Here is a 57671-nt window from a genome sequence, read left to right as displayed (position 1 = left end):
TCAGAAAGAGCGTTTCGACAACGATGATCTAGTGAATCAGCTAGAAGCGAAAATCCGTGCGAAAGCGTCTGTATTAGACCAAGCTAACCGCATCGATATCAAACAAGAAGATTAATCTCATAGCTTGAGCACACTAAGTGTGCTCGGGTTACTAAGCGACGGTAATAATTGTGGCAAAGAAAATCCAAGCAATCCGAGGCATGAACGACTGCCTTCCAACTCAGTCTCCGCTGTGGCAGAAACTTGAAAACGCAGTAAAAAGTACCGTGAGCGCATACGGCTACAACGAAGTGCGCATGCCAATCGTTGAAGAAACAAACCTATTCAGCCGCGCGGTTGGCGAAGAGACAGACGTCGTTTCAAAAGAAATGTACACCTTTGATGATCGTAACGGAGACAGCCTAACACTTCGCCCTGAAGGTACAGCGGGCTGTGTACGTGCATGTATTCAAAATAGCCTGATCAACCGTGACGAACAACGTCTATGGTACATGGGGCCAATGTTCCGCCATGAGCGCCCGCAGAAAGGTCGTTACCGTCAATTCCACCAGTGTGGTGTTGAGGTGTTCGGTCTAAATGGTCCAGATGTTGATGCTGAGCTTATCATGATGACAGCACGTCTATGGCGTGAGCTGGGTATCCATGAACATGTTCGTCTTGAGCTTAACTCTATCGGTTCTCAAGAAGATCGCGCAGATTACCGCACGGCACTGGTTGCGTTCCTTGAGCAACATATCGATGTGCTAGACGAAGATTGTAAGCGTCGTATGCACACGAACCCACTGCGAGTTCTGGATACGAAGAACCCTGAAGTTCAGGCTATTTTAGGCGATGCACCTCGTCTTTCTGAGTACTTAGGTGAAGAATCTAAAGCACACTTCGCAGGTCTATGTGAACTTTTAGACGCTGCAGGTATCGAATACACAGTTAACGAGCGTCTAGTTCGTGGTCTGGATTACTACAATCGTACGGTGTTTGAGTGGATCACTGAAAGCTTAGGTGCTCAAGGCACAGTATGTGGCGGTGGTCGTTACGATGGTCTTGTAGAACAATTAGGTGGCAGTGCAACACCAGCAGTTGGTTTTGCAATGGGCCTAGAGCGTCTTGTTTTGATGCTAGAAACACTAGAGCTAACAGATGTTCGTCGAAGTGTTGATGTTTACGTAGTGACAGCTGGCGAAGGCACAATGATGGTAGGCATGAAGCTAGCAGAACAGCTTCGTGAAGCTGTTCCAGGTGTTCGTGTGATGAATCACTTCGGTGGTGGTAACTTCAAGAAACAGTTTAAACGCGCAGACAAAGTCGGTGCTGTTGTAGCATTAGTGCTGGGCGAAAACGAAGTTGCGGATAATACCGTAGTACTAAAAGATTTGGTTGGTGGTGAGCAAGAGACTTACAATCAAGCAGAAGTTGCTGAGAAGATCGCAGCACTTATCTAAGTCTTTTAATAAGCTAAAGATTATATCCTAATTTGTAATAACGAGGCTCCCAAGATAGGAGCCTTTCGACGAATAGGAGCAATGGTAGCCCTTGCTGCCATTTACATGTTTTAAGAGGACAGGAAGTGGAACTTTACGATACTGAAGAACAACAAGTTGAAGCCATTAAAGACTGGTGGAAGGAAAACGGCAAAGCCGTCATCATCGGTGCGGTTGTTGGTTTAGGTGGTCTATTTGGCTGGCGTTACTACCAGGATTCTGTCGTTCAGGCGAGTGAAGCAGCTTCTCAAAGCTACACAACAGCGATGAATGCTTTGCAAACGAAAGGCGCAGATGCTCAAACAGATATTCAAGCGTTCATTGATTCAAACAAAGTGAAAGAGTACTCAGTACTTGCTGCACTTCAATTAGCAAAAGTTCAGGTTGATGCAAAAGATCTTGCCGCTGCGCTTGAGCAATTGAAATGGGCTCAAAGCAACACGAAAGATGCCGCGCTAACTCCACTTATCAGCTACCGTATTGCGCGCATTGAAGCGGAAATGGGCAACTTTGACGCAGCAAATGCTGAGCTAAGCAAAGTAACAGATGCAGCATGGACGGGTCGTATTGCAGAACTTCGTGGTGATATCGCACTTCGTCAAGGTGACAAAGAAGCGGCATACGCAGCTTACACGGAAGTTCAGCAAGCAGCAGATGCTAGCCCGACGCTACAAATGAAATTGGACGATCTGGCGAAATAAGGACCGCATTGGATGAAAAGAGTCTTTAAGAAAGCCTTGTTAGGGGCATTAACAGTGGGAATTCTTGCCGGTTGTGCTAGCGAGGAAGACACCATTGTTATGGCTCCACTGCCTCAGGTAGATAGCCAGTTCACACCAAGCAGTGAATGGAGTACATCAATTGGAGATGGCGTAGGTCATTACTTCTCTAAGCTGTCTCCTGTCATGGCCAATGACACTCTGTTTGTTGCTAGTCGTGATGGTTTAGTTAAAGCATTGGACCCAGAAAACGGCAAGCAGAAGTGGCAAGTAAATCTAGAAGAAGATGTGATTGCTCGTCTTTCTGGCGGTATTACAGCGGCTTACGAAAATCTTTATATTGGTTCTGAAAACGGTGAAGTGATCGCGCTTGACCAAGACACTGGTGACGTGATTTGGCGTATTGAAGTTGGCGGTGAAGTATTGGCGAAGCCAATCGCAGACTCAGGTTTGATCATCGTTAATACTAGCCGTGGCACTCTCATTGCGCTTGACGAAAGCACTGGTGAGCAACGTTGGGCACTGAGCACTGAAGTTCCAAACCTAACCTTGCGTGGCGATAGCACACCAACTGCAATCGGTGGTGGTGTATTCTGGGGTACTGCGAATGGACGTCTTGCGGCGGCAATCGTTGAACGCGGTCAGTTGATTTGGCAACAGCCAGTTGGAACACCAAAAGGCGCAACTGAGATTGATCGTCTGGTTGACGTAGATTCTTCTCCTATCGTTCTTGGCGGTACTCTTTTCACTGTTGGTTACAACGGTCAGTTGATTGCTATCGACTTGCGCAGCGCAAACCCAATTTGGAAACGTAACTACTCATCAGCCACAGATATTGCGACAGATGGTAGTCGTATCTTTGTGATTACAGAGAAAGATCATGTGGTCGCTGTTGATGCACGTAGTGGTACTGAGCTTTGGGAAAACAGCAAGCTTGAGTACCGTCAGCTAACAGCTCCTGTCCTTGTTGATAACTATCTTGTTGTTGGTGATACATTGGGTTACTTGCACTGGATGGATCGTTCAACGGGTGAGTTCGTCGCACAACAGTTTGTCGATGACAGCGGTTTCGCTGTAGGGCCAACCTTGTTGTCAGATGGTTACGTGATTACCACTCGCAATGGCGATGTAAAGAAACTAACCATTAACGAATAATATCGTGATATAATTCACATTCGGCTCCTGGCTGGTAACAGTTAGGGGCCGTTTTGTTGTTTGAAATTATTATTTATTAACAGTTATTCCTGACGTGGTTATAGGTAAAAAGCTGGTTTGATTTGGCATTAGGCAAGTCGTTACCTATAACTACAGAAGAAAGATTATTGTAGAGGTTGTTATGGTACCTGTTGTTGCTCTTGTGGGGCGTCCAAACGTAGGTAAATCTACGCTATTTAACCGATTGACTCGTACTCGTGATGCGTTGGTTGCGGACTTCCCTGGCCTAACGCGTGACCGTAAATATGGCCAAGCTCGCCTTGGTGAGGAACACGAATTCATCGTTATTGATACCGGTGGTATTGATGGTACGGAAGAAGGCGTAGAAACAAAGATGGCAGAACAATCGTTAGCGGCTATTGATGAAGCTGACGTAGTGCTGTTCCTTGTTGACGGTCGCGCTGGACTAACGCCATCGGATGAAGCGATTGCTGCGCATCTGCGTAAAATCGAAAAGCCAGCGATGTTGGTAGTAAACAAAATCGATGGTATTGATGCTGACGCCGCATGTGCCGATTTCTGGCAGCTTGGTGTTGACGATATGTACCAAATCGCTGCGGCACACGGTCGTGGTGTAACGGCATTGCTAGAGCGTGCATTAGCGCCATTTTTCGATGATCTACTGGCAAGTGAATCTGAAGAAGGTGAGATTGAAGATCTGACTGAATTCGAAGATGAAGAGTTAGCGATCGAAGATTACACCGAAGAAGACGCAGAAGCTGAGTTCAAACGTTTGCAAGACCAGCCAATCAAACTGGCAATTATTGGTCGTCCAAACGTAGGTAAATCAACGCTGACTAACCGTATTCTTGGTGAAGAACGTGTAGTGGTATATGACATGCCAGGAACCACTCGTGACTCTATCTACATTCCAATGGAACGTGATGGTCGTGAGTATGTGCTGATCGATACTGCGGGCGTACGTCGTCGTGGTCGTATCAACGAAACAGTAGAAAAATTCTCTGTTGTTAAAACGCTGAAAGCCGTAGAAGATGCAAACGTGGTTCTATTGGTTATCGACGCGCGTGAAAACATTTCTGACCAAGATCTTAGCCTACTTGGCTTCGCACTGAATGCTGGTCGTTCAATCGTACTAGCGGTAAACAAGTGGGACGGTCTGGATAACGATGTAAAAGAGAATGTGAAGAAAGAACTCGACCGCCGTTTAGGCTTCGTTGATTTTGCACGTATTCACTTTATCTCTGCATTGCACGGTACTGGCGTTGGTCACTTGTTCGAGTCGATTCAAGAAGCGTACAAGTCGGCAACGACACGTGTAGGCACATCTGTTCTTACTCGTATCATGAAGATGGCAACAGACGATCACCAACCGCCTATGGTTCGTGGCCGTCGTATTAAGCTTAAATATGCACACGCGGGTGGTTACAACCCACCAATCGTGGTTGTTCACGGTAACATGGTTCGCGATCTACCTGATTCGTACAAACGTTACTTGATGAACTACTTCCGTAAGTCTCTGGAAATCATGGGTACACCAATCCGTATTAACTTCCAGAACAGCGATAACCCGTACGAAAACCGTGGTGGCAAGCTGACTCTTTCTCAAGAGCGTAAGCGCAAACGTATGATGTCTGCAGTGAAGAACCGCAACAAGTAATCGCCTAAGATTTTATGAATACCCAAGTTTCGACTTGGGTATTTTTTTATTCGAAGCTTTCATAAGAAGTAATTAACACATGACAATCACAGCAACCAAGACGTGTTTCTGTCATCAAACTTGGCAGTTAGAGGCGCACGTACAATTTGTTCAATCTACATCAGAAGCTACCCATGTTGTTACTGATGTCACGCCTTTTCATCCAGTCAGCCATATTTGGCCAGATCATCCAGCGGACAAAGGCACACTAACTATAAAAGGAATGAAGTTTGAAGTGGTTGACTGCCAAGTTGGTGCTGTAGAACTAGCAAGCGGCGAGTTATATATTGGCCAAGCTATTCCGGTAAAACGTGATACTGAAGGGTGGGCGTTTGTTGTAGTGCATGTCTTGCCATTCACCGATACGTTTGATGCTGGTGATATTGCGTTGCTGGAAGTAGACAAAGAATACCAACTGTCTCTAAGTCGCGGTCATAGCGCAGGACACATCGCATATCTTGCGCTCAATAAGGTGCTGGCGCAGAACTATTGGCGTAAAGATGCTGACCGTAAAGACCCGCATGGTAACTACGATTTCAATAGCTATGCGCAAGAAACCAGTTTTGTCACCCAAGACAAATGTCTGGATACGTATCGTTTAGGCAAAACACTCCGCAAAAGGGGTTTAAACAGTGCAGATATGCTGTCTGACCTGAAAAGTATCGAACAACAGGTGAATGTTCTGTTGGGGGATTGGTTAAAAAGAGACGCTGCGATCACTGTCGATTGCCATGGGGAACACCTCACGGACTCACGTTATTGGCAATGTGATTTAGGCGAAGGAGAAATCGCTGTCATCCCTTGTGGGGGAACGCATGCGAGTCATTTGAGTGACTTTGGTTCTATCCTAGTCACGCTAGTGGAAATAGACTCACAAACTATCGAAATGCACACCGATGTAATACGCTAAATTTGGATTCTGATCTTTTTATTAAATCCTGTTATCTTGGTTTTTGGTTCGAAAGTGTAGTTTTTAGTTCTGAATAAAATTGAGAGACAGAATATGTAACTTATGCTTTCGGTATGTGGTTATATAAATATTCTTTTAAGGGGTGATCGCTGATCAAAGGGGAAATATCCGAAGATCAGTATGTGATCTTTTATAGTGTCGCGTGCGCATAATGTGAGTTAGCTACCTGTGTAATATTAATAGATTTATTATATTCCTAGCTAACAAACATAATAACAATGTGAATACGCAGTACGATGGATAAAGATAGACTGTTAGATGCTCACCGAGCAGTCAATCGTCTTTTAGGTAAGCTTGCTCTTGGGATGAGTCGCGATAAACTTAATCATGAAGTGATTGAGTTAAGTGAACATTTGTTCGGAAAGAGGCAAGCTTCAATATTACGATTACAGCCAGATACAAACACACTTCATTTAGAATTTGCCCCGCATTTGCCTGATTTTTATAACCAAGCGATTGAAGGCGTTCCTATTGGACCTGATATTGGTTCTTGTGGGGCTGCCGCATTTTTAAAGCAAACCGTTGTAGTGAGTGATATTGATCATCATGTTAACTGGGCGGCTTTTCTTAAACTTACTCAGCGAGCGAATCTGCATTCTTGTTGGTCTGTCCCTATTATTGCTTCCGATGGTCATGTGCTTGGTACATTCGCGGTCTACAGTACTGAGCCGTCAACACCGCACCCTTATGAAATTAAAGTACTAGAAATGCTTGCGGCTTTGTATGCGATTGCATTGGAGAAGTTTCGCCTGGAAGAGCAGCTTCACTTTCATGCAAGTCGAGATTCATTAACTCACTGCTTCAATCGTCGAGCTTTGTTGGCCGAGGTTGACCACAAAGTGAATGGTGAATGTGGGCGGAATGCCGTTGTCGGTTGCTTTTTTGTCGATATCGATGAATTTAAGTACATCAACGATCGTTTTGGTCATGAAGCGGGTGACCAAGTGCTTATTTTAGTGGCTGAGCATTTAAAGCAGGTCTTTCGTTCATGTTCAGTGATAGGGAGATATGGAGGGGATGAGTTTGTTGGCTTTAGCTGCTTTGCTGATGATCGCGCTTATCAAGAGTTTGGTATCCGTTTAGAAGCGGAGCTCAACCAAATCTGTCATTTAGAAGAATATTCAGTTAGGGCAAGTATTGGTTGGGCTTGTAGTTTAGCGAGTGAACGTGCAGTGTTAGAGCAGCTTATCCAACAAGCTGATGTGGCAATGTATCAAAACAAGCGTGCCAAACGAGCGTGATTAAGATCAAAGCACAAGATTGCCTTATGCTTAAACTGTGAGTCAGTAAATAGAAGTTTTTAGGGGTAACCATGCAACCGAATATTTGCCCAACATGCGATATTGAGCTGGAGTGGACAGGTCAATACCACTGTAATCAATGTGAGTCGGATTATAAGAAAGTGGGATTTTGTCCAGATTGCGACGCTGAACTAGAAAAGCTACAAGCTTGTGGTGCGGCGAACTATTTCTGCAACAGTTGTAATGAACTCAAATCGAAATCACGTGTTCGATTTGAGTTTCAGAAAGTCAGTTAATTAACGGTTGAGCGAAGCTCACCATCAGATAAGCGGGTGACCAATACGTCGCCCGTTTTTACATCTTTCGCTTGAGTAACAACCTGACCTTGCTCAGTTTGAGTGATCGAGTAGCCACGTTTTAGCGTTGCCAGTGGGCTTACCGTATCTAGCTTCTCAGCCGCGATTGCCAGTTGATGGCGCATGGTCAGTAACTTACGGTCCATTGCATCCAGCAATTTTTGCTCAACTCGATCAAGCTTCGACTTCTGCTCAGCCAAGCGCTTTACTGGTGAGTTCAGTTGTAGGCGATGATGCTTACGCTCAACAGCTTGTTGGCGTGTAGTAATGAATCGTTGCATCGCGCGTTGTAGGCGCATCTCCAACTCATCAAGTTGTTGCGTCTGGCGTTGCAATTGATAGCTTGGGTGTTGGCGCTCTAAACGGTGTATAAGTTGAGCTGATTGCTGTTTTTGCTGCGCTAGGTAGTAACGCATTGCACTGGCTAGCTTATGTTGACGAGTCACCAAAGCTTGATCTTTGTGGCTGTTATCGCGGCTTACCAATTCAGCCGCCGCTGATGGAGTCGGCGCTCGCATGTCCGCTACAAAGTCGGCAATAGTTACGTCAACCTCATGACCAACTGCACTGATGATCGGAATTTGGCTTGCAGCAATCGTGCGAGCAAGAATTTCGTTGTTAAAGCACCAAAGGTCTTCTAACGAGCCGCCACCACGACCAACAATCAATACATCACATTCATCACGACTGTTTGCACGACCGATCGCTTGCGCAATTTGAATGGCCGCTTCTTCACCTTGCACCATGGTCGGGTAAACCACCACGGGTAGGGAAGGATCACGGCGTTTCAATACGTCTAAGATGTCGTACAGCGCTGCACCGGTTTTTGAGGTGATCACACCAACGCGTTTTGGGTGCTCAGGTAAAGGCTGCTTATTGGTTTGAGCAAACAAACCTTCTGCTGCCAATTTCATCTTAAGTGCTTCGAACTCTTGTTGCAGACGACCATCACCTTCAGGTTGCATGCTTTCAATGATCAATTGGTAGTCACCACGAGGCTCATACAGAGACAGACGTGCTTTAACTAATACTTGATTGCCGTTAGCAGGTTTGAAAGTGACGCGACGATTGTTACCACGGAACATGGCACATTTAACTTGAGCGCGAGAATCTTTAAGAGTGAGATACCAGTGACCAGAGACAGGAGCTGAGAAGTTGGATATCTCTCCGACAAGCCAGACGATCCCCATTTCGTTTTCAAGTAACAGGCGGACTTCCGCATTGAGTCGAGAAACAGTGAAGATGTTTTGATTGGTCTGGGAGAGCACAGCTAATTCCGTAGACGTGAGTATGGAAATTAGCGGCAATATAATACATATCAAGAGGGTGATTGCAAGAAAAAAATTAAAAAATTTGTGGTCAAGCGATTGCGTTAACCGTATAATCCCTCCGCAATATCTAATCCAAATGTAGCCAACAACCTAAAACTGGTTACCCTCATTATGCGAAACGATGAGATTGGATTGTTCTTTCTACTCCTCTAATTGTGAGATATTGCAAATGCTAAGAATTGCCAAAGAAGCGCTGACATTCGATGACGTACTACTCGTGCCAGCTCACTCCACTGTTCTCCCAAACACAGCTGATCTTCGCACTCAGCTGACTAAGAACATCACCCTAAACATCCCAATGATTTCAGCGTCTATGGACACTGTTACTGAAGCTCGTCTAGCTATCGCGCTAGCGCAAGAGGGTGGCATTGGCTTTATCCACAAAAACATGTCTATTGAGCAGCAAGCTGCTGAAGTTCGTAAAGTTAAGAAGTTCGAAGCTGGTGTCGTTTCTGACCCAGTAACGGTAAACCCTGAAGCGACAATCGCTGACGTGGTAGCTCTAACTGAAAAACACGGCTTCGCTGGTTTCCCTGTCATCACAGAGAACAACGAGCTTGTAGGCATTATCACTGGTCGTGATGTGCGCTTTGTTACTGACCTTTCTAAGAAAGTGTCGTCAGTAATGACAGCAAAAGAAAACCTTGCAGCAGTTAAAGAAGGTGCAACTCGTGAAGAAGTGCAAGAGAAGATGCACGAAGCACGCGTTGAAAAAGTACTGGTTGTGAATGATGATTTCCAACTAACCGGTATGATCACTGCGAAAGACTTCCACAAAGCAGAACGTAAACCAAACGCATGTAAAGATGAGCGCGGTCGCCTACGTGTTGGCGCAGCTGTTGGTGCTGGCGCTGGTAACGAAGAGCGTGTTGCTGCTTTGGTTGAAGCTGGTGTTGACGTTCTACTTATCGACTCTTCACACGGCCACTCTGAAGGTGTACTAAACCGTATCCGCGAAACTCGTGCTGCTTACCCAGATCTAGACATCATCGGTGGTAACGTTGCGACGGGTGCTGGTGCTAAGGCTCTTATCGAAGCGGGCGTTAGCGCAGTTAAAGTTGGTATCGGCCCTGGTTCAATCTGTACAACTCGTATCGTAACGGGTGTTGGTGTTCCTCAAGTAACAGCAATCGCAGACGCGGCAGAAGTGGCGGATTCATTCGGCATTCCAGTTATCGCTGACGGCGGTATCCGTTTCTCTGGTGACATCTGTAAAGCAATCGTGGCTGGCGCATCTTGTGTGATGGTTGGTTCAATGTTCGCAGGCACAGAAGAAGCCCCTGGTGAAGTGATTCTTTACAACGGTCGTTCTTACAAGTCTTACCGTGGCATGGGTTCTCTTGGTGCAATGTCTCAAGGTTCATCTGACCGTTACTTCCAGTCTGACAATGCAGCAGACAAGCTAGTACCAGAAGGTATCGAAGGTCGTATCGCATACAAAGGTCGTCTAAAAGAAATCGTACACCAACAAATGGGTGGTCTACGTTCAAGCATGGGTCTTACTGGCTCTGCAACGATTGAAGATATGCGTACTAAAGCTGAATTTGTTCGTATCTCAGGTGCGGGCATGGCTGAATCACACGTACACGACGTTCAAATCACTAAGGAAGCACCAAACTACCGTCGCGGTTAATTTTTACTGCTGTAAAAATAAAACCTATACACTCGACGTAAACGTTTGCTTTTTTCCTTGAAGCATTAATAAGAGGCGAGTACACTCGCCTCCGTTTTAATAACCTAGCTTATAAGACTGCTCAAAATGACTAAAAATATTCATGACCAACGTATTCTGATCTTGGACTTCGGTTCTCAGTACACTCAGCTAGTAGCGCGCCGTGTACGTGAAATCGGTGTTTACTGTGAACTGTGGAGCTGGGACGTTGAAGAAGCGGATATTCGTGAATTCAATCCAGACGGTATCATCCTATCTGGTGGTCCAGAAAGCGTAACGGAAGATAACTCTCCACGCGCTCCTCAATACGTATTTGACTCTGGTGTGCCAGTACTAGGTGTATGTTACGGCATGCAAACTATGGCTGAGCAGCTAGGTGGTAAAGTAGCGGGTTCTACTGAACGTGAATTCGGCTACGCACAAGTTAAAGTTTCTGGTGAATCTGCACTGTTTAAAGATCTTGAGTTAACTCAAGACGTGTGGATGAGCCACGGTGACAAAGTAGTAGAAATTCCTGCTGACTTCGTGAAAGTCGGTGAGACAGACACATGTCCGTACGCTGCGATGGCGAACGAAGAGAAGAAATACTACGGCGTTCAGTTCCACCCAGAAGTAACGCACACGAAAGGCGGCCTACAAATGCTAGAGAACTTCGTTCTTGGCGTATGTGGCTGTGAGCGTCTATGGACTTCTGAATCTATCATCGAAGACGCGGTTGCTCGTATTAAAGAGCAAGTGGGTGACGACGAAGTTATCCTAGGTCTATCTGGTGGTGTGGATTCATCGGTAGTAGCGATGCTGGTTCACCGTGCAATCGGTGACAAGCTAACGTGTGTATTTGTAGATAACGGTTTGCTTCGTCTAAACGAAGGTCAACAAGTTATGGATATGTTTGGCGACAAGTTCGGCCTGAACATCATCAAAGTTGACGCAGAAGAGCGTTTCCTAAATGCATTAGAAGGCAAAGCGGATCCTGAAGAGAAGCGTAAGACAATCGGTCACGTATTCGTAGACGTATTCGATGAAGAGTCTAAGAAGCTGAAAAACGCGAAATGGCTAGCTCAAGGTACGATTTACCCTGACGTTATCGAATCTGCTGCATCTAAGACTGGTAAAGCGCACGTGATCAAATCACACCACAATGTGGGTGGTCTTCCAGATGACATGGAAATGGGTCTTGTTGAGCCACTTCGTGAGCTGTTCAAAGATGAAGTTCGTAAGATCGGCCTAGAGCTTGGTCTTCCATACAATATGCTTTACCGCCACCCATTCCCAGGTCCTGGTCTAGGTGTTCGTGTTCTTGGTGAAATCAAGAAAGAGTACTGTGACTTGCTACGTCGTGCAGACGCTATCTTCATTGAAGAGTTACACGCTGCGGACCTATACAACAAAGTATCTCAAGCGTTCACGGTATTCCTACCAGTTCGTTCTGTAGGTGTAATGGGCGACGGTCGTAAGTACGATTGGGTTGTCTCTCTACGTGCGGTAGAAACTATCGACTTTATGACTGCGCATTGGGCGCACCTACCATACGACTTCCTAGGTAAGGTTTCTAACCGTATCATCAACGAAGTTGAAGGTATTTCTCGCGTGGTTTACGACATCTCTGGTAAGCCACCAGCGACAATCGAATGGGAATAATATTCCCTTCATATTTGAAGTAGCAACGTTGTTGACTTCTCCATTTCACCCTAATCACATAGTAAACCTATGCTCATAGGGCTGAAATGGCTTGTCGCCTAGTTGCAACTCCAACTATTTTGGGAATTAGCTTTCGTATTTGACGTAAAGATTAAAATAGTAAAGCCAGCCTTCGGGCTGGTTTTTTTATGCCTGAAAAGTGTGAACGCAGGTCTCAACTTTTTTATTAGAAAATATATACATGCGAGATTGTTGAATGTATATTCATTTTTGGTGTTTAAATATTAAAGTTGGTATTGCTATGGAACAGGCAGAAGTTACCTCCCTCATCCCCATCATTATTACGTTAGTCCTCGCGCTAACTACAAGAAACGTCGTTGTCGGCCTTTTTGCCGGCGTTGTTAGCGGTGTGGCTATGTTAGAAGGCACATTCGTCGATAAAGGTCCGCTCGATTCGTTTAGCGCACTGATGAAAAGTTACCTGTTGCCGCAACTGACTGACAGTTACAATGCGGGCGTCATTTTGCTCTTAGTCTTTATTGGTGGCTTTGTGGCCTTGATGGAAAAATCTGGCGGTGGCGTGGCGTTCGCTAAAAAGGTCACTCAATGGGTTGCCAATAAATGCCAAGCGCAGCTCTCTGCTTGGTTTGGTGGCGTTGTTATTTTCTTTTCAGACCTTGGTACACCGTTAATTGTTGGCCCTGTCTTTCGTCCTCTTTTTGATAAGCTGAAAGTCTCTCGCCAGAAACTTGCGTTTATTATTGATTCCACTTCATCCCCTGTGGCTATCCTGATCCCTTTCATCGGTTGGGGCGTTTACATTATGAGCCTGATTCAAAAAGAGTTTGCTGCACTGGATGTGGGTATCAGTGATTGGGATGCCTTTATTGGCGCGATTCCTTACCAGTTTTATGCCTTTTTAGCGATCGCGATTGTGCCGATTGTCTCTTTCTTCAAACTGGATTTTGGACCAATGGCGAAAGCGGAACAACTTGCGGAGCAGGGTTCTGATTTTGGAAAAGTGCAAGATTCATTAAATGTGTTTGAGCATAAAAATGCAAAAACAAGTTTTGTTTGGGCACCGCTGCTCGTCATGCTTGTGGTGCTTTGTTCAATCTTGGTACCTCACGGTTTTCCATTCCAGAAAGTAGCAGGTTCAACTTTCCGTGCTGCACTGTCGTCGGCGTATTTCTTTGCTGCAATTACCCTAATTAGTTTGATGGCGTTTTATGGTGTGAGAAAGCTCTCTGATGGCATTCAGGTTTACCTAAAAGGGATGTCGAACATGATGTCCGTTGCGGTGATTCTAGTTCTCGCTTGGTCACTGAGTTCTGTCGGTAAAGAGCTTGGCGCAGCGGCTTACATTGCAGAGCAAGCACAAGCTGGCTTCCCATACTGGTTATTGCCTGCCGTGGCTTTTCTATTGGCGGGTATTATCTCTTTTGCTACAGGGTCGTCATGGGGCACTTTTGCCATCATGATGCCATTGGTCATTCCAACCGCAGTCGCGATTGATGCGCCATTGCTGGTGTGTATCGGTGCGGTGCTATCTGGTGGCTTATTTGGTGATCACTGTTCGCCAATTTCGGAAACCACCATCTTGTCCTCTACGGGCGCAGGTTGTGAGCAGTATGAGCACTTTAGAACTCAATTGCCTTATGCGGTACTCAACGGTGCTATCGCTCTGACAAGCTTCCTTGTTGCGGGTGTGATGGCTTCTCCTGTAATTGTGCTGGTGGCAATAGTCGCGCAGTTTGCCATTTACTTGGTGCTCTCTAAACAGCAAGCTTCACCGACGCTAGAGCAAGCAACAGCAGATCAATAACAATAAATGAGAGCGGGGGATTATCCCCCGTTTTCTTTTGAGTCGAGGTAACAGTTTTTGTGATACCCACTGTGTAACAGTATTTATTTATGAAATTTGCGTCGCAGAATTAATTCACTTCACTCGGCGTTTTTTCTACATGATCCACTATGTGTCTAGTTATTCCTTGTATATTGTATTGTTAAATACGGAGATTAGACATGTTTGCACTCAAACATCTGCCTCTCGCATTGGGTTGTGTACTCGCTGCACAAGCTCATGCCAGCATGAATATCCAACCTGATCCACAAAACCCAAATGGTTACGTGATTGCTCGTGGCGACATCCAAGCTATGGAGCAAAGTAAAACCTCTGACCCTATGTATGCTATTTGGTCACAAGCGCTAGAGACTCGTCCAAATACGGTTGTTGAAGCGATTGTTCCAGGAGCAGCAAGCAATCCGGAAAACGTTAAGCGAGTTGAACGTGTCTTCCCTGAGAGCGAGTGGAATTTCCTTACTCAGATGGCGGCACCAGAGTATACGTACACACGTTTCTTGCGTGCGATCGGTAAGTTCCCTGCATTCTGTGGTGAGTACACTGACGGGCGTGATTCAGACGCGATTTGTAAGAAATCCATCGTGACAGCATTTGCACACTTTGCTCAGGAAACCGGTGGTCACATTGCGGTCGATAACGTATCTGACAACCCGCTTGCACTTGAAGAGTGGCAACAAGCATTGGTTCATGTGCGTGAAATGGGATGGTCAGAAGGTCAAGAGGGCTACACCACAGGTTGTGGTCAGAACGATTGGCAAAATAAGCGTTGGCCTTGTGAGCCTGGTCAAGGGTATTTCGGTCGTGGTGCAAAACAGCTTTCTTACCACTTTAACTACGGCGCTTTCTCTGAAGTGATGTTCGATGGCGATGCATCGGTATTGCTGAAGAATCCGGGCTTAGTCGCTGACTCATGGTTGAACTTAGCTTCTGCGATTTGGTTCTTCTTAACCCCTCAAGCGCCAAAACCAGCAATGCTGCACGTGATTGATCGTACTTGGGTACCATCGCAGCGTGAAATTGATGCGGGTATTGGTTATGGATTTGGTACCACGATCAACGTTATCAACGGCGGTATTGAGTGTGGTGAGCAAAACAAAGATAAAGGTCAGCCAGTTAACCGCATTCGTTACTGGGAAGGTCTAGCAGCGCACTATCAGATTCCTATCGAAGCCGATGAGACCAATACCTGTTGGCAACAAACGCCTTACGGTAGCTTAAACCTTAACGGTGCCACTGACGTGCTTTACACCAACTGGGATGGTAACTGGAAGTACTACTCAGATCGCCCGGGCGGTCACTCATTTGAATGTGAGTTGGTTGGTTTCCAAACCGCGTATTCGGCACTGGTTGCTGGTGATTACGAGAAATGTGTTACCAACTTCTACCAATCTCATGCAGGTTGGCCTGAAGTTCGCGTTGTCGATAAATTAGACCCAGTCGATCCGGTTGACCCACCTGTAGGCGGTGTTGCTGCATGGGATGCTGGCAAGGTTTATAACACGGGCGACCAAGTCTCTTACAAGGGAGCGGTATATGAAACGAAGTGGTGGTCACAAAGTAATGAGCCTACTAAAGGTGACCCATGGAAATTGGTCTCAGGTACGCCAACAGAGCCACCAGCGACTGAACCGCCAACGACTGAGCCTCCTGTAACAGAACCACCTGTCACCGAGCCGCCAGTGACAGAGCCTCCGGTTACTAAACCACCAGTATCGGGTGACTTTATTGCATGGGAACCAGGTGTGACTCAAGTGGCTAATGGCGACAAAGTGACTTATCAAGGCAAATGCTTTATCGCGAAAAATGGACCGGGTGTATGGGAATCACCGACACAGAGCAATTGGTTCTGGGATGAGATCTCTTGCCAGTAATTGAACAATAAATAGTCTAACTATCTATAAAGACTCTGCTTTTTAGCAGGGTCTTTTTTTATTCGCTTGGTTGCTTATTTGTGCAATCTAAGTTTTCAATAACGTCTTTTCTCTTTTGTTTTTGAGTCCATTAAAATTCGCGCGCAATTTTTATCAACATTTTTGAAAAGGTAATGTACATGTCTACAAAACTGGCTAACCCAGCGCCACTAGGTCTAATGGGTTTTGGTATGACTACCATCCTGCTAAACATCCACAACGCAGGTTTCTTCCCAATGGATTCTATGATTCTGGCTATGGGCATCTTTTACGGTGGTCTAAGCCAAGTACTTGTTGGCATGATGTGCTTCAAGCGTGGTGACACGTTCGGTACGACTGCATTTACTTCTTACGGTCTATTCTGGCTGACACTGGTTGGTCTAATCGTAATGCCTTACATGGGTCTTCCAGCAAGCCCTGCACACTTCATGGGTTGGTACCTACTACTATGGGGTATCTTCACTGGCTTCATGTTCATTGGCTCTCTATGCTACCCAGTAGCGAAGCAAGTAGTATTCGGTTCTCTTACTATTCTGTTCTTCCTACTAGCGGCACGTGACTTCACTGGTAGCGAGCTGATCGGTACTATCGCAGGCTTCGAAGGTATCTTCTGTGGCGCGAGCGCAATCTACTTTGCAATGGCTCAAGTACTAAACAACGAATACGGCCGTACCGTACTTCCTGTTGGTGAAAAGCAAAAGTCACAAGTTGCTACGCAAGAAATCGCTGCATAATTGCTTCGAATTGAATGCAAAAGAAAAGGGTTAGCCACTGGCTAACCCTTTTTTAATGTCCGTCGGACCACTGCTTTTTCTTATATACCTGCCAACCCATTGGGGGAGGATGTTAAGTGAAGCATTAGGTAGATGGTTGCTCTACCGTTTCTGTTGTATCGCTGTCTGCGGTTGGTGCTTTACCTGTTTTGCGCTTGTACTTCTCTTCCCAGTAAGTAGCACCTTTAATACCAAGTGCTACTGGGTTGAACGTAAACTCAGTCACACCGCGTTTCTGTTGTTCTTCGTAGTCAGCCAGCGCTTTTAGTGCAGGCTTCGACATGAAGAAAATGATCAGAATGCCGACAATGTTCAGCCATGCCATTAGACCTACGCCCACATCACCCATTGCCCACGCAAGGTTGGCAGTCTTCACGGTGCCGTAGAATACCGCAGAGATGAGTACCAGCTTCAGAATGAACATCAGACCGTTTACTTTTACAGTGCGACGGATGTACGCGATGTTCGTTTCTGCGATGTAGTAGTAAGCCAGAATCGTCGTGAAGGCGAAGAAGAACAAGGCAACCGCGATGAATGGTTTACCAACCCCAGGTAGAGCGCTTTCAATCGCCATCTGTGTAAATACAGGGCCATTAGCACCGATATCTGCAGGTAGGTTTTGCACTAAGAATGAACCCTCTACTGCGCCTTGTACGTTGTATGCACCCGTGATAAGAATCATAAACGCGGTTGCTGAACATACTAACAACGTATCGATGTAGATAGAGAATGACTGAACAAGACCTTGCTGTGCTGGGTGATCAACGCTTGCCGCTGCTGCTGCGTGAGGACCAGTACCTTGACCTGCTTCGTTAGAGTAAACACCACGTTTTACACCCCAACCAATCGCAGCACCAATACCTGCCATTGGTGTAAATGCATCACCAATGATCATGCCAACGATGCGTGGAATCTCACCGATGTTAAGTAGGATGATAACGAAAGCCGTGATGATGTAAGCCAGCGCCATGAACGGAACCACAATTTGAGTGAAGTTCGCGATGCGCTTTACGCCACCAAAGATGATGAAGGCAAGAATGACACAGACAACCGTACCAGTGAAAATTTTAGCGAAACTGAAGGTACCAATAGCGGTTTCAATCATGTCACCTGAGCCAAAGGCTGCTTCTACTGCGTTACCAATACTGTTTGATTGAACGCCGGGAAGTAGAACGCCACATGCAAAGATGGTTGCGATAGCGAAGACCCATGCGTACCACTTCTGACCCATTGCTTTTTCGATGTAGTAAGCTGGACCACCGCGGAATTCGCCTTCGTCTTCCTCTTTGTAAATCTGTGCGAGTGTTGATTCTGCGTACGCCGTTGCTGCACCAAAGAAGGCAACAACCCACATCCAGAATACTGCACCTGGGCCACCGAAGCCGATAGCAGCAGCAACACCTGCAATGTTACCTGTACCTACACGGCCAGATAGTGAAACGGCCAAAGCCTGAAATGATGAAATCCCCTTGGTTGAACTCTTACCATTAAGTAGCAAGCGCCACATTTCAAAGAAGTGACGAATCTGCACAAAGCGCGTCATGATCGAGTAGAACAAACCAGCGCCAAGACACAGATAGATCAGTGCCGGACTCCAGATAATTCCATTCAGAAAATCAACTAATGACTGCATGAGTATTTTCCCTGTTTGTTATGGTTGTGGTTGTTTTTCGTACAACACATTACCCTTTTTTGTAATGCAATTGTTAACCTTTTTAACTAAAAATCCCTTGTAGCGTGATGGTGGGCACAGAACGGTTAAATATTGTTAAAAATTGGTTCTTGTTATGTATCTGTGTGGTTTTTATTGGAAATAACAATGAATTGATTGAATATGCAGAACATTGTCATGAAAATGTTCCGCGAGAGATGATAGTTATATCTTCTGAATGCTATTCAACTTGTGGAGTAATGCACTGTTTGAAATGGTTTGCAGGTGTTTAGGCGTAACGACTCAGGTTCAATTCTGAGTGATTTGTCACTTTGGGAACGGCGTTCATGATGACGTCTGTTAGTATCTGAGCTGAGCCACAAGCCATAGTCCAACCGAGCGTGCCATGCCCTGTGTTTGTAAACAAATTCTTGTAAGGTGTTGTCCCTATAATGGGCGTACCATCGGGTGTCATAGGGCGAAATCCACTCCAAAACTCGGCTTTAGTAAAATCGGCGCTTTGCGGAAACAGATCTCGAATCACCATTTCAATCGTATTTTTGCGTTTTTGCGGTAATGAAGGATCAAAGCCTGCTAGCTCCGCGGTTCCTGCGACACGAATACGGTCATCAAAGCGCGTCATTGCGACCTTATAGGTTTCATCCATGACGGTAGAACGAGGCGAAAATTGCTCACATTCAATTGGTACCGTCAGTGAATATCCTTTGACGGGGTAAACAGGAATGTCGATCTCAAGCTGTTTGAGTAACGCTGTAGAATAGCTGCCAGAGGCAAGGACAAACTGGTCTGCTTTAAACAAACCACGGTCCGTTTGGACACCCATGATCTTTTTGCCTACGGTAACCCAATTGCTTACCTCTGTATTGAATTCAAACCTTACACCATGGGCTTTTGCTAGCTCTGTTAACTGCTGGCAGAATTGAAAACAATCACCCGTTTCGTCATCAGGTAAATATAACCCACCGACCAATTTTTCTTTTACTAATGCCAATCCTGGTTCTTGCTTGATGCACTGTTCGACATCCATTAACTGAAAACGTGTACCGCTTTGCTCTAACAACTCAAGGTCTTTCTCTATGGCATCGAGCTGCTGTTGAGAGCGAAATACTTGCAAGGTGCCTAACTGCCGCCCTTGGTATTCAATCGCATGATCACGGCGCAACTGCTCCAAACACGCACGGCTATGATTGGCGATAGAGAGCATTCGGGCTTTGTTAATTTGATAACGGGACAAAGTGCAGTTCGACACCATTTGCGTTGCCCAACGGATAAGCTCCGGGCTGAGAGATGGTTTTATTTTGAGTGGTGCATGCTCTTCAGTGAGCCACTTTATGGCTTTGAGTGGAATCCCCGGCGCAGCCCATGGTGAAGAGTAACCATAAGAGATTTGCCCGGCGTTAGCGAAGCTGGTTTCCATCGCACTGCTTGGTTGACGATCGATCACGGTAACCTGATAGCCTGCCTGAGATAAATACCAAGCCGAGGTTAAGCCGATAACACCACTGCCTATTACGATGACTTCCATTGATGCGCTCCACACATTTTCGATGTTGCGCAGTTTCTCTTCTTTACCTTTTGTTAACAATCGATATAAATTACATTCAGCGTTTAGAAAAACTATAGGCTCAAAGATGAAAAGCAGTGTCGTTAGCGGATTGTGGTTATTCAGCCAAGTGGCGGAACACAGCAGCTTTACCAGTGCTGCAAAGGCATTGCACCTAACGACAGGGGCGATCAGCCAGCAAATAATTCAGTTAGAAGAACAGCTTGGTTTTACTTTGTTTGAACGCCACTCGCGCGGAATTCGACTGACGCCTAAAGGATTACAGCTGTATCAATCCTCACAATTCCACTTCTCAGAACTAGGAAAGACACTTAAAGAGCTGCAAATTGAAAAGCCCCACAATGAAATTCGCCTCAAGCTGACGCCTTCTTTTGCGTTTAAATGGTTAGTTCCACGCCTTGAAAGTTTTCATCTAGAAAACCCCGATCTCCAAGTGCAGATTTTTGCAGAGGGAGCCCTAGTGAATAGTGAGCTAAAGGACTATGACGTTGCGATAGACTATGGTTCTCATCCCTATCGAGATAAAAGCGCAGAGCGGATTCTCAATGAGCAACTTCTACCGGTGATGAGCCCAAAATACCTTGAGGATCATAGGTGGCTAAAAACTCTTAAAGCGTCACCAGAACAATGGAGAGACGCGACGTTACTGCACGATGCTATGCCATGGGATAAGGCTCCGCGTGACTATGAATGGCTCTACTGGGCATCAAGCATGGGGTTCGATTTCAAAACGGAGGTAGGGCACTTCTTTAATCGTACGGATATGGCAATGTCTGCCGCCGAAGCTGGAGTGGGGATAGCAATGGCACGTATGGCGTTGGTGGAAGATGAACTTGAAAGCGGTCGTTTAGTCTCGCCATTTGAACCTGTGGATGCTAACGCAGGATACTACCTGATCATTAATACCAAAAGTGAGCCTACAGCGCGATTTAGACGTTGGCTTTTACAGCAAGTCCAATCATCTATGTAGAGAGATAATTGGCACAAGTGTTTAAGAAATAATAAAAATAAATTTCTTAATTACATGATACTTCGAATTGCTTCCCACAAATTGCCTTCCGTTTATTAACTCCTCTCACTCTGTCTTCTTTTTCCATATCATCCAAAAATTAATCAATGGATGAGAAAGACTATGGCTAAAAGAATCTCTCTTATGTTGGCCCTAGCTCTATTTTCGGTAGGAGCAAGTGCAATGTTTTGGCCGTTCAAAAAATACGATGTGGAAATGTCTCCAGAAGTGCGTGGTGTTATCAAGCTTGATGGCGTTCCGCAGGCTGGATTAACGGTTCATCGAGAGCTTTATTATGAAGGGTACAAAAACGGCAAAACCTTATCAGACGAAGTTCAGACCAATGAACTAGGAGAGTTCTCTTTCGAACGGCTCGTTGTTCGTTCAAGTGCTCCTGGAGATCTCTTTGGAGGAAGCTTAAGGGTTCATCAAAAAATTTCGCTCACTTATAACGGTGAACAAAAGAAGCTTTGGGGAGTTTGGTCTCCTACAGATGGGCGGAAGCCTTTGGTATCAATGCTCTCTAATATCGATTGTGAGTTAACCAATATTAAACGTATTCATGAAGTAGAGATCGCGCCGGAAAAAGGTGCGCCAATTTCGGTTTACTCGGTTTGCGACTGGAATCACGACAGGGTAACCACCTATCTGTATGACGAAGACACTGATACATACATTGCAAAAAAGGATATGGCTAAATAATTATGAGTGATATTTCCCCAAAGCAAGCCAGTTACTTGGCATCCGCAGCTTATGCCATAAAAAACAACTTAGAAGACTTAGAGGTGCCTCTTTCTCTTCGCAATGATTTTTCTTTCAAAAACATGGTTACAGGAACTAGTGGTGGTTTTTTCTTTCGCCCAGAAACTGGATTTGCTTTGTTGGGGAAAGGAAAAAGTCAGCGCCATAAGAACGACCTAGTTTTAGCTTTTAGAGGTACCGCAGGATTAGCTGATGGAATTACCGACTTAACTTGCAGTGGAAAGGGGACTGGGACAGGAGAGATCGTGCATTCTGGGTTTCAAACGACTTTCTATTCTATGAAAAAGGGCCTAACTCGTTTTCTGCGTGATAATCCGGTTGTTGGTAATGGTACTATTCATTGCGTCGGACACAGTTTAGGTGGCGCACTTGCCACTTTGGCTGCGAACTGGATATCGGCTTCCCCTGAGTTTAAAGGAAAAGTGAATTTGTATACCTTTGGCTCACCAAGAGTGGGAATGAAGCCGTTTTCTGTTAACTCATCCTCGCGCATATCGTCACATTTTCGTTGTGTGAATGGTGCAGACCCAGTGACAAAAGCGCCAGTGTGGCCTTTTTATCATGTGCCTTATGATGGTTCAGAATACATATTAAATCGTGCACAAGGACTGCTTCCTAGCGCGCATTTTATGTCGGAATATAGTTCTTACACACAATCAGCAACGTGGGATAGCCTAGGGCTTCAAAAAGCGAACTCAGCTTTTAAACGTGTTGTCCTGAATTACGAGAATCGATTGCAAGCGAAACCTTCTGCTGATTGGGCAGATAAGATTTCAGCGGCAATCCTTACGCTGTTAATTGATGGTGGCTTTGCAGCAACAGTCTTTGCATTGCAAAGTGGTGGTGCTGCAATCGCAACTATCTACGATGCGATGGCGCGCTCAATGGTAAAAATATCAGAACTTTCTAGTGAATTTGCCTCTCGCGTAAAAGGCTTACTTGGTCATATGTTGGTGTTTGCAGGTAAAGTCGCCCAAATTGCGATTAAATTTACTTACTCCTTTATCCGTTGGGTATTCGAACTGGTTTTAGGCAAACTGAATAAAGCAGTAAAAGCCGCACTTAAAACCACTTTCTAGTCTTGTAGAAACCGCCTTAAACGAGGCGGTTTTCTCGTTATGCGTTTTGATTTATCGCTTGAACTTGTGTGGCAACTGCTGGCTGTAAAGAATCTGCGGTCAGGTAAGTGGTATTGGAAGGGTAAGCGAACTTCGCGCCTTCCGCTTCAACAATTTGGCTAATCGATATTAGTAGCGCTTGCTGTAAATTGAGAAATGTCTCTCGATTCGTTGTATTCAAATGGGCAAGAATCTTAATATCCAAACTGTAGGCATTGAAGGTATCAAAGTGTACTCTAATAGGGGAATCTAAAACGTCTGTGTGTTCTTGGAGCAAGTCCGCTATCTTCTTCGTGATGGTTTGGAGTTGAGACATATCGGTCTCATAACGTAATCCAATGGTTGCCTTGAACGGGTAACGGTCACGACGGCTGAAGTTGATGATTTCATGTTTAATTAAGTCCCCATTAGTGATCGTGATTTGGGTTCTATCTTTTGCTCTGAGACGAGTTGAACGTACTCCTATTTGCTCTATAACGCCTGATTGATTCCCGATTTGGCAGTAGTCCCCAACCGATAAAGACTTATCTAAGAACAGAATTACACCACCAATTAAGTTCTCCATCGTTGGGCGAATAGCGAGTGCAATGGCCATTCCACCGAGGCTCAGCCCCGTCACGATTCCGTATACCGGTACTCCCAATCGATTTAAACCGTAGCCGAGGCAAGCGATCGCTGCCATTGAGCCGAAGAGAGTACCAATAATTTGTGCGAGGCTATGACGTAATGTTGAGTTCGAGCGTTGTTTCTTCATTAATAGCCGGCAAGCTTGATAGATAATCAGGTACGCCACTTGGCTAAGTAAGAGCCAGCATATGAGTTCGATAACTATATTCAACGTCGACATTAAGGCGCCAGTTAAATTCAGTTGATAGTCAGCAAGGTACAGAAAACCACTCAAGGTCAACACTGCGAGAATTGATCTTATTACAGGCGTATTAATATTGTGGAACAGGAGAAGGAGAACGATGCCCATTCCTGCAATGGATATGGTTAACCCCAGCCATTGCCATAGGGCTTGATTCCAATATTCGACCATAAACGCGCTCGGTAAGGCTTCAATAAGATAAAACCAGCTTGGTGGAATTAAACGCCCTGCACTCAGCGAGTAGTATTTAAAGTAATCGAGAGAAGCTTCGGAATGAGTCGGCAAATGTTTGACTAAAAGGTAGTCGCGATACAAGCCTTTCACCGTTTGCTTAGAAAATCGATATTGACCATCGGCCTGCTTCACTAACTCTAAACTGGTTTCAGGAACTCTCCATTGTGTCAGCGTATTGCTATTTGGAATTTTGGAAAGCTCAATGGGTGGCACTCGGTCGAGGATTTCTTTCATTAGCATTACGGACTCGAGCGCCACTCTATTTTGGCTAGAATCGGGCACATCACTTAAGTCGAAGACTTGAGTCGCTTTATCAAACAGTGCATACACCTTCTGTCTATTGGGCTCTGTTTTGTATTTTTTTTCTTCTAGTATGCGATTGAGTTCGTTATTAGCTTCAGCAACTAAGCCATTGAAACTTGTTAACGCGTGTAGTGGCGTTGAAAGATTTGGTGGAGAAAGAGGAAAAGGATCGCTTGCTTGAGTTAAATAACTGAATAGAAAAAGCAGTGCTCCCATCATCCATGATGCGATTTTTGTCATGTGTCTTTCCTAGCCTTGGTTTTATCCTAATAAGTCTAGCTAAAATATTAAGTTAGGTAAGAAAGAGCCGGATTATCTTGGGTTGATTACGAGCTAACCGAGATGTAAAACCGCTAAAGACAACAAAACCGCCTCATACGAGACGATTTTGTGTTTCGATATTCAACAGATTTAGCGTTGATAAGCCGTTTCACCGCGGCTAATTGTTTCTTGGATTTTTAGGTCTTTTAAGGTTGCGGGTTCCACCTTGAGTGGGTTGTTATCTAAGATGATCAAGTCGGCGTTCTTGCCTACCTCTAAACTGCCTTTCTTCGTTTCTTCAAAATGCTGATAAGCGGGCCAAATTGTCATGGCTTGCAGCGCAGTGTAGGTATTTACCCTTTGATCAGGTCCCAAGACTTCAGCTGTTCGGGTGGTTCGGTTGACAGTTGCATCTAATACTCGGAATGAGCTTGGTAGAGCAACAGGGGCATCATGATGAGTACTGAACATCAAACCGGCTTCACGTACCGCTTTTGTTGGTGATATAAAGTCCGCTCGTGGGTGGCCAAGAACGGATTCAGCGTGCCAATCTCCCCAATAGAACGTGTGCATTGGGAAGAGAGATGGGAATATCCCAAGTTCAGCTAAGCGGTCAATTTGATCTTGGCGAATGGTTTGCCCGTGTATCAGTACTGGGCGTCGGTCTTTTTTGCCTAACTTTTCGTTGGCTTTCGCGACAGCGTCAATGAATTGCTCTATTGCGGCATCACCATTTGAATGGGTTAGCACCTGCCAATTATTTTTAAAAGCGGTTTCAACGTATTGATAAGCTTGTTCATCTTTAAATGTTGGATACCCTGCATAATCTTTTGCTTGTCCATGAGGTGGGTGGAAATATGGTTGCGTTAGCCATGCTGTTTTACCTTGCGGGGAACCATCAAAATTGAGTTTAACACCACCAATACGGAAGTGATTTGTGTAGTTTGGCGAGTTGTATTCCGAGCTCATAAATTCACTGCTTGAAACCATATCGGCGTAAGCAACCAAATCGATGATCAATTTGCCGTCTTTGGAGGCTCGTTTCATCGCTTCATAACCTTCGATAGTAGCGCGCCCCTCCTGAGCCGTTGTATAACCATATTCGGCATACATCTTCTGAGCGGCTTCGAGCATCATGTCTTGCAGTTCAAGGTCTATAACCTTAGTGAGACCGAAGAGCATAGCAAAGTGCGCATTTTCTTCTAATACCCCGTTTGGTTCTTGGCTGCCCTCCATTCGACGAATGATGCCACCCTGAGGATCTTGAGATTCCGCTGTGATGCCTGCTAATTCAAGCGCTTTACTGTTCGCGACACTCAAGTGTCCGGACGTATGAATGATCATCACTGGTTTTTCGGTACTGACTTTGTCTAAATCGGCTTTGGTTGGGTAGCGATCTAGTTGTGCATCGTCGTAACCAAACCCTAGTATCCAGCCGGTTTTCTCAATGAACAGGCGTTGTTTATCGTCTTGTCCAGCGGATTTTAGAATTGCCACAATTTCATCCACAGTGTCTGCTTGACCATCAGGAGAAGGTAGAACATTTGCCACCATTGCCTGCAAGCCGACACCATAAACATGGCTGTGTGGATCAACAAAGCCAGGAAGTAAAGCCTTGCCTTTTAAATCAACCAGTTGGGTTTTACCAAACTGATGTTCCATCGCGCCTTTTTTGTTGCCTACGTAGATAATTTTTTCACCCAATGTTGCAATTGCTTCGGCGTACTCTGGGGTGTCTCCTGCCATTGTGAGGATGTCGCCACCAAAATAGATCTTATCAGCAGCGGTCACTTTGATTGGTTCTGCAACGGCTTCTGTTTGTTTCGTTTCTTCAGAAAAGCATCCCGTAAGTATAAGGCTTGAAAGGGCGATAGGAATACACGTTGATTTCATATAAAGACTCCGTTCTGATGTTGACTTTAATCAATCTAGTGCATATCTGTTGCAGTGTGTGCAATGTTGCATGGATTTATAAGCCCGATCAGGTAAATAGGGAATATGCGTGCTAAATCTGTTAGCCGAAGCTTGCTCAGTGAGGGATTAAAGTCGCAAAAGTTGTGTGACTTAGGACGCTTTTCTTTGCTGAAAAAATCGGCAATATAAAAGAATAACCATTCACTCAATAGTTCAGGGAAGATGCATGAAAGACGAAACACTCTCGATCCATTTTGGCTACGAAACAGACCCAACAACCAAATCTGTTGCGACACCGATTTACCAGACCGTCGCGTATGAGTTTGATAATGCTCAACATGGCGCAGACCTGTTTAACCTCGAAGTTCCGGGAAACATTTACACTCGAATTATGAACCCAACCAATGATGTGTTGGAAAAGCGTATGGCAGCACTAGAAGGCGGTATTGCTGGTTTGGTTGTTAGTGCAGGCAGTGCGGCAATTAACTACGCCATTCTCACTTTAGCGCAAGCTGGAGATAACATCGTTTCTACTCCTCAGCTATACGGCGGCACTTACACCTTATTTGCACATATGTTGCCGAACCAAGGTATTGAGGTACGTTTTGCCAAGGATGACAAACCTGAAAGTCTCGCTGAGCTTATCGATGAGAATACCAAAGCGGTTTACTGTGAAAGCATTGGTAATCCGGCTGGCAATATCATCGATCTTGAACGTGTTGCTGAGTTGGCTCATGCGCAAGGCGTGCCTGTGATTGTAGACAATACGGTTGCAACTCCTGTGTTATGTAAACCAATCGAATTTGGTGCAGATATCGTGGTTCATTCACTGACTAAGTATGTGGGGGGGCACGGTACGACATTAGGTGGCATCATCATTGACTCGGGCAAGTTTCCTTGGGCGCAGCACAAAGATCGTTTCCCAGTATTTAATCAGCCTGAACCTTCTTACCACGGCGTGGTTTATACCGAGGCATTTGGAGAGGCAGCGTTTATTGGCCGTGCTCGTACCGTTCCTTTGCGTAATACCGGTTCAGCCTTGTCACCGATGAATGCGTTTATGTTGATGCAGGGACTGGAAACGCTGTCGCTGCGTATGGAGAGACACACCGAAAATGCACTCAAAGTTGCGGAATATTTAAGCCAGCACGATAAAGTGAGTTGGGTAAGTTACGCAGGCTTGCCAGATTCTGAGTTCTATCCATTGGCAGAGAAATACATGCAAGGTAAGCCGTCGGCGATCTTGTCGTTTGGTTTAAAAGATGGTTACGAGGCGGGTGTACGTTTTTACGATGCGCTTAAGATATTCAAGCGACTGGTGAACATTGGTGATGCGAAGTCGCTTGCTTGTCATCCTGCATCAACTACACACCGACAGTTGAGTGAGGCGGAGCAAAAGCAAGCGGGCGTTTCTCCGGAGATGATTCGTTTGTCTGTCGGCATTGAACATATCGATGATATTCTGGCTGATTTAGAACAAGCGCTGAACGCGTAATTATACTTTCTAACAGAGCTTTGGGTTACCCATAGGCCAGCCTTACTAAAAGCTGGCCTTATTTCTATAACGTACTTATTTATAATGATTTTTTATTATTTGGGTTACGGTATTCCAAATGCTCATGATGGTGTACTTTTCTTACCTTGCGTATAAGTCCCATCTTACTGACTATGCTTAGAAAATAGTCACTAGGAAGGGACGCTCATGTCTTACGTGTTTCACCGTCATTGCCACGCCAAATTGCCCACTATCGCCAGAGGGGAAGGGGTTTACCTGTTCGATAATCAAGGCAACCAATATCTCGATGCTTGCGGCGGTGCTGCTGTTTCAAACCTTGGGCATAGCCACCAAGCTGTTAAACAAGCCATGCTCGACCAAATCGAAAAAGTGCCTTTTGCTCACACGGGCTTTTTTACTAGCGAAGCTAGTGAGCAGTTGGCTGAGTTGATTTGCCAGCAAATGCCATCGCAATTTAATCATGTCTACTTAGTCAGTGGGGGCTCTGAAGCGGTTGAATCTGCGCTAAAGATGACAAGGCAATATTTTGTGGAATGTGGCAAACCTGAGAAAAAGCAGTTTATTGCCCGCCAACAAAGCTACCACGGTAATACACTTGGTGCGTTGGCTGTTGGTGGTAATGAATGGCGGCGTGAGCCTTTTAAACCCATCTTGCACCCAAGCCATCATATTGCGCCGTGTTATGCCTATCGTTATCAAAGAGAAGATGAGTCAGAACTCGATTATTCACTGAGAGCCGCCAATGAGCTTGAAGCTAAGATTTTAGAACTGGGCGCGGATAACGTTATGGCGTTTGTTGCAGAGCCGATTGTTGGCGCAACAGCTGGTGCAGTACCTGCCACTCAAGGTTACTTCAAACGAATACGAGAGATTTGCGATCGCTATGATGTGTTGCTGATCATGGATGAGGTGATGTGTGGCGTTGGGCGCAGCGGTAGCTTTTTTGCTTTTGAACAAGAGCAAGCCGTCCCGGATTTAGTCTGCATGGCGAAAGGTTTAGGAGCGGGTTATCAACCTATCGGAGCCGTTGTTGCCAACGATAAAGTTTATCAGGCGATTGCGTCTGGTAGCGGTTTCTTTCAGCATGGGCATACCTTTATGGCACATCCTGTTGCGTGCGCAGCTGCCGTTGCAACCATTCAAACCATCGGTGACCAAAAGCTCTTGCAAGCCGTCAATCAACAAGGGGCGATGTTAAAAAGAGAGCTCGAATCGGCGCTTTCAGACTTCCTGTATTTTGGAGATATTCGTGGTAAAGGGCTGTTTCTTGGCATTGAGCTTGTCGCAGACAAAGTAAGTAAAACACCGCTGCCTAATTCAACTTTGGCAGACAAAAAGATCAAGCAACAAGCGATGGCAAATGGGTTGATGTGTTACCCAATGGGCGGAACGATTGATGGTGTAAGCGGACATCATATCCTTCTTGCCCCACCTTTTATCATCGAACGAAACCACATTGACGAGCTGGTGGAAAAGCTCTCTCGTACACTCAAAGAGGTGTCGCAAACATGGCAATAAGTTCCCCAACTGAAAGAGCTCGAATCGCGATTATTGTTGCGCCCAATGGAGCGAGAAAAACCAAGCAAGCCCATGCTCAATTGCCGATGACTATTGAAGAAATGGTTGTCGAGGCGAAAGCATGTCAAACGGCAGGGGCTGCCATGATCCATTTGCACGCGAGAGATGCGCAAGGTAGGCATTCTCTAGAGGTTGATGACAACTTAGAAATCTACCACGCGGTGAAAGCTGCGGTTGGTGATTCGATGATTGTTCAGCTCACGACTGAGGCTGTTGGGACGTATTCGCCACAACAGCAAATGGCGCTGGTTAAAGCGGTAAAACCAGAAGCCGCTTCTTTTGCTTTGCGTGAACTGATTCCTGATGAGCAGAGTGAAGAGCAAGGTTTTGTCTTTTTTGACAGGGTCGCTGAACAGGGCATTCTCAGCCAAATCATTTTGTATGATCAGGCAGACATTGAGCGCTATTTATCCCTAAGAGAGCGAGGCGTTTTACCAAAGCAAAATCAACACGCGTTAGTGGTGCTTGGTCGATATCATGAGGCTCAACAATCTTCGCCATGGGATTTAAGAGCGCTGCATTTAGAGCGCTTTATCGAAGAGAAGGTTAGGTGCGCCGTGTGCGCGTTTGGCGCGAGAGAGCAAGACTGTTTAACCCATGCATTGTTATTGGGGTTGGATGTTCGGGTAGGCTTTGAGAACAACCATTTGAGTGTTGATGGTCAGCCCGCGAACAGCAATGCGGAGCAAGTTCAACGATTAAAAGAGATCTGTGAATTGCTCGATGTGCCACTGCATGATGCGGAGAGTTTTCGAGAATCCATTTAGCAACAGGTACAAAAAAGGCTCCAATCGGAGCCTTCTTCAAATGTATTTTAGTTTTCAGCCTGAGTCACTGTTTGGCGCGCTGGGTGTTTGATAAACACCGCGACGACAGCGGCAATTGCCAGAGCGAAACAGTAGTAAGAGTTCGCAACAACTTCTAGTGGAGAAAGGTTAAATACCGAGCCCAATAGCAGAACCTGTGCACCGTATGGCAATACACCTTGGATAACACACGAGAAGATATCCAACAAACTTGCAGAGCGACGCGGTGAAACGTTGTTCTCTTCTGCCAGTTGGCGAGCCACGCTACCTGATACGATGATGGCAACGGTGTTGTTAGCGGTACAGGTATTCACCATCGAAACCAGACCAGCAATACCTAGTTCGCTTGCACGACCATTTGCTTCTTTCGAGTGGCTAGAACCAAACGTACGGATGATGCCGCTCACTAGGTTAGTCAGAAACGCGAGACCACCTTGGCGACGCATAAGCTCACTCAAACCGCCAATCAGCATGGACAGCAAGAAGATCTCTTGCATATTGCCAAAGCCTGAGTAGATGTCTTGAGCGAAGTTGGTTAGACCGTAATTTTCGATAGAAGACAAGCTCACGCCGCCCGCCAAAACGATACCAATAGTCAGTACCACAAATACATTCATGCCTGATACCGCAAGGATAAGAATCGTTATGTAAGGAAGTACTTTCAACCACTCAATAGAATCGGTTTCTGGTACTTGAGTCGCTGTGCTGTTGAATGCGAAGATAACAAGCGCAACCAGTGCTGCTGGCAGTGCGATACGGATGTTTTCTTTGAATTTGTCCTTCATCTCACAGCCTTGAGAGCGTGTTGCCGCAATGGTGGTGTCCGAGATGATCGAAAGGTTATCACCAAACATTGCGCCGCTTAGCACTACGCCTGCCGTTAGTGGAAGGCCCATACCTGCCGATTGAGCAATGCCCAGAGCAACAGGCGCAACTGCTGCGATGGTACCCATTGAGGTGCCCATTGCTGTCGCGATAAATGCAGAAATCAGGAAGATACCCGGCAAGATAATGCTGGTTGGAATCGCAGAAAGACCAAGGTTAACAGTTGCATCTACGCCGCCAGACGCTTTTGCAACTGCAGCAAAGGCACCGGCAAGCAGGTAGATCATACACATCGCGATGATGTCTGGATGACCAACGCCACGCATAAAGTGTTCGATAGAACGATTGAGTTTGTCTTTGCTTAGGATGAGCGCAAGGATCACCGCAGGCAATACCGCGATAGGCGCTGGCAGTTGGTAGAAGGCGAAATCGACGCCTTGCAAAGATAAGTAAGTGCCCACGCCAATAAACAGCGCAAGGAATAGCACTAAAGGTAAAAGTGCGACCGCTGATGGTGCGATTGCTTTATTAGAATTTTTAGAACCAGACATGTGAACGACAACATAATCAATAAATAAGGCGAGCAGACTAATCTGACACCAAAGACTTGTCAACGTCTAGACGTCTAAATGGCTGGTTATTTTAAATGGAAAAGACCAAGAAAAAAGGCTCACATAACATATCTTATTGATACCGTGAGCCTTTGTAGAACTTTAGTTGTTTAGAGTGTTTACGCTTTTTTTCGTTTGAGAAGCGCGAAGATCATCAGCGAGAACAGCAATGCTGCGCTAGACCAAACCACGTAGCGATGATCGGTATAGAACTGGCTAAGGACGCTCAAATGCTCAAATGCGAAGTTGGTGAGCAAACTGAACACGGCAACCCAAATGGTCGTTGCAAGGGCGTTGCCCAACAAGAACTCTTTGCGCGGCATCTTAGCAATACCGCAAGCAAGCGGCATAAACTGCTTCATCCCTTCTACAAAGCGACTAACAACCAAACAAGCAGGACCGTACTTCTGAATCGTACTTTGTAGCTTCTGCATTTTAGGGCCAGATATATAGCCTTTCTTATCTAGCCAACCTTCGAAGTAATAGCCAATCAGGTAGCCGCACGTGTTGCCCAAAAAGCAACTCAACCAAGAGACTATCATTACTAGGCTAAGGTTCATGACATGCTCAGATGAGATGATAGACGCTGCAATCATCAGCGATTGCCCGGGCATCGGAATACCAATGCCTTCAAGAAAGATGCTGACGATAAGGGCGAGATAGCCATATTGCTCAAGCAGCGGCTTCATCGCCATTAATAGTTCATTTATGTGTTCCAAACGCTTTCCTCTAACAAAACTGGAACGAAGCTGGAGTGATACTCCTGTTAGTTCGCTTGGTCAATCGACGTTGTTCTCCGTTAGTAAAATCTGACACGCCGTTGATAATAGTGCTGCGGATTTAGTCTTTTAGGTTACGCCTTACTAAGTCGTGCATTTGCTTAATCGTCATCAATGCTAACCAGATGATCTCTTCGACAGATCGTTGACCAGTCGTTGAGGAGGGATGATTGGCATCGGTTTTATTGCTCAGTGCTGGAAGCTCATGCACGCGATTGTCACGAATCGTACTGATCAACGCATCCATCGCATCATGAATCAGGCGTTCGACTTGCGGTGAGCCTTGATAATGGGTGCCCGCTCTCACTAGAGGGATCAGCAAGCAGAGGTAGTGACTCAACAAGCGATAATGGCTCAACATATCTTCGTAATAATGCGGATCGGCGCGAGTGTGCCTTGGCTCTTGCTGCATCTCGTTGTAAATCAGTTCAAGGTCGCTTTCAGCAGTGAGCATAGCGGCACGTTGCTTAGTGAGCGTCATATGGTCACGTTGCTCTGTGTCGACTTGTAACTGCTCATAGCAATACACAAATAAGCTTTTTGAACTATCGAGCGCTTTTAATGCTTGGGTATGAATCTCCTTACCTCGCCACTGCGGCCACAATAAGCCATAACCGAGTAGGACAATTGCGCCACCGACGACATTGTCGATCAAGCGCGGTGCAGCAAAGTCGAGCCCTTGGTGTGCCATGGTCTGATAAACCAAAATTAACAGTGCGGTAATACAGCCAATCGCCAGCGAGTAATGACGCATAATATTGAGCATTGCGACGGGTAATAGGACAGCTATTAACACAAACAGGATGGTCGTTGGTACGCCAAGGTGAATCAAGGAGGTGGCGAACAGTACCCCAAGCGCCGTACCTAAACAGCGTTGCCAGGTTTTACTTCGGGTTGCCAAGAAGCTCGGCTGAATCACCATCAACATGGAAATTAATATCCAATCCGGGCGAATCAATTCAAAGTATTCAGCAATCCCAGATCCAAGAGCAAACATCAAACCAACGCGAGTCACGTGGCGCCAAATCGGGTTGCCTCGACTTGGTAAACGAAAAGACAGCTCGAATGGTTGCACATCAAAGGAGCGTTCATAAGCGGGTTCATTGAGCTCAATACGACGAGAAATATGCTTGACCGCGTATGCCCAGTAGCGAAAGCGAGGTTGGTCTTCTAGCTTCACTGCTTCAATCAAATCATGAGCTTCCCGTTCTAGTGAGCTCAAGTGTTCCATCTCTTCATGCGTGTTATGCAAAAGCTGCTTGGCTTTGTGTCTTAATCTTTGCTGACAGTGTTGGCTCCAAACCAAGAGCAGATCTCGTTTCGGTTTACTGGATTGAAATTGCTTGAGCAGATCAGGGTTACTGGTATGGCTGCTCAAGACGACTTCAAATGTATCGAGCGCCAAAAACAAAGCCTGACGTAGTGAGTTGGCGTCTTCATGTTTCGAACGAAAAGATTCCGATTGCAGAGCTTGCTGAAACAGTTCAATCAACTGATATTTGATGCGTCGTTTCGGGGCATCGTTTTCGCTTCCAAGTAAGAAAGCTTGGCGATATTGAATGTAGTCCGCTAGCGTTTCGTAAATCGCAGAAAGACAAACACGCAGCGCGTAATGTTTCCATAAGGCAAACCAAAGCCAACTGAACAGCGCAAAAGTGAGTGGTCCCAACACCAACATAGGATAGAGACCAAGTACCGCGCTGGAATTATGTAGCGACAAGCTCACGACCGCGATCAGCAAGCTCGACATGCCAAGACGTCCCCAAAACGGACCATTCACTGCTGTACTCGCCAATACTGCTCCCATCGCGCCGTAAGTCAGCCACAGTGGTAAGCCCATATTCAGCAGCGCATAACTGATGATGAGCGTAATGCTCCACGTGAGAGCAGTAATCGCAAAGCGTGTCCAGCGCCTAGGGCCGGCAGTGTCTAAACCACTGATCAATGCTGCGGGCATGGTCATTAAAGCCGTCATGGCGAGATTGATTTGGTTGAATAGCACACCCAACCCCATAAACAGAACAATCGCGCTGGTGGCACGCAGACCAAGGTTGACAGAAAGGGAGTACCAGATTTTACGCAGAAAGGCAGGAGATAACGTCATAAACCCTCATTACAGTTGGCAACCCCTTCAGTGTAACGCGAATATCTTTAGATGTGCTGGCTTCAACCACAGTTTGAAAAATTGAATCGGAGTCGTAATCTAATCGACGCCTTCTCCAAGTTGAGTAAATAGCCAATCATTGAACAGCGAGACTTTTCGCGCCGCTAGACGGTAGTTCGGCACAAATACGTAATAGCCATAATGGCTATGCATACGCAATTGTTGGATGTGGTAGACCTCATCTCTCGACATCGCCTGTTGCACCATAAAATCAGGCAGAAGAGCAAGCCCTTTGCCGAGCTTTACCGCTTCATAAGAAAGATAGAAATGCTCATGACCGACAGGGTGATAATGAATCGTACTTTGCAGACATTGTTCTAGTTTGAACTGCTCCCACAACTGCGGGCGTGTCGTTTGAGGAATAAAAGCGAAATCCGTGATGGATTGCTTGTCGTTACACGTTGAAGAACTTGATGAGCCAGTTAGCAGCAGCGTTTCTTGACGCAACAATCGACCATGTTCGTAGTGGCTGGAGAGAGGAAGGCAACGGATAGTGATGTCACTGTCTACTTCTAACTGATTTATTGGACCGTCACTGGTGCGAACTTTAACGCGGATATTAGGATGGATTTGATGGAAGGCATCAATGTTTGGCACCAACCACAAACTGGCGAAAGAAGGCGTGACATCGACTACCAGTAACTCTTGCTCTGTGTCGGTTTGAATCAAGCTTGCCGTCGCATGTTGGATGATCTCCAACGCTTCAGTTACCTTGGGTAAGTAACGTTTTCCTTCTTCAGTGAGCTCAATACCATTGATACCACGTTGGATTAAAGGTAGCCCAACCAGTTGCTCTAACGTCGCAATTTGTTTGCTCACGGCACCTTGAGTCACGCACAAACTCTCTGCCGCTTTAGAAAAACTCAGATGGTTAGCAACCGCAACAAAGGTTCGAAGTGCACGAATAGAAGGATATTCACTGCCTTTTAGCATGATCTCATGTCCATTGATGAATGCTTAACCACAGACTAAGAGATTTTGGCTAAGAATCAAAGCGATGAGTTGAGGGGGAGATATAAATTGCAGATACAAAAAGGGCCAACCCTTTCGAGTTGGCCCTTTCCAAACGTGCTGGCGGGAGTTGAACCAATGTGTCAATTTTTTAAAATTCAGGTAATTAGCTTGGTGTTACCAATTTGGTGTAGCATCAAATGTTACATCAATTTCCTACTGCAAAAGGAACTGAACCCCCGTCCAAATATAACTTTTTGCTATTAAAGCCAGTGTTAATCATAGCAAAATAATCTTAAAACTACATGTAATGGTTATTCATCAACAGGTGATTTATTACTGTCGAGCAATGAGTTTAGCATACTAGATTAGGACAGTATCAGACCAACTCTTAGACCCAAAGGTTTGAACACTTTGTTTAAATGATATGAGCCAAATATTGCCCATATCATGGATTCTTCGGTATTAATGAGTATGTTCTTACTCACTTAGCTTTTATCTAGATCTCTTAGGTGATCAAGTAAGTATTCAGTGTAGTAAAGTGGCATCACTATGTGCTCTTTCTCTGTTGCTGGAGAGCCTTGAGTGCCTGTAAGTTTGATCGTCTTGTGGGGCTTGCACTTTTCGATGTAAGACTGCAATGATTTTGCTCGGGTTCGCTTACCGCTCTTTACTTCTACAGGCACAATACGGCCTAGGTCATCAGCGATGATGAACTCTATCTCAGCCCTTGCGTCTCCCCAAGAGAAACTTGGTTCAATACCTAGTGCGGCGATTTCCTGTTGAACATAGTTTTCTGCGACATATCCCTTGTATTCATAGCCTTGCTGTTTGATTTCACGGTAACCCGTGCCGAGCATATGGTTCAACAGGCCTACATCAAATAGAAATAATTTAACTGCATTTTCCTTCTGATAAGCAGCTAAAGGAGAACGAGGTTGTCCTTCAATAGGATGATTCTTTAGCGCAAGTCGACACTTGTGAAGCCATGTGATCGCACTTTCATATTCAGCATATCGAGATTTGCGTTCGTGAACGCCTTTGAATTTGAACCGTTTAACGGAGTCATCGAATACCGAAGATAACTGGGCTGGGATGCTTCTAAATACAGACTCGATGAGTTGCGCATCTACTTTTCCAGAGTATTTTCCGAAATCACGCATGTAGCCCTCAATTAAGTTTCGATGGACTTCAGAGACGGCTTCAATTCGGTCAATGATACTGAGTTGAGAGTTTGCGAACCATGAGTTTACGGCTTCAGGCATGCCGCCAACGAAGTAATAATCAGTTAGCAATTCGATTAACTTGGAATGAGCCGCAGAAGAACTCAGCTTTTGGTCAAACGCTTTTTGAAGAGCTTTCTCTCCAGATGCCCACAAAAACTCCCTGAAAGTCAGTGGCCTTAAGTTGTGCTGTTCAACTTTTCCAACAGGGAAGGAGGTGAGCAATCCAATATTGGAACCACTTGCAGCAACATAAGCTTTGGGAGCCTTTTCTGCAAAGTATTTAAGTGCGGTAACCGCTCTAGGACACTCACCAATTTCATCTAAAATAAGTAGATCTGTAGATGGTTCGAAGGTTTGCCCTGTTAAGAGTTCAATATTGGTGATGATGTCATCAGGATTTAAAGATCCAGCAAAAGCTTCCATTAACTCAGGACTCTCTAAAAAATCGATCCTTAGGACATTTTCGAATGTACTACCTAATAGCTCCTGCAATAAGAATGTTTTGCCAGTTTGTCTAGCTCCGTCAATCAGTAGAGGCTTCCTGGTTGGCTTGCCTTTCCAGGTGAGTAGGTTTTCAAGCAATGTTCGTTTCATCTAGCCACCTTAGTGATAGCGATTTCATGTTCGATGCTTATTACATAAAAATGCGCGATAAAATGCAAGATTAAACATTTTAATGCGCATAAAAATGTTTTGTTTTACATTTTAATGCGCGTAAAAGTGCATTTTGGTGTGCGCATGATTATGTGGGGGAGCGAGGCGCAGTAATGAGTATATTGTGAGTGCTTCATACTCAGTATAAGCAAATGTCAATCTGGACAAGCTAGTCTTTAGCTGAAGCAGGGCTGGCTCAACAAAGATTGATGCTTGCAGGTAATGCATTGTAATTGTTCACTTTTCTATGGCGTTAAAATTAAATGGAGGTAATCAATGAACAAACAAAGAATGGTTGGGAGGTGAAAGCCAAAGGCTTTCATAAATCAAATAAAACATTTTCCTTTAAAGGTAGTATGCCTTGATCTTCAAGCCTCCTGACTTGAGTGGGATAGAGCCTTTTGGATTGCAAATGAAAGTGGTGCTGCCTGCAATGATCTTTTCCACTGGATCGTGTTGATGACCTGAAATCCAGTATCGTGCTTTAGAGATCAGCTCGTCGCTCAAACTAGCTTGGTAGTACGGAGCATAATCGCTGTTGGCATTTTGCTCGACAGCAAAAGCTTCTTTTGATGGAAGATGATGAGATATCGCTATATCAACTTTCCTTGGAAAGTTGTTAATGAATGCCTTGTGCTGCTCTTCAATCATTTGATGGCTGACGTACTTTGTATCATTCATCAGTTTTGAGTACGCATCTATTAGTTCAGGCGAGTATGTGTTATAGGAAACCAAAGAGTGCCGCCATAAATGGTACATCCGTCTAAATCAATTGATTCATTATCCAGAAAAACAAGTTCGCAGTTGTGTCACTGTGCACCTTAAGCTTTGCTATTGGGGAGTATGTTTGAACATCAATACCGTTTTCGGAGTTGATTGAAACTTGTCTGTGCAGATAACCAGAATGATAAGATTTACTTTTACTACCGTACCACTCGTGGTTCCCTGCAATGAGGACAACGGCTTTAAAGTAAGAGCAAAGAACATTTTTTACATACGCAATGCCATTGAGCGCATTGGCGGTGTCACCCGCAATAATCAAAACAGCGTCATTATCGAAGTTATGCCAAAAGCTCCGATGGATACCGTGTAAATCCAAGTGCAAATCAGATACTGCGTAAAATTTCAATTTCTCTACCTGGCTGAGTTTGTAAATGTGGCCTTTGTGTACAGTATACCTACAGCTAATTAAGAGCTAGTCATTCCCATTGTATTGAGGAAAAAGCTAAGCGCACTATCCTTTGTATATTCATAGGAGCTAAATGACTATAACAACCTAATTTGTTGATGAATTAATAGAATGGAGTCATACATTCCCCTCTGGGTCATCGTTAATGTGGTAAACAATGTGAATAAATATCGCAAATCTTTAGTTTTAGGCAAAATAACAGGTTAAATAGTTGTTTGGCCTATGTTTTTAGGCGCTCTTTGGGCGTCAGTGTTTCATATAATGCTATGAATAAAAAAGTAACCAATGAAACGTTTTGCTATGGAAGACTCGAATCCCTCTCTAAAGTCAGAGCGAGAACATCACTACGACTATAACTACCCTTTCCCACCTAGGCACCATGACTGGTACTGGCGTGATGCTTCAATGAGCTATGATGAGGCTATTGAAGCGTTCCATGCTCAAAGTGAAGAAGATCAGCACATAAGACGTAATCCCGTAAATCGAGATACTCCAAAGAAAGTTGTGGATCCTAATTCCCATGATGGCAAGGGGTATCCATTTCCACCAAGGCACTCAATGACTTGGCAGAATAATGAATATGGTGTGAGTTATGATGAAGCTGTTGCTTTGTATGAGCATGAAAGGGCAAAGGCAGTTAACCCTAGAATGGTTCGTAATCCCCTTGTGAATGTTTCGCCTAAAACACCTGACGGTTCACGTTTAGCTGTCCAAGTTATGAATCAAGAATTAGCTAATGCTGAAGCTGCGATGAAATCTGTTCCTGTCGTAAACCCTGATAATTTGTATTGGCCACCGTATAACTTCACTACAGGTGAAGAGTATGAAATTATTTTGAAGAGGGAGCTTGAAGCCAATCACAAAAAAGCGATCATACTAACACCTGAGGATGCTTACGATACCTTGGTAAGTCTTTGGGAAGAAGACGGGACTGATGCTCTTAAAACCGTTGATAAAGCTAATTCGTGGGCGGGGCATGGTGTTGCTATCTACAAGACGTATGAGTTAGTGAAACAGTTTGGTGATATTGGTGTAAAAGCTGCTGTTTTCGAGAGTAAAGGGAAAGAGTATATTGCGATTACAACAAAGAATAATTCCGACAGAGTCTTAAGGCATGTATTAGTTAATGGGGTTCGCCTCAAAGTCAACGGTCATAAATATAGAACAAGCAACCCTAAAGTGATTCAGCTTGGCTTAACCCCTCAAAGTCGTGCTACCGCAGCTAAAGGTGGTGCTCTTGTTACATTTGTATTATCAGCGGCAATCAATACTAACGAACTGGTATTTAATGATGAGTTTCATTTGGTTGATTGGTTTGGAAATGTCGGTGTTGATATGTTCAAAGCCTTGATTGCTTTTGGGGCTGGTGAGGCTGCAATTTTGGCTATCGGTGGAATACTAGGATCGCCTATTGTTGTTGGTGTTGTTACTGCTATCTTAGTTTCAGTGTTCGTAGATTGGATTTTCGATGAGTGGAAAATATCGGATAAAGTTGTTGAAGGGCTAAAAGATGCAACCAGTTGAGTTAAATAGAACAAAAGTGATCTGTTCAGCGATTGTCTTATTGGTATTCTTGTTGGGCGCTTGGGGGGCACTGTCGATAGATGTTTTTCATACTATTAATGACATCTTTCAGAAAAATAGTATCGTTGATATTAATGTTTACGCATTATGGGTTCCTGTCGGCTTCTTAGGGGCAATAGGGTATTTTATAGTAGCGTTTTCAATCGCTATCATAACTGGTAAGCGGACAGATACGGTTTGGGGGGAAAGAGGACAGAGGTTGACTGTGAAAATTGTCGGCTTATTTGCTGTTTTGGGATTAGTTTCAGCGTTTGCTACTTATCAATGGATGACTGGCGAGCTTGAAAAAAATGGCTACGTATTTAGCAAGGAAGATAGTCGATTTTCCGCATTTGGTAGACACGAAGTTTACTTAAAAACAAAACCTTTGATGTGATAGGAAGCTTTAGCATTATCCCGTAATAAACCACCCTTGAAACTCATATTAACTTCCTGAATAACCCAAGACATTCAGGAGGTTAAATGAGCAAATTACAACGTCTCACCACTGCATTTCTAAACAATCTCAAGCCTAACCTTGCCAACACTAAATCCACCGATTACGAAGTTAACTTGTCTGCTATGAAAGACAGTGGTTTGCTGATTGGTGTTCGCTGCGAGTCGGTATAGAAATGGATTATTCTGCGTGAATGATTACTTCACTATCGTTGTATGTTAGGCCATATAAGTAACTAGGCCTTTGACACCTTTGCTACTCATTGTGTGGGTTTTGGTTTGATTATGTAACTTTAACTACTCATTAGCCGTTTTCAGAGTGCCAGTCTTGAGAATCAAAAACTAAGAATAGTATTTGGCTGTGTTCATTTTTTTGGTTTGTTCATAAAAAATGAACAGAAGAATAAAATGAACGCTTGATGTGGTTCTTATCTTGATGACACCTCACTTGCGTATAGGTGACTATGGCATTTAGGGCAGATTGGTGTACTAGGTAGCGTAACTTGCCACTGGCATTGACACATGATGCACTCAAATTGAGCTGAACGTTTTGGTATAGGTGTAGGTGGGACAGCTTTCGTTGTTGATTGCCATGAGTCGGATCTGTGAAGGTTGACATTCCTCTGGTTGCGATGACGATATTGGTCATTACGAAAGCTCGGAGTAGGTCGTGGTGTGTACTGAGATGCCTTTAAGGATAATCGCTCAGTCGCTTCTTGTTCCAACTGAGCGTAGCGCGGATGAAATACCCACACTTTAGATTCGACATCGTTTTGAAGGTAATCTTTTAGTTTGTCCAGTTGCCGAGTCCCTGACACTTTATCGCGTGTAAATAGGTGATGTGTATCATCCAGCTTGATTTCGAGCACACCGCATTGCCTGTTATGTGGTGTGAGCAATTCATTTGGAAGTGGACGGTTTGGGTGGGTGAAATAAATAACAAAGCTGAATTCACCGACTTTGCCCATTACATCCACAATACATTTCTCAAATAAAGCTTCTTTATCGACGTTATCAAGTAAGATGGTGGATGATTTAGCAACCAAAAAATCTTCTGTGAAACACTTTCCTTTCGCTTGTTTTGTTAGAGAACTTCTGTACTCAGGAAGAACAATTGATATACCCGTTTCTATCACTTGTCTCGCCATCATGCGCACAGAAACAAAAAAAGAAAAATCACATTCTTTGTCAGTTCCTTCAACCTTGCGGCTCGCATGAGCAAAGTGCCATTGCTTTTCTTTACCTTGTCTCGCAATCAGTGGCATGTGGCAAGAAGGGCATATACAGCCGCAATTCTTCCCTCGCACAACATCAGCGACATCAACGAATGTCTGATCTTGGATTCTTAAGCCGAAAGGCACATGTTGAAGCAGCATCAAAGCGTGAATAACTCTCAATTTAGCGACGGTATGTACTGATTTTAGGCAAGAATGCTTTATAAATATGTTAGATAGGTTATGAATTGTGCCTTTGTTTTCGTATTGTCTTTTATACAATCGATTATTAACTGCATGAAAGTGATGTAATTGTCGGGGCTAGATATGGATGAGCTTGAGCTAATTGAACAAAAGATTCATGAGCTAAAAAAGGAGCTGGCTCAACTTGAACAGCAGAAGCAGCGTCTATTGACGCAGGAAGCGATTGACAAGGAAGCTGCATGTGAAATGTCACCTCAGCAAAAACTGTCTATCTATCAGAGTTATTTTAAAGGCAATACTCAATGCTATGCGCATAGGTGGCAGAACCAACAAGGTAGAAGTGGTTATGCGATTGCTTGCGAAAATGAGTGGCATCAAGGTGTATGCGGTAAACCTAAAGTAAAGTGTTTGGAATGCCCCAACCAAGCATTCAAGCCGTTAGGTGACGATGCTATGTATGCCCACCTTACTGGCAAAGAGGTTGTTGGTTTGTATCCTATGCTGGCGAACAATACCTGTTGGTTACTAGCGGTTGATTTTGATAAAAGTGATTGGCAAGAAGCCTCTCTTGCTTATGTCGAAGTGTGCAAACTAAAAGGCATCGATTGTTTATTAGAACGATCTCGCTCTGGTCAGGGGGCACATGTCTGGATTTTCTTTGTACAGGAGACTGACGCAAAAGTAGCTCGACAATTAGGGTTCTATTTACTTGATGAAGCCATGAAAATTCATGGTGCTTTGTCATTTGATTCCTATGACCGCCTATTCCCCAATCAAGACGTACTACCTATCGGGGGAATTGGTAATCTGATTGCTTTGCCGTTACAAAAACAAGCTCGTTTAAATGGAAACTCGGTGTTTGTTGATCACTCTTTTACACCATACCCTGATCAATGGGAGGTGTTAGCGTCGACGGGACGACTATCTATTGAGAAAATAGAATTACTTCTCGAAAGCAGAGTTGACCATCGAAATGATGGTGAAGATGGCGCATCAATCAAGCCATGGGAACGAACAGTCAACACAAGCGCTGCCATCCCAGACAAACCTAAGGCGTTAGACATCGTTCTAGCCAACCGATTGTACTTACCGATAAACCAAGTTCCGAATCCTCTAATTGCTCAGTTTAAAAAATTGGCATCCTTTTCGAATCCTAAGTTTTTCAAAGCCCAAGGGTTGCGTTTGTCGACCAACGGAATTGCGCGTTTTATATGCTTGGCGGAATTAGACAGTGGTTACTTGAGCTTGCCGAGGGGGTGTTGGGATGACTTACAGGCTATTTGCTTAGAATTAGGGATTGCTCTCCAAGTTACGGATAATCGTTTTGTTGGTCAGGCGCTAACGGACATGACATTTGTTGGCTCTTTGCGCTCAGCGCAAAGTAAAGCGATTGATGAGCTAATGCAGCATGATATTGGTGTTCTTCACGCTCCAACGGCCTTTGGTAAAACGGTAACAGCAATTGGTCTAATACAAAGGCGAGGAGTCAATACTCTGGTTTTAGTGCATAACAAGCAGCTTGTTGACCAGTGGCAGGAGCGCTTAAAAGCGTTCACTCAAGGTATCGATATCGGCGTATATACAGGAAGCAAGAAGAAACCGACTGGACAAGTTGATATTGCGACTTATCAAAGTTTGATCAACAGAAGCGACAACAGTGTTCATGCACTGGTGAAAAAATATGGTCAAATCATTGTGGATGAATGCCACCATCTATCAGCACCTCAATATGAGCAGGTGTTATCTGAAGCGCATGCGAAGTACGTCGTTGGGATCAGTGCAACACTTGAAAGGCGAGATGGGCATCAACCGATCATATTTATGCAAGCCGGTAGAGTAAGGCATACCATAAAGTCAGACCGTAACAACCAGTTTGCTCAGGTACTAGATTGCCGAGAGCTGAACCTCGAAGTGCCATTACATTTGTCTTCGAATGACCCTAAACCTCATATTTCTGAGATTTATCGCTGGTTAATGCTTCACCCTATACGTAACGCCACCATTGTCGAGGGAATTCAAAAAGAGGTCTCCAATGGCCGAGTTCCGATCGTGTTAACCGAGCGGAGAGAGCACGCTAATATCATTGCTGGTTTGCTTAATGATGTGGGGATCACACATCAAATATTAGTAGGTTCGATGAAGAAAAAGCAGCAAGCTGAGGTGATGTCGAAGCTAGGCAGTACACAAGTCATTGTTGCTACAGGACGTTTTGTCGGAGAGGGCTTTGACCTTCCACGCCTAGATACTTTGATATTGGCGCTGCCAGTGTCTTGGAAAGGTTCGTTAATCCAATATGTAGGGCGAATACAGCGAGATTACAAAGGAAAAGAGGAGGTGAAAGTGATCGACTATATTGATGCAAAAATGCCAATGTTGCTCAGGATGTTCAAAAAACGAGAAAAAGGGTATCGAGCACTAGGGTTCTTCGATAAGGATCAGAAGGCGTGGCAAACTAACCTAATTTAGCTAGCCCTAATCTATAATTTGTTGTACGTACAACTCGAGAGGGATATGGGAAATCCAACTTGATGATTTGAATATCTTCAAGCTCAATTTTATTGAGCTTGTCTGAAAACTCTTAGTTCGAGTCTTGCCAGAACACAATACGGAACTGTTCAAATTTTTTAAGGAGGGCCTGATAAATTTGGCTGATGTTCATTTGTATCCGAAAGGGCTGAGTGCTTTTTGACAATATGGCGCGAATTGTAATACTTACGGTGGATTTCGTCTGTGCTGGGTACTGATGAGAGTGATTTAAAACAGGGAAAAAATCCCCTGTTTAGTTTAGGTGAGAGTTTAGCGAGTAACGTGTTGAAGACTAGGAGTCTTCAGTTCTTGGAGTAGAAGCTGATTGTGTTCAGCGTTGAAAAGGTCTAGCAACATACTTCTCTTTTCGTGGAACGCAATGGCTATTGGATCGTTAGTTCCTGATATGGCAGTTTTCGCTTTGCTGTTACACCAGGTGCGAAAGTCTTGGAGGGTATGGTTGTAGCGCTTTCCGCTTTCGCGCATCAGGTGTTCGGACAGTCTGAATTTCTCAAAACGGTCGCAAAGCTGACTTTCGATGTAGATTGCTTTTGGCATGATATCCATCATCAATGTGATGAATTCAAGCATATGCTCTAAGTGACGTTCAGTCGCTTTATCGGCAAACGCGATCAAATTATCGATGAGAGCTAACACTTCATTTCTTTGTACCGCCAACTCAGTAATAAGCGTTGGCGCAATGTCTCTGGTTTCCGAAACCAGCATTTTATCTAACAGAATCACGCGAGCCGACTCAACGGTTCCGAAGTAACGAGACAACTTATTTAGATAAAAAAGAATGTTTTGCGCATCAATATCTTCCGATATGACATCTATGGTTTGCTGAAGCTTGTCGATTTTCTTTGCTAAGTACATGGTTTGAACCACGATAGCACCGACGATAATGGTGGTTGAAAGACCGATGGCGGCAAGCTGCGTGGCATGGCTGGATTGGATGAGAGCAGCGAGGTTTCCAGCTTTTTCACTCTCCAAGATCACTTCTTTCAAAGGCATATGTTGTACGATACCCGACTTGCCTGATTGCTCCGTCCAATAGGCGACGCCATCTCTCAGGGTGACATCTCCCGAGGCAAGACCGTCTTTGACCGTTGTGTAAACTTTTTCCCAATCAAAAGTAAATACTGTTTCCATTAGAATAGATCCGTTTCAGGTTTAAGCATTTGTTGACGCATCGCAGCGATTTGCACAACACAGGGGAGGGTAATTCTATAAGCGGGGCCAGTGACTGAGGCTAGTGTAAAATATGCCGCCAGTGCAATGCCTATCGGGCCTGCAAAGACAGGGGCCACTCGAGCGCCGCCGAACATAAAGAAGGCTGTGGGTGACAAAGCACCTAAAGAGCCAAGCAGGCTGGACGCATAAGAGCTGGCGAGGATCATGCTCACTGAATAAACAGTCTTTTTGTCGTTAGAAGAGTCTAATTGCTTAAGGATTTCCCGAATTGTTTCAGGACCAGTCTTGGTTGTGTCGAGTTCCAGCTCTTGCGCAATCAATTCGCGTTGTTTTGAATCCAGCTTTGCCCACATGTCCTCAAACAGCTTTGAGATGAGCTTTTTCTCAATTTCTACGACGGGATCATTTTTAAAGTCCGCTTTGACTTTCTGCTTCTTGCACACATCTTTCAGAATGTCGCGGTAATGTGTACCTTTGCGCCTAACCATATTAGCCACGCTGTCGCCGCCATAGTATTGAATTTCAGCTGCGATAGCTCGCCAGGCTTTGGTCAAATCACCGTTGGCGGCAACAAACTCGGGGTGAATAGTCAGCTGTTCAGTAAATCGCTTTTGACCTTTCTGGTTCTTGGTAAGGTACTGCACTAGCACCTCTAGCATGTCATTGCTGGCGTACTGCAATGGGCCAGCGAGATCTTGATCATCTCTGTAGTTATTTGTCATTTAGATTTGCTCAATAATAAAAAGCTGGTCTTCAAAGAGGCCCGCAAAATACAATATTCTATTTGTTAATAGGCTTTTGGTGCCTTGTCGTGAATCGATTTTACCTCAGCTAGTAAGTTACCAAATTTCCCGTAATTTTCTTTGACGCCATCGTCCAAATCGATAGAAATATTCATTTCCGCTAAATGCTTAAGCTCTTCATCGAAAGCGCGAAGTTCAGATTGCTTCTTATCGATAGCTTTAAGCTCTTTCTCAATGCGGCGCTGTTCAGCACTGGTTGCATTGGCAAACTGCGGGATGAATTTTATTTTGATGATCTCGGTATCGAACTGCCTGAAAAGCAGCGTTATTTTGAAACGCTAAACTACGTGATCGACATGGCGCAGCAACCCCCTTAAATTTGCACCATTGTTCATGAAGGAATCGCTGCTATTCCGGATGCCGCCAAACTTTTTGAAGTGCTTGAGCTCTTAAAGAAAAGTAACCAACACGGGATAAGCCGTGGGTTTATCGAGCGTTTCCTCTCTGATACTGCTTATGAACATGCTCCAATCCACGACAAGCTAGTGTCCATGCTGGAGACGCACCCTTTGCAGGCAGAGTTTTACAAAGAAGACCTCAAAGCTGCCAAAATTGGCTACCGCTCGAGCGCAGAACAAGCACTGATTGATGGGTATTTTGATGAGACAGAAGTCATGCTCAATTACTCGTTGAAAGGCGGGCACAATGAGTACCTCGAAGCTTTGACCAAAAGCTATTTCGTCCGTAATAAGTTAGCCACTGTAAAGCCGTTCCCCTTTAAGTACTTGTCTGAATGTAAGGATAAGATGAAATTCAACCATGAAAAATGAAAGTGTGCGACCAAAAATTCCAATGCTGCTCAGGATGTTCAACAAGCGAGAAAAAGGGTATCGAGCACTTGGCTTTTCATCTGAATCAATAGCTCAAAAGCAACTGATCTAGGTTAAGTTCAAGCTGTCAAATTGAGATCTAAAAGTGTTCTCATCTCATGAGGTAGGTACAAACTAAGTAAACGCGCTCCTCGGGGCTCCGCGCTTTTTAGGCCCCGTCAAAGACGGGCAAGTGATCCAGGGGTTATTTTTTACAGTGACTTTGGTCAAAACTCGAATTTTGTTTGGTTTGAGTTCAGCATGACTTTGTCATGCTGGTATATGATGAGTATGAATGCAATCAGATGGCTTTGGTTCTAACAATCAAACAAAGCAAGGAATGAACTTGGTGGATCATTGTTCGGAAGTGATTTTCATCAGGGAATCTGCTTAAAATATTTCAATATGTCAAATTAAGTTGTTGTTTTTATAGATGTTTTTTTGATAAGCAATCGAAAGTGTGTTATAACTATTATAACCATTAGAACTAGTAATATGATTATAATACTAGTATAAGGAACAATAGACGTATTTCTTCTATTTGGGTTGTAGCAGTCAGTTGCTTGCAAAAAAAACAACTCACAATAACGCAACTTTCTCTCACGCCCGTGCAAGTTCCTCTCACAGTACTCTGCTCTCTGTACATATACACTTAAAAATCTATGACACTCTTCGTATGTGGGTGAACTTGTGTTAATGAAGCCCATTTCATGTCGGGATCCGCATCTGTACTTTTCCAACCCTAATTAAAGTTCTAATGAGAGATGAAGCAACAGTCAATTTTGGGACTGATTTAGTGATAAATAAACCACTGATTAGAAGGGACTTTTTAGTGGCGCTCCTGAAAAAATTTTAGTGGCACTCCTGAAATCCAACCCGAATTAAAGCTCTAATGAGAGATGAAGCAACAGTCAATTTTAGGACTGATTTAGTGATAAGTAAACTACTGATTATAATTAACTTTTTAGTGGCACTCCTGAGAAAATTTTAGTGGCACTCCTGAAATCCAACCCTAATTAAAGCTCTAATGAGAGATGAAGCAACAGTCAATTTTGGGACTGATTTAGCGATAAATAAACCACTGATTATAATGGACTTTTTAGTGGCACTCTTGAGAAAATTTTAGTGGCACTCCTGAAATCCAACTCTAATTAAAATTCTAATGAGAGATGAAGCAATAGTCAATTTTGGGACTGATTTATTGATAGTTAAGTTACTGATTGAAAGGGGCTTTTTAGTGGGATTCCTGAGAGAATTTTAGTGACACTCTTGAAACTCAACACTCAACTAAGTTTGAAAGAGGTCATAAAGTAATGAGCAGATCCAGGATTTAACACATAAAGGCAAGTGATTGAATTAAATTGTTTTTTAGGTGGAGGATCGACGGTCTTCTATGTGATGCAATTTAGATGATGATTCCGATTGATTGGTTTAGTGGCACTTTTCCCCTTGGTTTTTTCCTGAAGTTGGTTTTAGTGGCACTTTTCCCCTTGGTTTTTTCCTGAAGTTGGTTTTAGTGGCACTTTTCCCCTAGGTTTTCTCCTGAAGTTGGTTTTAGTGGCACTTTTCCCCTAGGTTTTCTCCTGAAGTTGGTTTTAGTGGCACTTTTTCCCTAGGTTTTCTCCTGAACTTGGTTTTAGTGGCACTTTTCCCCCTAGGATTTCTCCCTAACTGGGTTTTAAAGGCACTGTTACTTCTAAAGCTTTGCTCCTTCTCATCTAGATACTTTGATATTGGTGTTACCAGTCTTGTACTGAACATCTTAAAAGCAGTAACCAGCAAGGTATAAGCCGTGGCTTTATCGAACAGTTTCTCTCTGAATCTTCACATATGAGCACAAACCAATTCATTACAAACAAGTGTCCATACTGGAGCCCCCTTTTGTAGGAAGAGTTTGAAGCTGCCCGCACAACCATTTACGGCAACAGAGAAGAATTATTGTTTCCGCATATGTACTCTTGCGGTAACGGGGAATTGCCAGTGGGGAAGGTCAAGTGGAGAAGTGGATTAAAGAGCGCTTGTTAACCAGAGAGGTTGCTATGTAACCAACTAATTAGAAGCCGTGCACAATGCGCTACCTATATCATTGTCCATTTCCCAATTTTCTCATATTCTCTCATTATTAACTCTGAACAATAAAACCAACATGAGATAACACTCTGAATGGTAGACCAAATTTTAACCTTGAAAGAGGTGGCTGCTTACCTAAAGTTGGCCGAAAAAACAGCATACAGATTAGCAAGCGAAGGAAAGCTTCCTGGTTTCAAAGTCGGCGGTTCTTGGCGCTTCAAACGTGAAGACCTTGAAGCGTGGATAGAAGAACAAAAAAGCCAAGACTGACTAATCTCAAAAATACCGAATTACTTCAATGGGCGACTATCTTTTCAAAGTCGACCAACAGTAGAAATGAATTGAGCAGAACATGAATAAACAACAACTAGCAGCAAAAATCTGGGAATCAGCAAACCAGATGCGTTCAAAAATCGAAGCCAATGAATACAAAGACTACATCTTAGGCTTCATTTTCTACAAATATCTGAGCGATACCCAAGTAAGCTTCCTTATCGAGCAAGGGATGACACAGGATGACATCAAAGCATTGGTCGAAGATGACACAGAAACAGTAGATTATATTCGAAGAGAGAAAGGGTACTTCATTGCTTATGACAACCTATTCTCGACTTGGGTGGATTCAAGCACAGAGTTTGATGAGTCGAATGTTCGCGATGCACTGTCAGCCTTTAACCGTCTAATCAATAAAAAACACAAAAAACTGTTTGAAGGTATATTCACCACGTTAGAAACGGGGCTAAGCAAACTGGGGGAAACCTCTGGTAAGCGAACCAAAGCAATCAGCGACTTACTTCACCTCATTAAAGCCATCCCGATGACGGGTAATCTTGGCTATGATGTGCTGGGTTACATCTATGAATATCTGATTGAAAAGTTTGCCGCCAATGCGGGCAAAAAAGCGGGCGAGTTCTATACGCCGCATGAAGTCTCGCTATTGATGTCTGAAATCACCGCGCATGAGCTCAAACATAAAGATGAGATTGAGATTTACGATCCAACCAGTGGTTCGGGCTCATTGTTGATTAACATCGGTAGCTCAGTGGCCAAATACGCTAAGAGCAAAGATGACATCAAATACTACGCTCAAGAGCTTAAGCAAAGCACCTACAACTTAACTCGTATGAACCTGATCATGCGTGGTATTTTGCCAGATAACATCACCACCCGTAACGGTGATACGCTAGAAGATGACTGGCCATACTTTGATGAAAGCAATCCACAAGAGTCTTACCAACCTCTGTATGTGGATGCAGTGGTCTCTAACCCGCCGTATTCACAAAAGTGGGACCCAGAAAACAAAGAGAACGATCCGCGTTACGCACGCTTTGGCCTAGCACCAAAAACTAAAGCCGACTTTGCGTTTCTATTGCATGACTTATACCACCTCAAGCCAGATGGCATTATGACCATTGTACTGCCACACGGTGTGCTTTTCCGTGGTGGTGAAGAGGGCGAGATCCGCAAGCAACTGATCGAGAACAACCATATTGATGCCATCATCGGCTTACCAGCCAACATCTTCTTTGGTACGGGTATCCCAACTGTGATTTTGGTGCTCAAGCAGAAGCGTGAAAACAACGACGTACTGATTGTGGATGCCTCGAAGCACTTTGTAAAGGAAGGCAAAAATAACAAACTGCAAGACTCAGACATCAAGCGCATCATCGATGCCGTTATTCATCGCCAAGATAATGCCAAGTTCTCGAAAGTGGTTAGCAAGAAAACCATTCAACAAAATGAGTACAACCTCAATATTCCGCGCTATGTGGACTCTTCACCCGCTGCTGAAACGTGGGATCTTCACGCGACCATGCTAGGTGGTATTCCAAATCGTGAAATAGCCGCCCTAAAGGAGTACTGGGATGCGTTGCCAGAGCTTCATGATGCGCTGTTTAGCGCGAAATCATCTGACTACAGCGAGTTGGCGGTTGAGAAGATCCAAGTACAAACTACGATTGCACAGCACCCACAACTGCTTGCGTTTATTGAGGCATACAACCAAGCGTTTGATGGCTTTGATGACTACCTAAAAACCACCTTAATTGATAGCTGGGAAGACGTTAACCGCAACCGACAACAAGCGCAATTGAGTGTTGAATTGTTTAAGCGTATGCAGCCGATTGCCTTGGTAGATAAATACCAAGCCTACCAACTGCTTAGTGATCAGTGGCAGATCATTAGTGCCGACCTTGAAATGATGCAAACCGAAGGGTTTAAGGCAACCACGCAGGTTGACCCGAATATGATCATCAAGAAAGTCAAAGGCAAAGAGACCGAAGTGCAAGACGGTTGGAAAGGGCACATTATGCCGTTTGATTTGGTACAAAAAACGCACTTAAACAATGAACTGCTAGCCCTAGCCAAACAAGATGCTCGTTTAGCAGAGATCACCTCTTTGTTTGAGGAGATTTTAGAGTCACTCTCTGAAGATGAAAAAGAAGCGGAAACCATCAAAGAATCGAACGATGGCTTTGTGAATGCACAAGTCACCAAAGAAGCCAAGGTGCTAGCGAAAGCAAACGGATCATTTGATGAAGAGAGCTATGAAGCCAAAATCATTAAAGTTGCCGCTCTGATTGAAGAAGAGAAAAAACTCAAGAAAGCCTTTAAAGAAGCGACAACCGCACTGCACTTAAAAACCAAACAGACAATTGAAGCACTAACTGACAGTCAAGTGAATGAATTGTTAGAGCTTAAATGGATCACGCCGTTATGTGATGAGCTGCTCACTATGCCAAGCGCGGTCGTTAACCGCTTAACCAATAAAGTCCAAGCACTTGCAGACAAATACGCCGTGACTTATTCCCAAGTGGCGAGTGATATTCAAACTTCAGAAAATGAGCTAGCAGAAATGATGGGTCAATTGAAAGGAAAGGAGTTTGATATGCAGGGCTTGGCGGAACTGACTAAGTTGCTGAAGGGTGCATGAGATGAGTAATGAAAAAAATGTACCAGAGGTTCGCTTTGAAGGATTTTATAATGAATGGTATTGCGAAAAAGTAGCAAATATTGCCCCATTACAAAGAGGTTTTGATTTACCCAAAAGCAAAATGAAATCGGGTGAATATCCTGTTGTAATGTCTAATGGGATTAACGGCTTTCATAATACTTTTAAATCAAAAGCCCCAGGCATTGTTACAGGACGGTCAGGTACGATTGGCAACCTGCATTATATTGAATCTGATTATTGGCCTCACAATACATCGTTATGGGTTACAAACTTTCATGGGAATGTGCCGCTATTCGTTTTCTACCTTTACGTTAAACTAGATTTGAAACGATTTGGCTCGGGTAGTGGAGTACCCACTCTAAATAGAAATGACGTTCATGATCAACATATTACTTTCCCTAAGAACATAAAAGAGCAATCGTTGGTCGGCAATTACTTCCAAAAACTTGACACTCTGATCAACCAACACCAACAAAAGCACGACAAGTTCAGCAACCTGAAAAAAGCCATGCTGGAAAAGATGTTTCCAAAGGCAGGCGAAACTGTGCCTGAAATTCGTTTTGATGGTTTTAGTGGAGAATGGGAAAGCAAGGAGATTCGTGAGCTAGCTGATATTGTTCGTGGAGCTAGCCCAAGACCAATAGATGATCCTAAATGGTTCGATAAAAGCTCGAAAGTTGGTTGGCTACGTATTAGAGATGTGACTGAGCAAGATGGAAGAATTCATCATTTAGAGCAGAGGATATCAAAAGAAGGTGAGAGTAAAACTCGTGTTCTACATGAGTCTCACCTTTTGTTGAGTATAGCTGCTAGTGTGGGGAAACCTGTGATCAACTATGTATCAACAGGAGTTCACGATGGCTTTCTTATCTTTCGTCAGCCTAACTTTGATATGGAATTCATGTATCAATGGTTAAAGTCATTTGAGTCAAAATGGCAGCAGTATGGTCAACCAGGTAGTCAAGTTAATCTGAATTCAGATATTGTAAAAAATCAAGTTGTTTTGGTGCCTTGCAGAGATGAACAAATACTTATCGGTGATTACTTAAAGAAACTAGATAGACTGATAAACCAGCACAAACAACAAGTCACCAAACTCAAAAACATCAAGCAAGCATGCCTAGATAAAATGTTCGTGTAACAAGGATAGCCGATGACCACTTTTAAAAGAGAAGCGGATTTTGAAAAAGCTTTTATCGAAGTACTGATTGATAAAGGCTGGGAGCATGAGGTTCTTAAAAGCAAAACCGAAGCCGATTTGTTACAAAACTGGGCAAATATTTTATTTGAGAACAACCGCCAACGTGATCGCCTCAACGATGTGCCGCTCACGAGCGGTGAGATGCAGCAGATCATTGAGCAAATCAAAGAGCTTAAAACGCCGTTTAAGCTCAATGGCTTTATTAACGGTAAAACCGTGGCGATCAAGCGCGACAACGAGAATGACCCAGAACATTTGGGCAAAGAAGTCAGCTTAAAGATCTACGACAGACAAGAGATAGCAGCAGGGCAAAGCCGTTATCAAATCGTTCAGCAACCTAAGTTTGAGCGTGGCAGCCCACTGCGTAATGATCGCCGTGGTGACATTATGCTGCTGATCAACGGCATGCCTGTGTTCCACATTGAGTTAAAACGCAGTGGCATTCCTGTCAGCCAAGCAGTGAACCAAATTGAGAAGTACTCCAAGGAGGGGATCTTTAGCGGTTTGTTCTCACTGGTGCAAGTGTTTGTTGCCATGCAGCCAGAAGAGTCGAAGTATTTCACCAACCCAGGTGCCGATGGCAAGTTCAACCCTGATTACCAATTTAATTGGGGCAATGTGAACAATGACCCCGTCAATCACTGGAAAGAGGTAGCGTCAAAACTGCTTTCGATTCCGATGGCACATCAGCTGATTGGTTTCTACACCGTAGCGGATAATACCGATGGGGTGCTCAAGGTGATGCGTAGTTATCAGTACTACGCCGCTAATGCTATCTCTGATAAGGTCGCGAAAACTAAATGGCGACAGATTAACTCGAATGCTGATCGGCTTGGTGGTTATGTTTGGCATACTACGGGCTCGGGCAAAACCATGACTAGTTTTAAGTCGGCTCAGTTAATTGCTCAATCTCGCGACGCCGACAAAGTGGTGTTCTTGATGGATCGCATCGAGCTTGGTTCGCAGTCACTCAAAGAATACCGCAACTTTGCCGATGATAGAGAAGAGGTGCAAGCCACCGAAAACACCGATGTGTTGGTCACTAAGCTAAAAAGCTCAGACCCCAAAGAGACATTGATTGTTAGCTCTATTCAAAAAATGAGCAATATCTTTGAAGCGGTTGACGACCAAGGCACTGCCACCAACTCAGCGGATATTGATCTCATTCGTGAAAAGCGCATGGTGTTTATTATAGATGAAGCACACCGCTCAACCTTTGGTGACATGCTAACCATCATCAAAAAAACCTTCCCTAAGGCGCTGTTTTTTGGCTTCACCGGTACACCTATTCAAGGTGAAAATGAGATAAAGGGCACTACCACCCCCGATATTTTTGGCGATGAGTTGCACCGTTATAGCCTTGCCGACGGTATCCGCGATAAAAATGTGTTGGGCTTTGATCCATACAAAATACGCACCTTCAAAGAGCGGGAGCTAAGGCAAGCGGTCGCTTTGCAGCAAGCAAAAGCGCAAACGGTCTCTGAGGCCATGGCAGACTCTAAAAAGAAGGACCAATTTAACCATTTCATGAACGATGTGCCGTTGGCTGGGCAAAAGTTGCCTGATGGTCGCTATGAAAAAGGCATTGAAGACTACGTGCCAAAAACTCAATATGAAACTGAGACGCATCAAGAACAAGTTGTCGCAGATATCATCGAGCAGTGGGAAGTATTAAGCCAAGCGAATAAGTTTCATGCCATTTTGGCAACCAGCAGTATTGCGGAAGCGATTGATTACTATCGTCGATTCAAAGCCGCCAAACCTGAGCTTAAAGTGTCGGCGTTATTTGACCCTAACATCAACAATGAAGGGGAAAATAGTGTGGATGGCTGCGCAGAACGCGGTCCAACCTTTAAGGCAGACGGCCTTGAAGAGATTATGACGGATTATAACGCGATGTTTGGTCAAGACTTCGACTTCGGCCGTCACCCGAAGTTCAAGCAAGACATGGCGGCGCGGATGTCGCACAAAAAGCCGTATGAAGGCATCCATAAAGAGCCAGAGAAACAGCTTGATTTGATGATTGTAGTTGACCAGATGTTGACGGGTTTTGACTCTAAATGGGTGAACACGCTCTATTTAGACAAGGTGATCAAATACCAGAATATTATTCAAGCTTTCTCACGCACAAACCGTTTGTTTGGTCCAGACAAGCCGCATGGCACCATTCGTTATTATCGCTATCCAGACACAATGGAACGCCATATTGATGAGGCGGTGAAGCTCTATTCTGGAGATAAACCTTTAGGCTTGTTCGCGGATAAGTTAGAAAGCAACATTGAGGCGATGAACGAAATATTTGCTGATATCCAAACCGTGTTTAGCAATGCGGGTGTGCAAGATTTTGAGTGTCTGCCAGAAGATGATGAAGCCTGTGCGAAATTTGCAGCACTGTACCGTGATTTCAACAAGCACCTTGAAGCAGCGAAAATTCAAGGTCTAGATTGGACAGATGATTCACTAAAGTGTGGTGAGCAAGTGTATCTTGGTTTGGCTCTGCGATACCGAGAACTGGCAAGCCAAAGTGAGCGCGATCCTAGCGGCTCACAATCAGATATACCATTCGATATCGTGGGTTATTTGACTGAAATTGATACGGGTCGAATCGATTCGGACTACATGAATAGTCGATTCGAGCGTTATTTACGAGTTTTGAGCAGTGGTGTTAGCGCAGAGGAGACAGAGAGGACGCTTAATGAGCTGCATCAGTCGTTCTCATCCCTCACACAAGAAGAGCAGCGATATGCTAGGTTGTTTTTAAATGACTTGCAGCGTGGTGACGCTCGCCTTAGTGAAGGCAATAGCTTTAGAGATTACATCAATCGCTATCAAAACCAAGCAGAGCGTGCCCGCATCGATGGTATTGTGAATGCGCTAGGGTTAGACAAAGACTTATTGTTGCAACTCACCAATGGGGTAATCAACGAAGAAAATCTTAATCGTTTTGGGCGTTTTGATACTCTTAAATCCACTGTAAACAGAGATAAAGCGAAAGCGTTCTTTGAGCAGTTGGAAGGAAGAACGATTCCACCATTTAAAATGAATATGCTCATCGATAAGCACCTAAGAGCGTTTATCTTTGAACAGTCGGAAGTGTTTAATGTGGATGAGCCAGTTAACGATGATGTTCAACAGTCATTGAAGCCAGAACCTTTAATGATTGGTGATGTGAAGCTTTATCGCGCTGACCAGCTGCAATCTCTACCAGGGGCACTTGAATTAGGTTCAATTACGTTTAAAACTGATGCGCCATATCTAGATAACCCAGCTTCGCTATTAGCAATGAGCTGCTATGGCGAGTTAAAAGCGCTAGGAGTTGTCTCTTCTGACGTTTTGGATATCACCGTGACTGCACTTCTAGAACTTGAGCAGGTTACTAAGGAGCTTGACCTTCCTCTTTATCAAGAAGGCCAGAGTGGTATTGTGTGGGCGCTTAAAGAAGCAAGAGAAGGTAGCGTTTACGATACTTTCGTTGCATTTTTTGTAGACGCGGCATCTGATCCTGCTGCCTATGTAACAACAGCGGTATGGGAAGGTTCAAAGTGGGTTGCAGGCAAGGCATTGAAAGCAGGCTTTACTCTGATTCCTGAACACCTAAAGGCTAATAAAAAGGCAAAGATTCAAGCACAGGATACTCAAGATTTAATTGATCGTTCTCCGAATGTAATTGACTTCAAAGTTAACGAAAAACTTGCTGCTAAGTGGAAAGAGAAGCAACATTAAATTACCTTTAACTTCTTAGTACCTATGACAGAGAGGCTGCCTTTGGTCTGTCTCTTATACACAAATCCCCAAGCTTGTAGCTTGGGGATTTTTTTTGAACTCTTTCAAGTGTGTGTGATCTGAT

Annotated in this window: 42 protein-coding genes and 1 pseudogene (1 of these 43 running past the window's edge); 29 read left to right on the top strand and 14 right to left on the bottom strand. The window is 44.4% G+C overall.

Annotated features, from left to right (window positions below; genetic code table 11):
* The 8 genes from ispG to OQJ86_RS16525 form a co-directional block, all read left to right on the top strand.
* On the top strand, positions 1–115 hold the final stretch of the coding sequence (gene ispG / locus OQJ86_RS16560; protein WP_005424674.1) for a flavodoxin-dependent (E)-4-hydroxy-3-methylbut-2-enyl-diphosphate synthase. 1004 nt of this gene lie to the left of the window's left edge; only the last 115 of its 1119 coding nucleotides appear in the window; its start codon lies beyond the left edge, outside the window; the stop codon is at positions 113–115.
* 55 nt (positions 116–170) lie between these two features.
* The gene (gene hisS, locus OQJ86_RS16555) at positions 171–1439 is read left to right on the top strand and encodes a histidine--tRNA ligase (protein WP_038869595.1); all 1269 of its coding nucleotides are present in this window, start codon (positions 171–173) and stop codon (positions 1437–1439) included.
* A 125-nt stretch (positions 1440–1564) separates the two neighbouring features.
* Positions 1565–2179 carry a YfgM family protein gene (locus OQJ86_RS16550; RefSeq protein WP_265988436.1) on the top strand — a complete coding sequence of 205 codons (615 nt, stop codon included), beginning with the start codon at positions 1565–1567 and terminating at the stop codon, positions 2177–2179.
* Positions 2180–2191: 12 nt separating this feature from the next.
* Complete coding sequence (gene bamB, locus OQJ86_RS16545) at positions 2192–3352, top strand: outer membrane protein assembly factor BamB (RefSeq protein ID WP_038881775.1); 1161 nt, start codon at positions 2192–2194, stop codon at positions 3350–3352.
* 181 nt (positions 3353–3533) lie between these two features.
* The gene (der, locus tag OQJ86_RS16540; protein ID WP_038869600.1) at positions 3534–5030 is read left to right on the top strand and encodes a ribosome biogenesis GTPase Der; all 1497 of its coding nucleotides are present in this window, start codon (positions 3534–3536) and stop codon (positions 5028–5030) included.
* A gap of 79 nt (positions 5031–5109) precedes the next feature.
* Positions 5110–5979: a hypothetical protein gene (locus OQJ86_RS16535; protein ID WP_061036213.1), complete on the top strand. Its 870-nt coding sequence runs from the start codon at positions 5110–5112 to the stop codon at positions 5977–5979.
* Positions 5980–6275: 296 nt separating this feature from the next.
* Positions 6276–7280, top strand: a complete 1005-nt coding sequence (locus tag OQJ86_RS16530) for a sensor domain-containing diguanylate cyclase (protein WP_265988431.1) — start codon at positions 6276–6278, stop codon at positions 7278–7280.
* Positions 7281–7351: 71 nt separating this feature from the next.
* The gene (locus OQJ86_RS16525) at positions 7352–7576 is read left to right on the top strand and encodes a zinc ribbon domain-containing protein (protein ID WP_033006191.1); all 225 of its coding nucleotides are present in this window, start codon (positions 7352–7354) and stop codon (positions 7574–7576) included.
* Here OQJ86_RS16525 and xseA read toward each other — a convergent pair.
* Positions 7573–8904, bottom strand: coding sequence for an exodeoxyribonuclease VII large subunit (xseA, locus tag OQJ86_RS16520; RefSeq protein WP_038869605.1), 1332 nt, complete (start codon positions 8902–8904; stop codon positions 7573–7575). The genes OQJ86_RS16525 and xseA overlap by 4 nt on opposite strands.
* A gap of 232 nt (positions 8905–9136) precedes the next feature.
* On the opposite strand from xseA, the gene guaB reads away from it, so the two are divergent.
* From guaB to OQJ86_RS16495, 5 genes are all read left to right on the top strand, one after another.
* Positions 9137–10600, top strand: coding sequence for an IMP dehydrogenase (guaB, locus tag OQJ86_RS16515; RefSeq protein WP_104035408.1), 1464 nt, complete (start codon positions 9137–9139; stop codon positions 10598–10600).
* Between the two features lie 126 nt (positions 10601–10726).
* Positions 10727–12280 (top strand): glutamine-hydrolyzing GMP synthase, encoded by a 1554-nt coding sequence (guaA, locus tag OQJ86_RS16510; RefSeq protein ID WP_039977093.1) that lies wholly within the window; start codon positions 10727–10729, stop codon positions 12278–12280.
* Between the two features lie 301 nt (positions 12281–12581).
* Positions 12582–14105 (top strand): Na+/H+ antiporter NhaC family protein, encoded by a 1524-nt coding sequence (locus OQJ86_RS16505; protein WP_104035407.1) that lies wholly within the window; start codon positions 12582–12584, stop codon positions 14103–14105.
* Between the two features lie 200 nt (positions 14106–14305).
* Complete coding sequence (locus OQJ86_RS16500) at positions 14306–16015, top strand: glycoside hydrolase family 19 protein (protein WP_265988423.1); 1710 nt, start codon at positions 14306–14308, stop codon at positions 16013–16015.
* A gap of 179 nt (positions 16016–16194) precedes the next feature.
* Positions 16195–16788 (top strand): acetate uptake transporter, encoded by a 594-nt coding sequence (locus OQJ86_RS16495; protein ID WP_104035405.1) that lies wholly within the window; start codon positions 16195–16197, stop codon positions 16786–16788.
* A 124-nt stretch (positions 16789–16912) separates the two neighbouring features.
* Here the strand turns inward: OQJ86_RS16495 and OQJ86_RS16490 are convergent, their stop codons facing one another.
* Positions 16913–18460 carry an alanine/glycine:cation symporter family protein gene (locus OQJ86_RS16490; RefSeq protein ID WP_104035404.1) on the bottom strand — a complete coding sequence of 516 codons (1548 nt, stop codon included), beginning with the start codon at positions 18458–18460 and terminating at the stop codon, positions 16913–16915.
* Positions 18461–18767: 307 nt separating this feature from the next.
* A complete protein-coding gene (locus tag OQJ86_RS16485) occupies positions 18768–20024 on the bottom strand; it encodes a D-amino acid dehydrogenase (protein WP_104035413.1) in 1257 nt (418 codons plus the stop codon).
* 106 nt (positions 20025–20130) lie between these two features.
* Between OQJ86_RS16485 and OQJ86_RS16480 the strand changes: the two genes are divergently transcribed.
* The 3 genes from OQJ86_RS16480 to OQJ86_RS16470 all read left to right on the top strand — a co-directional run bounded on the left by OQJ86_RS16480 (position 20131) and on the right by OQJ86_RS16470 (position 22913).
* A complete protein-coding gene (locus OQJ86_RS16480) occupies positions 20131–21033 on the top strand; it encodes a LysR substrate-binding domain-containing protein (protein WP_063344997.1) in 903 nt (300 codons plus the stop codon).
* Between the two features lie 162 nt (positions 21034–21195).
* Positions 21196–21774, top strand: a complete 579-nt coding sequence (locus OQJ86_RS16475) for a DUF6795 domain-containing protein (protein WP_186176372.1) — start codon at positions 21196–21198, stop codon at positions 21772–21774.
* 2 nt (positions 21775–21776) lie between these two features.
* Positions 21777–22913 carry a lipase family protein gene (locus OQJ86_RS16470; RefSeq protein ID WP_104048677.1) on the top strand — a complete coding sequence of 379 codons (1137 nt, stop codon included), beginning with the start codon at positions 21777–21779 and terminating at the stop codon, positions 22911–22913.
* A gap of 37 nt (positions 22914–22950) precedes the next feature.
* On the opposite strand, the gene OQJ86_RS16465 is transcribed toward OQJ86_RS16470, so the two are convergent.
* Both OQJ86_RS16465 and OQJ86_RS16460 read right to left on the bottom strand, forming a co-directional pair.
* Entirely contained in the window at positions 22951–24597 is a 1647-nt protein-coding gene (locus OQJ86_RS16465) for a mechanosensitive ion channel family protein (RefSeq protein ID WP_186176370.1), read from the bottom strand.
* Positions 24598–24768: 171 nt separating this feature from the next.
* Positions 24769–26511, bottom strand: a complete 1743-nt coding sequence (locus OQJ86_RS16460) for an amidohydrolase (protein WP_104035401.1) — start codon at positions 26509–26511, stop codon at positions 24769–24771.
* Between the two features lie 247 nt (positions 26512–26758).
* Between OQJ86_RS16460 and OQJ86_RS16455 the strand changes: the two genes are divergently transcribed.
* From OQJ86_RS16455 to OQJ86_RS16445, 3 genes are all read left to right on the top strand, one after another.
* Entirely contained in the window at positions 26759–28027 is a 1269-nt protein-coding gene (locus tag OQJ86_RS16455; RefSeq protein WP_005440265.1) for an O-acetylhomoserine aminocarboxypropyltransferase/cysteine synthase family protein, read from the top strand.
* A 207-nt stretch (positions 28028–28234) separates the two neighbouring features.
* Positions 28235–29566, top strand: a complete 1332-nt coding sequence (locus OQJ86_RS16450; RefSeq protein ID WP_265988416.1) for an aspartate aminotransferase family protein — start codon at positions 28235–28237, stop codon at positions 29564–29566.
* Positions 29557–30393, top strand: a complete 837-nt coding sequence (locus OQJ86_RS16445) for a 3-keto-5-aminohexanoate cleavage protein (RefSeq protein ID WP_265988415.1) — start codon at positions 29557–29559, stop codon at positions 30391–30393. The genes OQJ86_RS16450 and OQJ86_RS16445 overlap by 10 nt, the downstream gene beginning before the upstream one ends.
* A 47-nt stretch (positions 30394–30440) precedes the next feature.
* Here OQJ86_RS16445 and OQJ86_RS16440 read toward each other — a convergent pair whose 3' ends face one another.
* The 6 genes and pseudogenes from OQJ86_RS16440 to OQJ86_RS16415 form a co-directional block, all read right to left on the bottom strand.
* Positions 30441–31808, bottom strand: coding sequence for a Na+/H+ antiporter NhaC family protein (locus OQJ86_RS16440; protein ID WP_265988414.1), 1368 nt, complete (start codon positions 31806–31808; stop codon positions 30441–30443).
* Positions 31809–31987: 179 nt separating this feature from the next.
* Positions 31988–32563, bottom strand: coding sequence for a DedA family protein (locus OQJ86_RS16435; protein ID WP_039984988.1), 576 nt, complete (start codon positions 32561–32563; stop codon positions 31988–31990).
* Between the two features lie 145 nt (positions 32564–32708).
* A complete protein-coding gene (locus OQJ86_RS16430; RefSeq protein WP_265988413.1) occupies positions 32709–34751 on the bottom strand; it encodes an FUSC family protein in 2043 nt (680 codons plus the stop codon).
* A 99-nt stretch (positions 34752–34850) separates the two neighbouring features.
* The gene (locus OQJ86_RS16425; protein WP_039975380.1) at positions 34851–35744 is read right to left on the bottom strand and encodes a LysR family transcriptional regulator; all 894 of its coding nucleotides are present in this window, start codon (positions 35742–35744) and stop codon (positions 34851–34853) included.
* A gap of 506 nt (positions 35745–36250) precedes the next feature.
* Positions 36251–37582, bottom strand: coding sequence for an ATP-binding protein (locus OQJ86_RS16420; protein WP_128811517.1), 1332 nt, complete (start codon positions 37580–37582; stop codon positions 36251–36253).
* Positions 37583–37987: 405 nt separating this feature from the next.
* A pseudogene (locus OQJ86_RS16415) lies at positions 37988–38771 on the bottom strand (metallophosphoesterase).
* A gap of 345 nt (positions 38772–39116) precedes the next feature.
* On the opposite strand from OQJ86_RS16415, the gene OQJ86_RS16410 reads away from it, so the two are divergent.
* The 3 genes from OQJ86_RS16410 to OQJ86_RS16400 all read left to right on the top strand — a co-directional run bounded on the left by OQJ86_RS16410 (position 39117) and on the right by OQJ86_RS16400 (position 41024).
* A complete protein-coding gene (locus tag OQJ86_RS16410) occupies positions 39117–40355 on the top strand; it encodes a hypothetical protein (protein ID WP_265988412.1) in 1239 nt (412 codons plus the stop codon).
* Positions 40342–40791: a hypothetical protein gene (locus OQJ86_RS16405; protein ID WP_265988411.1), complete on the top strand. Its 450-nt coding sequence runs from the start codon at positions 40342–40344 to the stop codon at positions 40789–40791. Before OQJ86_RS16410 ends, OQJ86_RS16405 begins: the two co-directional genes overlap by 14 nt.
* Before the next feature lie 86 nt (positions 40792–40877).
* On the top strand, positions 40878–41024 hold the full coding sequence (locus tag OQJ86_RS16400; protein WP_265988410.1) for a hypothetical protein: 147 nt from the start codon (positions 40878–40880) through the stop codon (positions 41022–41024).
* A gap of 254 nt (positions 41025–41278) precedes the next feature.
* Here OQJ86_RS16400 and OQJ86_RS16395 read toward each other — a convergent pair whose 3' ends face one another.
* On the bottom strand, positions 41279–42226 hold the full coding sequence (locus OQJ86_RS16395) for a competence protein CoiA family protein (protein WP_265988409.1): 948 nt from the start codon (positions 42224–42226) through the stop codon (positions 41279–41281).
* Between the two features lie 165 nt (positions 42227–42391).
* Here OQJ86_RS16395 and OQJ86_RS16390 point away from each other — a divergent pair, with 165 nt between their 5' ends.
* Positions 42392–44734, top strand: a complete 2343-nt coding sequence (locus OQJ86_RS16390; RefSeq protein WP_265988408.1) for a TOTE conflict system archaeo-eukaryotic primase domain-containing protein — start codon at positions 42392–42394, stop codon at positions 44732–44734.
* 330 nt (positions 44735–45064) lie between these two features.
* On the opposite strand, the gene OQJ86_RS16385 is transcribed toward OQJ86_RS16390, so the two are convergent.
* Both OQJ86_RS16385 and OQJ86_RS16380 read right to left on the bottom strand, forming a co-directional pair.
* Positions 45065–45946 carry a hypothetical protein gene (locus OQJ86_RS16385; RefSeq protein ID WP_265988407.1) on the bottom strand — a complete coding sequence of 294 codons (882 nt, stop codon included), beginning with the start codon at positions 45944–45946 and terminating at the stop codon, positions 45065–45067.
* Positions 45946–46710, bottom strand: coding sequence for a DUF3944 domain-containing protein (locus OQJ86_RS16380; RefSeq protein ID WP_265988406.1), 765 nt, complete (start codon positions 46708–46710; stop codon positions 45946–45948). Before OQJ86_RS16380 ends, OQJ86_RS16385 begins: the two co-directional genes overlap by 1 nt.
* Before the next feature lie 221 nt (positions 46711–46931).
* Here OQJ86_RS16380 and OQJ86_RS16375 point away from each other — a divergent pair, with 221 nt between their 5' ends.
* The 6 genes from OQJ86_RS16375 (at position 46932) to OQJ86_RS16350 (ending at position 57547) form a co-directional block, all read left to right on the top strand.
* The gene (locus tag OQJ86_RS16375) at positions 46932–47108 is read left to right on the top strand and encodes a hypothetical protein (protein WP_265988405.1); all 177 of its coding nucleotides are present in this window, start codon (positions 46932–46934) and stop codon (positions 47106–47108) included.
* Between the two features lie 60 nt (positions 47109–47168).
* Positions 47169–47561 carry a hypothetical protein gene (locus tag OQJ86_RS16370; protein ID WP_265988404.1) on the top strand — a complete coding sequence of 131 codons (393 nt, stop codon included), beginning with the start codon at positions 47169–47171 and terminating at the stop codon, positions 47559–47561.
* A gap of 2202 nt (positions 47562–49763) precedes the next feature.
* Positions 49764–49940: a methylation-associated defense system helix-turn-helix domain-containing protein MAD1 gene (mads1, locus tag OQJ86_RS16365; RefSeq protein WP_031781202.1), complete on the top strand. Its 177-nt coding sequence runs from the start codon at positions 49764–49766 to the stop codon at positions 49938–49940.
* Positions 49941–50022: 82 nt separating this feature from the next.
* A complete protein-coding gene (locus OQJ86_RS16360; RefSeq protein WP_265988403.1) occupies positions 50023–52602 on the top strand; it encodes a type I restriction-modification system subunit M in 2580 nt (859 codons plus the stop codon).
* A gap of 1 nt (position 52603) precedes the next feature.
* The gene (locus OQJ86_RS16355; RefSeq protein ID WP_265988402.1) at positions 52604–53764 is read left to right on the top strand and encodes a restriction endonuclease subunit S; all 1161 of its coding nucleotides are present in this window, start codon (positions 52604–52606) and stop codon (positions 53762–53764) included.
* Positions 53765–53776: 12 nt separating this feature from the next.
* The gene (locus tag OQJ86_RS16350; protein ID WP_265988401.1) at positions 53777–57547 is read left to right on the top strand and encodes a type I restriction endonuclease subunit R, EcoR124 family; all 3771 of its coding nucleotides are present in this window, start codon (positions 53777–53779) and stop codon (positions 57545–57547) included.
* Positions 57548–57671 lie beyond the last annotated feature (124 nt).

The organism is Vibrio sp. Sgm 5 (assembly GCF_026241575.1).
Lineage (GTDB): Bacteria > Pseudomonadota > Gammaproteobacteria > Enterobacterales > Vibrionaceae > Vibrio > Vibrio jasicida.
This window is presented reverse-complemented; position numbering and strand designations above follow the sequence as displayed.

Excerpts from the sequence above, each read along its gene's own strand:
- guaB (WP_104035408.1), top strand. The coding sequence starts at position 9,137 with ATGCTAAGAATTGCCAAAGAAGCGCTGACATTCGATGACGTACTACTC.
- OQJ86_RS16385 (WP_265988407.1), bottom strand. The coding sequence starts at position 45,946 with ATGGAAACAGTATTTACTTTTGATTGGGAAAAAGTTTACACAACGGTC.
- OQJ86_RS16440 (WP_265988414.1), bottom strand. The coding sequence starts at position 31,808 with ATGTCTGGTTCTAAAAATTCTAATAAAGCAATCGCACCATCAGCGGTC.
- OQJ86_RS16425 (WP_039975380.1), bottom strand. The coding sequence starts at position 35,744 with ATGCTAAAAGGCAGTGAATATCCTTCTATTCGTGCACTTCGAACCTTT.
- OQJ86_RS16380 (WP_265988406.1), bottom strand. The coding sequence starts at position 46,710 with ATGACAAATAACTACAGAGATGATCAAGATCTCGCTGGCCCATTGCAG.
- OQJ86_RS16480 (WP_063344997.1), top strand. The coding sequence starts at position 20,131 with ATGAAAAGCAGTGTCGTTAGCGGATTGTGGTTATTCAGCCAAGTGGCG.
- OQJ86_RS16530 (WP_265988431.1), top strand. The coding sequence starts at position 6,276 with ATGGATAAAGATAGACTGTTAGATGCTCACCGAGCAGTCAATCGTCTT.
- OQJ86_RS16395 (WP_265988409.1), bottom strand. The coding sequence starts at position 42,226 with ATGCTGCTTCAACATGTGCCTTTCGGCTTAAGAATCCAAGATCAGACA.
- OQJ86_RS16455 (WP_005440265.1), top strand. The coding sequence starts at position 26,759 with ATGAAAGACGAAACACTCTCGATCCATTTTGGCTACGAAACAGACCCA.
- mads1 (WP_031781202.1), top strand. The coding sequence starts at position 49,764 with ATGGTAGACCAAATTTTAACCTTGAAAGAGGTGGCTGCTTACCTAAAG.
- OQJ86_RS16390 (WP_265988408.1), top strand. The coding sequence starts at position 42,392 with ATGGATGAGCTTGAGCTAATTGAACAAAAGATTCATGAGCTAAAAAAG.
- OQJ86_RS16460 (WP_104035401.1), bottom strand. The coding sequence starts at position 26,511 with ATGAAATCAACGTGTATTCCTATCGCCCTTTCAAGCCTTATACTTACG.
- OQJ86_RS16400 (WP_265988410.1), top strand. The coding sequence starts at position 40,878 with ATGAGCAAATTACAACGTCTCACCACTGCATTTCTAAACAATCTCAAG.
- OQJ86_RS16405 (WP_265988411.1), top strand. The coding sequence starts at position 40,342 with ATGCAACCAGTTGAGTTAAATAGAACAAAAGTGATCTGTTCAGCGATT.
- OQJ86_RS16490 (WP_104035404.1), bottom strand. The coding sequence starts at position 18,460 with ATGCAGTCATTAGTTGATTTTCTGAATGGAATTATCTGGAGTCCGGCA.
- OQJ86_RS16495 (WP_104035405.1), top strand. The coding sequence starts at position 16,195 with ATGTCTACAAAACTGGCTAACCCAGCGCCACTAGGTCTAATGGGTTTT.
- OQJ86_RS16475 (WP_186176372.1), top strand. The coding sequence starts at position 21,196 with ATGGCTAAAAGAATCTCTCTTATGTTGGCCCTAGCTCTATTTTCGGTA.
- OQJ86_RS16445 (WP_265988415.1), top strand. The coding sequence starts at position 29,557 with ATGGCAATAAGTTCCCCAACTGAAAGAGCTCGAATCGCGATTATTGTT.
- OQJ86_RS16535 (WP_061036213.1), top strand. The coding sequence starts at position 5,110 with ATGACAATCACAGCAACCAAGACGTGTTTCTGTCATCAAACTTGGCAG.
- OQJ86_RS16410 (WP_265988412.1), top strand. The coding sequence starts at position 39,117 with ATGAAACGTTTTGCTATGGAAGACTCGAATCCCTCTCTAAAGTCAGAG.
- der (WP_038869600.1), top strand. The coding sequence starts at position 3,534 with ATGGTACCTGTTGTTGCTCTTGTGGGGCGTCCAAACGTAGGTAAATCT.
- OQJ86_RS16420 (WP_128811517.1), bottom strand. The coding sequence starts at position 37,582 with ATGAAACGAACATTGCTTGAAAACCTACTCACCTGGAAAGGCAAGCCA.
- OQJ86_RS16505 (WP_104035407.1), top strand. The coding sequence starts at position 12,582 with ATGGAACAGGCAGAAGTTACCTCCCTCATCCCCATCATTATTACGTTA.
- guaA (WP_039977093.1), top strand. The coding sequence starts at position 10,727 with ATGACTAAAAATATTCATGACCAACGTATTCTGATCTTGGACTTCGGT.
- OQJ86_RS16430 (WP_265988413.1), bottom strand. The coding sequence starts at position 34,751 with ATGACGTTATCTCCTGCCTTTCTGCGTAAAATCTGGTACTCCCTTTCT.
- OQJ86_RS16485 (WP_104035413.1), bottom strand. The coding sequence starts at position 20,024 with ATGGAAGTCATCGTAATAGGCAGTGGTGTTATCGGCTTAACCTCGGCT.
- OQJ86_RS16435 (WP_039984988.1), bottom strand. The coding sequence starts at position 32,563 with ATGGCGATGAAGCCGCTGCTTGAGCAATATGGCTATCTCGCCCTTATC.
- bamB (WP_038881775.1), top strand. The coding sequence starts at position 2,192 with ATGAAAAGAGTCTTTAAGAAAGCCTTGTTAGGGGCATTAACAGTGGGA.
- OQJ86_RS16450 (WP_265988416.1), top strand. The coding sequence starts at position 28,235 with ATGTCTTACGTGTTTCACCGTCATTGCCACGCCAAATTGCCCACTATC.
- OQJ86_RS16465 (WP_186176370.1), bottom strand. The coding sequence starts at position 24,597 with ATGACAAAAATCGCATCATGGATGATGGGAGCACTGCTTTTTCTATTC.
- OQJ86_RS16500 (WP_265988423.1), top strand. The coding sequence starts at position 14,306 with ATGTTTGCACTCAAACATCTGCCTCTCGCATTGGGTTGTGTACTCGCT.
- OQJ86_RS16525 (WP_033006191.1), top strand. The coding sequence starts at position 7,352 with ATGCAACCGAATATTTGCCCAACATGCGATATTGAGCTGGAGTGGACA.
- OQJ86_RS16360 (WP_265988403.1), top strand. The coding sequence starts at position 50,023 with ATGAATAAACAACAACTAGCAGCAAAAATCTGGGAATCAGCAAACCAG.
- OQJ86_RS16350 (WP_265988401.1), top strand. The coding sequence starts at position 53,777 with ATGACCACTTTTAAAAGAGAAGCGGATTTTGAAAAAGCTTTTATCGAA.
- OQJ86_RS16470 (WP_104048677.1), top strand. The coding sequence starts at position 21,777 with ATGAGTGATATTTCCCCAAAGCAAGCCAGTTACTTGGCATCCGCAGCT.
- OQJ86_RS16355 (WP_265988402.1), top strand. The coding sequence starts at position 52,604 with ATGAGTAATGAAAAAAATGTACCAGAGGTTCGCTTTGAAGGATTTTAT.